At 51.4% G+C, this 57,671-nt stretch carries 43 protein-coding genes (2 of these 43 only partly in view); 27 read left to right on the top strand and 16 right to left on the bottom strand.

Features of this window, described 5'->3' with window-relative positions; genetic code table 11:
* From LX87_RS12830 to LX87_RS12860, 7 genes are all read right to left on the bottom strand, one after another.
* Positions 1-545: the 5' portion of a hypothetical protein gene (locus tag LX87_RS12830; protein ID WP_146624481.1), read on the bottom strand. 415 nt of this gene lie to the left of the window's left edge; the window shows 545 of its 960 coding nt (coding positions 1-545); its start codon is at positions 543-545; its stop codon lies beyond the left edge, outside the window.
* A gap of 191 nt (positions 546-736) precedes the next feature.
* A complete protein-coding gene (locus tag LX87_RS12835; protein ID WP_111628641.1) occupies positions 737-2,185 on the bottom strand; it encodes a DUF1501 domain-containing protein in 1,449 nt (482 codons plus the stop codon).
* Positions 2,186-2,195: 10 nt separating this feature from the next.
* Complete coding sequence (locus LX87_RS12840; RefSeq protein WP_111628642.1) at positions 2,196-5,381, bottom strand: DUF1553 domain-containing protein; 3,186 nt, start codon at positions 5,379-5,381, stop codon at positions 2,196-2,198.
* A 174-nt stretch (positions 5,382-5,555) separates the two neighbouring features.
* A complete protein-coding gene (locus LX87_RS12845; RefSeq protein ID WP_111628643.1) occupies positions 5,556-7,115 on the bottom strand; it encodes a RagB/SusD family nutrient uptake outer membrane protein in 1,560 nt (519 codons plus the stop codon).
* 30 nt (positions 7,116-7,145) lie between these two features.
* Positions 7,146-10,265, bottom strand: a complete 3,120-nt coding sequence (locus LX87_RS12850) for a SusC/RagA family TonB-linked outer membrane protein (RefSeq protein ID WP_229310684.1) — start codon at positions 10,263-10,265, stop codon at positions 7,146-7,148.
* 432 nt (positions 10,266-10,697) lie between these two features.
* Positions 10,698-11,705, bottom strand: a complete 1,008-nt coding sequence (locus LX87_RS12855; RefSeq protein ID WP_111628644.1) for a FecR family protein — start codon at positions 11,703-11,705, stop codon at positions 10,698-10,700.
* Positions 11,706-11,760: 55 nt separating this feature from the next.
* Complete coding sequence (locus tag LX87_RS12860) at positions 11,761-12,432, bottom strand: sigma-70 family RNA polymerase sigma factor (protein ID WP_111628645.1); 672 nt, start codon at positions 12,430-12,432, stop codon at positions 11,761-11,763.
* 156 nt (positions 12,433-12,588) lie between these two features.
* Here LX87_RS12860 and LX87_RS12865 point away from each other — a divergent pair, with 156 nt between their 5' ends.
* The 8 genes from LX87_RS12865 to LX87_RS12900 all read left to right on the top strand — a co-directional run bounded on the left by LX87_RS12865 (position 12,589) and on the right by LX87_RS12900 (position 23,263).
* Positions 12,589-12,981, top strand: a complete 393-nt coding sequence (locus LX87_RS12865) for a contact-dependent growth inhibition system immunity protein (protein WP_111628646.1) — start codon at positions 12,589-12,591, stop codon at positions 12,979-12,981.
* Between the two features lie 75 nt (positions 12,982-13,056).
* Positions 13,057-14,124 (top strand): NHL repeat-containing protein, encoded by a 1,068-nt coding sequence (locus LX87_RS12870; protein WP_111628647.1) that lies wholly within the window; start codon positions 13,057-13,059, stop codon positions 14,122-14,124.
* A 177-nt stretch (positions 14,125-14,301) separates the two neighbouring features.
* Positions 14,302-15,825 (top strand): c-type cytochrome domain-containing protein, encoded by a 1,524-nt coding sequence (locus LX87_RS12875; protein ID WP_111628648.1) that lies wholly within the window; start codon positions 14,302-14,304, stop codon positions 15,823-15,825.
* Between the two features lie 114 nt (positions 15,826-15,939).
* Positions 15,940-19,404, top strand: a complete 3,465-nt coding sequence (locus LX87_RS12880) for a DUF1553 domain-containing protein (protein ID WP_111628649.1) — start codon at positions 15,940-15,942, stop codon at positions 19,402-19,404.
* A 91-nt stretch (positions 19,405-19,495) separates the two neighbouring features.
* A complete protein-coding gene (locus tag LX87_RS12885) occupies positions 19,496-20,944 on the top strand; it encodes a DUF1501 domain-containing protein (RefSeq protein WP_111628650.1) in 1,449 nt (482 codons plus the stop codon).
* 107 nt (positions 20,945-21,051) lie between these two features.
* Positions 21,052-21,453, top strand: coding sequence for a ketosteroid isomerase-related protein (locus LX87_RS12890; RefSeq protein WP_111628651.1), 402 nt, complete (start codon positions 21,052-21,054; stop codon positions 21,451-21,453).
* A 12-nt stretch (positions 21,454-21,465) separates the two neighbouring features.
* Positions 21,466-22,059 (top strand): GNAT family N-acetyltransferase, encoded by a 594-nt coding sequence (locus tag LX87_RS12895; RefSeq protein ID WP_111628652.1) that lies wholly within the window; start codon positions 21,466-21,468, stop codon positions 22,057-22,059.
* A 94-nt stretch (positions 22,060-22,153) separates the two neighbouring features.
* Complete coding sequence (locus LX87_RS12900; RefSeq protein ID WP_111628653.1) at positions 22,154-23,263, top strand: mechanosensitive ion channel family protein; 1,110 nt, start codon at positions 22,154-22,156, stop codon at positions 23,261-23,263.
* A 10-nt stretch (positions 23,264-23,273) separates the two neighbouring features.
* Here LX87_RS12900 and LX87_RS12905 read toward each other — a convergent pair whose 3' ends face one another.
* Positions 23,274-24,347 carry a helix-turn-helix domain-containing protein gene (locus LX87_RS12905; RefSeq protein ID WP_111628654.1) on the bottom strand — a complete coding sequence of 358 codons (1,074 nt, stop codon included), beginning with the start codon at positions 24,345-24,347 and terminating at the stop codon, positions 23,274-23,276.
* A gap of 101 nt (positions 24,348-24,448) precedes the next feature.
* Between LX87_RS12905 and LX87_RS12910 the strand changes: the two genes are divergently transcribed.
* Complete coding sequence (locus tag LX87_RS12910; protein WP_111628655.1) at positions 24,449-27,493, top strand: SusC/RagA family TonB-linked outer membrane protein; 3,045 nt, start codon at positions 24,449-24,451, stop codon at positions 27,491-27,493.
* An 8-nt stretch (positions 27,494-27,501) separates the two neighbouring features.
* Entirely contained in the window at positions 27,502-29,013 is a 1,512-nt protein-coding gene (locus LX87_RS12915; RefSeq protein WP_111628656.1) for a SusD/RagB family nutrient-binding outer membrane lipoprotein, read from the top strand.
* An 80-nt stretch (positions 29,014-29,093) separates the two neighbouring features.
* Here the strand turns inward: LX87_RS12915 and LX87_RS12920 are convergent, their stop codons facing one another.
* A complete protein-coding gene (locus tag LX87_RS12920; RefSeq protein ID WP_111628657.1) occupies positions 29,094-30,419 on the bottom strand; it encodes a Gfo/Idh/MocA family protein in 1,326 nt (441 codons plus the stop codon).
* A 32-nt stretch (positions 30,420-30,451) separates the two neighbouring features.
* Positions 30,452-31,447: a formylglycine-generating enzyme family protein gene (locus tag LX87_RS12925; RefSeq protein WP_111628658.1), complete on the bottom strand. Its 996-nt coding sequence runs from the start codon at positions 31,445-31,447 to the stop codon at positions 30,452-30,454.
* Positions 31,448-31,629: 182 nt separating this feature from the next.
* Between LX87_RS12925 and LX87_RS12930 the strand changes: the two genes are divergently transcribed.
* Both LX87_RS12930 and LX87_RS12935 read left to right on the top strand, forming a co-directional pair.
* Positions 31,630-33,501, top strand: coding sequence for an ABC-F family ATP-binding cassette domain-containing protein (locus LX87_RS12930; protein WP_111628659.1), 1,872 nt, complete (start codon positions 31,630-31,632; stop codon positions 33,499-33,501).
* A 77-nt stretch (positions 33,502-33,578) separates the two neighbouring features.
* On the top strand, positions 33,579-34,247 hold the full coding sequence (locus LX87_RS12935) for a DedA family protein (protein WP_111628660.1): 669 nt from the start codon (positions 33,579-33,581) through the stop codon (positions 34,245-34,247).
* A gap of 1 nt (position 34,248) precedes the next feature.
* Here the strand turns inward: LX87_RS12935 and LX87_RS12940 are convergent, their stop codons facing one another.
* A complete protein-coding gene (locus LX87_RS12940) occupies positions 34,249-34,761 on the bottom strand; it encodes a Fur family transcriptional regulator (protein ID WP_111628661.1) in 513 nt (170 codons plus the stop codon).
* Between the two features lie 235 nt (positions 34,762-34,996).
* Entirely contained in the window at positions 34,997-35,509 is a 513-nt protein-coding gene (locus LX87_RS12945) for a gamma carbonic anhydrase family protein (RefSeq protein ID WP_111628662.1), read from the bottom strand.
* Between the two features lie 155 nt (positions 35,510-35,664).
* On the opposite strand from LX87_RS12945, the gene LX87_RS12950 reads away from it, so the two are divergent.
* The 15 genes from LX87_RS12950 to LX87_RS13020 all read left to right on the top strand — a co-directional run bounded on the left by LX87_RS12950 (position 35,665) and on the right by LX87_RS13020 (position 54,375).
* A complete protein-coding gene (locus LX87_RS12950; RefSeq protein WP_111628663.1) occupies positions 35,665-38,085 on the top strand; it encodes an SLBB domain-containing protein in 2,421 nt (806 codons plus the stop codon).
* Between the two features lie 38 nt (positions 38,086-38,123).
* A complete protein-coding gene (locus LX87_RS12955; protein WP_229310647.1) occupies positions 38,124-39,236 on the top strand; it encodes a GNVR domain-containing protein in 1,113 nt (370 codons plus the stop codon).
* Positions 39,237-39,242: 6 nt separating this feature from the next.
* Positions 39,243-40,220: a GDP-mannose 4,6-dehydratase gene (locus LX87_RS12960; protein ID WP_111628665.1), complete on the top strand. Its 978-nt coding sequence runs from the start codon at positions 39,243-39,245 to the stop codon at positions 40,218-40,220.
* Positions 40,221-40,230: 10 nt separating this feature from the next.
* Positions 40,231-41,574, top strand: coding sequence for a flippase (locus tag LX87_RS12965; protein WP_170139361.1), 1,344 nt, complete (start codon positions 40,231-40,233; stop codon positions 41,572-41,574).
* Positions 41,575-41,713: 139 nt separating this feature from the next.
* On the top strand, positions 41,714-42,400 hold the full coding sequence (locus tag LX87_RS12970; RefSeq protein WP_111628667.1) for an O-methyltransferase: 687 nt from the start codon (positions 41,714-41,716) through the stop codon (positions 42,398-42,400).
* 243 nt (positions 42,401-42,643) lie between these two features.
* Complete coding sequence (locus LX87_RS12975) at positions 42,644-43,561, top strand: glycosyltransferase family protein (protein WP_111628668.1); 918 nt, start codon at positions 42,644-42,646, stop codon at positions 43,559-43,561.
* 186 nt (positions 43,562-43,747) lie between these two features.
* Positions 43,748-44,734: a glycosyltransferase family 2 protein gene (locus tag LX87_RS12980; RefSeq protein WP_111628669.1), complete on the top strand. Its 987-nt coding sequence runs from the start codon at positions 43,748-43,750 to the stop codon at positions 44,732-44,734.
* A 12-nt stretch (positions 44,735-44,746) separates the two neighbouring features.
* The gene (locus LX87_RS12985) at positions 44,747-45,850 is read left to right on the top strand and encodes a glycosyltransferase family 4 protein (RefSeq protein ID WP_111628670.1); all 1,104 of its coding nucleotides are present in this window, start codon (positions 44,747-44,749) and stop codon (positions 45,848-45,850) included.
* Positions 45,851-45,977: 127 nt separating this feature from the next.
* Complete coding sequence (locus LX87_RS12990; protein ID WP_111628671.1) at positions 45,978-46,877, top strand: hypothetical protein; 900 nt, start codon at positions 45,978-45,980, stop codon at positions 46,875-46,877.
* Positions 46,878-46,926: 49 nt separating this feature from the next.
* Positions 46,927-47,664 carry a glycosyltransferase family 2 protein gene (locus tag LX87_RS12995; RefSeq protein WP_111628672.1) on the top strand — a complete coding sequence of 246 codons (738 nt, stop codon included), beginning with the start codon at positions 46,927-46,929 and terminating at the stop codon, positions 47,662-47,664.
* Between the two features lie 389 nt (positions 47,665-48,053).
* Positions 48,054-48,947 (top strand): O-antigen ligase family protein, encoded by an 894-nt coding sequence (locus LX87_RS13000; RefSeq protein WP_170139362.1) that lies wholly within the window; start codon positions 48,054-48,056, stop codon positions 48,945-48,947.
* 16 nt (positions 48,948-48,963) lie between these two features.
* On the top strand, positions 48,964-50,031 hold the full coding sequence (locus LX87_RS13005) for a glycosyltransferase family 4 protein (RefSeq protein WP_111628674.1): 1,068 nt from the start codon (positions 48,964-48,966) through the stop codon (positions 50,029-50,031).
* Positions 50,032-50,092: 61 nt separating this feature from the next.
* Positions 50,093-51,220 (top strand): glycosyltransferase family 4 protein, encoded by a 1,128-nt coding sequence (locus LX87_RS13010; protein WP_111628675.1) that lies wholly within the window; start codon positions 50,093-50,095, stop codon positions 51,218-51,220.
* A gap of 309 nt (positions 51,221-51,529) precedes the next feature.
* Positions 51,530-52,867, top strand: coding sequence for an exopolysaccharide biosynthesis polyprenyl glycosylphosphotransferase (locus tag LX87_RS13015; RefSeq protein WP_229310648.1), 1,338 nt, complete (start codon positions 51,530-51,532; stop codon positions 52,865-52,867).
* A 20-nt stretch (positions 52,868-52,887) separates the two neighbouring features.
* On the top strand, positions 52,888-54,375 hold the full coding sequence (locus LX87_RS13020) for a capsule assembly Wzi family protein (protein WP_111628677.1): 1,488 nt from the start codon (positions 52,888-52,890) through the stop codon (positions 54,373-54,375).
* A 73-nt stretch (positions 54,376-54,448) separates the two neighbouring features.
* Here the strand turns inward: LX87_RS13020 and LX87_RS13025 are convergent, their stop codons facing one another.
* The 4 genes from LX87_RS13025 to LX87_RS13040 all read right to left on the bottom strand — a co-directional run.
* Complete coding sequence (locus LX87_RS13025; protein WP_111628678.1) at positions 54,449-54,967, bottom strand: NADH-quinone oxidoreductase subunit J family protein; 519 nt, start codon at positions 54,965-54,967, stop codon at positions 54,449-54,451.
* Between the two features lie 66 nt (positions 54,968-55,033).
* Positions 55,034-55,597 (bottom strand): NuoI/complex I 23 kDa subunit family protein, encoded by a 564-nt coding sequence (locus LX87_RS13030; protein ID WP_111628679.1) that lies wholly within the window; start codon positions 55,595-55,597, stop codon positions 55,034-55,036.
* 20 nt (positions 55,598-55,617) lie between these two features.
* Positions 55,618-56,769: an NADH-quinone oxidoreductase subunit NuoH gene (nuoH, locus tag LX87_RS13035; RefSeq protein ID WP_111628680.1), complete on the bottom strand. Its 1,152-nt coding sequence runs from the start codon at positions 56,767-56,769 to the stop codon at positions 55,618-55,620.
* 94 nt (positions 56,770-56,863) lie between these two features.
* On the bottom strand, positions 56,864-57,671 hold the 3' portion of the coding sequence (locus LX87_RS13040) for an NADH-quinone oxidoreductase subunit G (RefSeq protein ID WP_111628681.1). The gene runs 278 nt beyond the window's last position; only the last 808 of its 1,086 coding nucleotides appear in the window; its start codon lies off the right edge, out of view; its stop codon occupies positions 56,864-56,866.

Consider the following 57,671-nt stretch of genomic DNA (forward strand, 5'->3'; position numbering starts at 1 on the left):
CGTTTTTTATCGTCACGGTCCCAGTGGCTGATATCGGCTACTTGTGAAGAGTCATGGTTTATGGATAAATAACTGCTTTCCTGTTTTTCTACGATTGTATCCCCAGTAGCCGAATAAGCCAGATAGCGTTTACTAAACCCTTCCCCTTTAGGCTCACCAAACCGGGAAAGCGAGGCCTGAATGTGCGACTCCAGTATTAATCGGCCCTTAGAATCGAACCCCCGACGTAAAGTATCAATCGTAATATATCCAGCTTCAGAGCTATCACTGTGGTAGAAGTAAATGGATGTAACAGGCGTATCTCCTTCATAGATGTTCAACCATTTTGAGTTGGTAAGGCCAAAGTTATATACTTCCAAAATTCGATTTTGATGGTCGTAGAAAACCGTTTCAATGTGCTGGCCATTCTTCCATTTTGTACGCAAATAGGCAATCTGATCAAGTGGGGTCTGTAGGCGGGGAATTGATGAATCAAGGTTTCTGTCCACTGAGCAACTTAAAAGCACCGCCATGAAGCTTAAAAGCAAAATTGGTCGAAAAATCATTGGTCCAAAGGATTACGATTAGCCTGGTTATAGCGTATTATTTACCTTGTTTTTGGTCTAGTACTAAATTTCAACAAAAAGTACTTTTCATTACAAAGTTAATAATCCAGACGACATCTCCAATCACGTTCGTGGTTATCTGCCGCACTATATTCTTCGAATAAAGAGTGATCGGGTAAAACCGAATGAGATCACGCCAGAATTCCTTTCACCAGCTTGCCTTCCACATCCGTCAGCCGAAACCGGCGGCCCTGAAATTCGTAGGTTAGTTTTTCGTGATCGATGCCCAGCAAGTGCAGCAGCGTGGCCTGAAAATCGTGGACGTGTACGGGGTTTCGGGCAATGTTGTAGCCAAACTCATCGGTTTCGCCGTAGGTGATTCCGGGCTTGACGCCCCCGCCCGCCATCCACATTGTGAAGCAGCGCGGGTGGTGATCGCGGCCGTAATTATCTTTGGTCAGCTTGCCCTGTGAGTAGTTTGTGCGGCCAAACTCACCGCCCCAAACCACCAGCGTATCATCAAGCAAACCGCGCTGTTTGAGGTCCTGCACCAGAGCCGCCGACGCCTGATCGGTGGCTTTACACTGTTTAGACAACGCTTTGGGCAAATTACCGTGCTGGTCCCAACCCTGGTGATACAACTGCACAAACTTCACATCGCGTTCCAGCAACCGGCGGGCCATCAGGCAGTTAGCAGCATACGTTCCCGGATTGCGGGCTTCTTCGCCGTAGAGATCAAATACCCAGTCTGGTTCGTCAGACAGGTCGTTTACATCCGGAACGGAGGTCTGCATCCGGAACGCCATTTCGTACTGTGCAATGTGATTGGAAACTTCCGGATCGCCGTACAGTTCTTCCTGCACCTGATTTAAGTCCTTCAGCGCATCGAGCATGGAACGCCGGTCCGCCGAACTGTAGCCATTGGGATTGCTCAGGTACAAAACCGGATCGCTGCCGGAGCGGAACTGTACGCCCTGGTGTTTGGACGGCAGAAAACCGTTGCCCCACAAGCGGGCGTACAGCGGCTGGTCCTGCGGGGCATCTTTCGATACCATGACGATAAACGCGGGCAGATTCTCGTTGGCCGAACCCAAGCCGTAACTCACCCACGAGCCAATGCTGGGCCGCCCGGCCAATTGATTGCCAGTCTGAAAAAACGTCAGCGCCGGGTCGTGGTTGATCTGCTCCGTGTACATCGACTTGATAAAACACAAATCGTCGGTTACTTTGGCCGTATACGGCATCAATTCACTCACCCACGCGCCACTTTTGCCGTGCTGCCGGAATTCATACGGCGAACTCACCAGCGGCAGGGCCGACTGCTGGGCGCTCATGCTCGTCAGTCGCTGTCCTTTCCGGACGGATTCGGGTAAATCCTGACCGTGCATTTTTGCCAGATACGGCTTGTAGTCAAACATTTCCAGTTGCGACGGTCCTCCGCTCTGAAACAGGTAAACGACCCGCTTGGCCTTCGGAGCGCGGTGCGGCACGGTTTCAATCCGTTCAGCCGGATTCGAGAAAAGTCCGGAGGTAGGCAGCAGCGAACCCAGCGCCAGCGTGCCCAGGCCCCACGATGCCTTGTTCAGAAAAGACCGCCGGTTAAAGGTATCGGCCAGACTTTGCGCCAGTTTCTCTTTCATCGGTTCTGGGTTAATGTTTCGTAATAAAGGCTTCGGAATTCATCACCGTGCTGGCAACAACCGCCCCGGCGGCCAGCGCGGGCTTTTCATCGACGTTCGGCAGTTGGTATTCACCCGCCTGAAGCCACCCTTGCATTTTGGCGGGATGTTGCCGGAACTTGCGGTATTCCTGTTCGTACAGTTTCCTCAGAATCGCCAGTTCCTTCTCCACCGGTTTTCGACCGGTCAGCAACCGGAATAGCTGCGTCAACCGCTCCGGCAACTCTTTCGATTGCTCAAACGACCGGGCGGCCACCACCTTCGCGGCTTCGACAAACTGCGGATCATTAAGCAGCACCAGCGCCTGCAACGGTGTACTGGTTTTCTGCCGCTGCACCACGCAGTAACTCCGCGAAGGCGCGTCAAAGGTGTTCATCGACGGGGGCGGGTTGGTCCGGCGCCAGAAGGTGTACAAACTTCGGCGGTACAGCTTTTCGCCTTTGTCCTGCTCATACGTCGTGTTGTTGACGGCCCACAACCCTTCCGGCTGGTACGGTTTTACGCTTTCACCCCCCAAACGACCCGACAGCAGGCCACTGGATGCCAGCGCGTTGTCCCGAATCATTTCCGCCGTCAGCCGGAACAACGGTCCCCGCGCCAGCCAGGTATTTTCAGGATCTTTTTTGAGCAAATCCGGCCTTCCGCGCGACGATTGCCGGTACGTCGCCGACATGACGATTAGCTTCTGCATGGCTTTCACGTTCCAGCCACTTTCTCTAAACTGCACTGCCAGCCAGTCAAGCAGTTCCGGATGCGTCGGCAGGTTGCCCTGATTCCCGAAGTTGTTGGCCGATTTGACCAGCCCCGTTCCAAAGTACGTTTGCCAATACCGGTTTACGACCACCCGGGCCGTCAGTGGATTATCCGGGTGCAGCAACCATTTGGCGAGGCCCAACCGGTTTTTGGGGTACTCCTTCGGGAACGGCAGAATGCTGGCCGGAACGTCGGGCTGTACACGCTCACCGGGGGCGTCGTAAACACCGCGTTTGAGCAGGTACGTAGGCCGGGGCGTTTTCATATCCTCCATCACCATGATTTCCGGAATTTCCTCCATGATCCGGTTTTGTTCCGCCCGGAGTTTCTGCAATTCGGCACGCTGCTGCTGGTAGGCCGTCGAAACCGTGTTGAGATAATAGTTTTTGTCGGGGGTTAACTGCGGATCGGCGTTGGCCAGCGCCCGGACTTCCGGCGGGGTCAGTTCCCGGTTATAAACCACCAGTTCATCGAATGACCCTTTTTTGAAACCCGTTCCGCGCATATCGGCCCCCACCATCAACCCGGTTTGGGAGCCTTTGAACAGAATGTCTTTGTACAGATTATCTTTTTCGGTCACCAAAGCCGCTTCCTTGCCATCGACATATAACCGCAATCCGCGGGCCTTGCTCGAACCGTCGTAGGTCATGGTCAGGTGAATCCATTTTTCTTTGGGCAGTACCTCCTTGCCAATCCGGACAATGTTGTTGTACGGCCAGGTGTGGGCCATCAGCAGTTCGGCTTTCCCGTCGCGCAGATTTAGAAAATAACCCCGGAAATTGTACAGAATATCGCCGTTACCCTTGTGCACCAACGCAGCTTTATTCACATCTTTCGGAATATTGATCCACACGCCGATGGTGAACGGCTGCGACCGGTTGAAAATACCGACCTCGCCCAGTTTCAGAATATCGTCGCCGTTGGACTGAAACGCCTGGCCATGTTTGCCCGGTACCAGCACCGGATCAAGCACTTTGCCGGTGTCCTTCTTGCTGACGGCATTCAGAAACGTGCCGTTGACCAGCTTGTCAAACGTAAAATGAGCCTGTAAGCCTTTCCGGAAGTCAAACGGTACGGCCTGACCCGTTTTCGTCTGCCACTGCGCAAAAGCCGTTTGTTCCTGCTGAACGGTCTGGTTCAGCGCCGTTTCGGCGGTTTTGATTTTGGTATCCAAAAACCCCAGCAGACTATCGTGTTTCGATTCCGTCAGCAGCATGGTCGGTACCGGCATGGCGTCGTCCCAGGAGATTTGCCCGGCTTCGTCCACGTTGTTGAAAAAGGCAAACAAGGAGTAATAATCTTTCTGGCTGATGGGATCGAATTTGTGGTCGTGGCAGCGGGCGCATTCGACGGTCATCCCCATCAGGGCCGTGCCGATGGTATTAGCGCGGTCGGCCACGTATTCCACCCGAAATTCTTCGTTGATAATCCCGCCCTCCATGTTTTGCGAATGGTTGCGGTTGAAGGCCGTCGCCAGCCGCTGTTCACGCGTTGCATTCGGCAGCAGGTCACCCGCCAGTTGCCAGGTAATGAACTGATCGAACCGCTGATTCCGGTTAAACGACTGGATCACCCAATCGCGCCAGGGCCACATGGGGCGGTAGCGATCCACGGTATAGCCGTGCGTGTCGGCGTAGCGCGAAACATCCAGCCAATCGACGGCCATTTTCTCCCCATAATGCGGTGATTTCAGCAGCCGATCGACCACCTTCTCGTAGGCGTTGGGCGCGCGGTCGGCCAGAAAAGCGTCAACCTCTTCGACCGTCGGCGGCAACCCCGTCAGATCGAGCGTTACCCGGCGGAGCAGGTTCTCCCGGTCGGCTTCGGGCGAGGGCGTCAGTCCCTGCGCTTCCATCTTGTTCAGAACAAAATAGTCGATTGGATTTTTGGACCACGACGTGTTTTTAACGGTTGGTAACGCCGGTTTTTCCGGTTTGATCAGCGCCCAGTGCGGTTTGTATTCCGCGCCCTGCTCAATCCATTTCAGGAGCACGGCTTTTTCGTAGTTGGTCAGCACCCGGTTCGACGATTTGGGGGGCATCATCTGGTCTTCGTCCGTCGTTACCAGCCGGTAATACACCTCGCTTTCGGCCAGATCGCCCGGCACGATGGCGTGCTTCTTGTTTTTCGCTTTTTTCAGAGCCGCCATCGCCCCTTCGCGGGTTGCCAGTTCCAGCCCGCCTTTCTGACTGGCTTTGTCGGGACCGTGGCAGAAAAAGCATTTATCCGACAGAATCGGTCTGACATGCAGGTTATAGTCCACCTGATCGGGAAGCTGATCGGCCAGTTGTTCGATTTCGGCCGGTTTTTCCACCCCGCCACACCCCTGAACCAACAGGCACACCATGAACCAGACCGACCCCAGTAGCAATCCGCCAAACCAACGTATTTTGATGCGCTTCATTATCACTGGTAACATTGAACGAAAAACTGAATCAAATTCCACCAGAAAACCTTCTATTAATAAACCGTTGCCCCAGCCGCTTCTACTGTAAAATCGTTGTGAAAGCGTAATAATCCGTGGCCTTTCCTTAAAAGCACTTTCTGGTAAACCTCTAATTTACAATAATTTATTTAATTAGTTGGCATATCCCGGGTTCTGGGGCGTAAGATTGGGATTGTTCAGCATCTCCTGTCTACCCAGCGGCAGCAACAGGTGTTTCTCCTGCAAGGGTTGATTTGAACTCAGGTTGATGTGTCCCACAAAGTTGTCAAAACCGTTGGTCCTTTCGTTATAGACCTTCCGCAAACGAACCATATCGAACCACGTTACTTGCTCGTAGCACAGCTCGTGCCAGCGCTCCCGCCAGACCGCTTCCCGGAACGTCGCCTGGGTGTAGGTTCCCAGCGCGGGCGTCGTCAGTTTAGCCCGGTCGCGAATCCGCTTCAAGGCGTCATAAGCCACCTGCGTTGGACCGCCCACCTCGTTCTGCGCTTCGGCGTACAGCAGCAACGTCTCGGCATACCGGATTTGTGGAACGTTCAGATTATTCTGCCGCGTACCGGCCGTTCCCTGCGTGCCGTTGGCCGTCCGATTGAAATGCTTGAACACGTACGCTCCTCCCAACTCAAAGCGGGGGCCATTGCCGTTGGTGAAATACGTTGTATAGAAATACCCCTCCTGATCCTTGGCCCGCAAATCGCCTTTTTCGTAGGAAGCATAAAACGCAGCCGTTGGCACCGAGCTACCCGTTCCCGAGGGGCCATTATACGTTACGGGTTTGAAGTTTGGATAGAAGTTATCCATTGGATTACCGGCCACTACGGTATTATACTGCAACATGAACAGATGCTCCAGCCGGTTTTTGGTGTTTTCCCGGTGGATATCCTCGTAACTCGTAAAAAGATTAATCTCCGTGGGGTTGGCATTGGCGTAGGTAATCACCTCCAGGGCTTTGTCGGCCGCCAGCTTGTAGTGGGAAGCCCCCTTGTTCAGCGGAAAACCGGCCATCGTCAGGTAGACTTTTGCCAGCTGCGTCTTGACGGCGGCCCGGTTCACCCGACCGCTCACGTCCATCCAGGGCAGACCGGCTCCCTCAGCCGCCATCAGATCATCGATAATCAGCTTATATACTTCTTCCTGCGCGGTCCGCGACGGCTGAAAATCCGGTGAAGTCGTGGTCTGCGGCTGGGTAATGAGCGGAATATCGCCCCACAACCGTACGGCTGTGAAATACGCCGAAGCCCGCAGAAACCGGGCTTCGCCCAGAATCCGGTTTTTCTGTGCTTCCGGCATGGGAGTAATTGCGGGTACTTTCTCAAGCACCTGATTCGCGTTGGCTATGACTTTGTAAAGACCGTTCCAGTAATTGACGACGTGGGCCGTGTTGCCGTCGTGCACCAGTCCGTATAGGTTGTTCAGGTCTGAATTCTGCGCTGTCTCGGTCGTGGAAGTTCCAGTTAGTGCTTCCAGCAGTTGCCAGTTGGAAGAAAAGATTCCAGCCGCATCCCCGACAAACCGCAGATCGGCATAAACCGCAGCCAGGGCGGCTTCGGCATGATCCGGAATGGTATAAAAATTATCGGGCGTCAGGTTGGATGGGGCCTGCTCGGTGAGAAAGTCCGAGCATCCCGCGGGTCCCAGCAAGGCGGTTGCCAACAACGCCACGGTACTCATTTTACGATATATAGGGTTCATAGTGAAAATCCTTGGTTAGTGGTTAAGGGCTTACAAACCGATTTGCAGACCGAACAGGTAGGTCGTTGGTTTGGGGTAGTTATGCCAGATCATCCCCTGCGAAAAGGCACTGTTGCTCTCGCCCTGGTTGGTCGGCGTCACTTCAGGATCACCGATGATGGGATCTTTTACCAGCAAAAAGAAATTCTGCACGGTGGCGTAGGCCCGCAGCCGATTGAGTTTCAGCTTACTGGTCAGGCTGCCGGGAAAGGTATAACCCAACAGCAGGTTGCGGCCCCGCAAGAACGAACCGTCTTTGATCCAGTAACTATCCACATTCAGGACATAGCCCGCCCGGGTTTCCCGGATTTCGGCAATCTTCGAGTTCTGATTCTGGGGGGTCCAGGCATTGAGCACCGAGGTGTAGCTGTTGGCGATCGCCTGACGGTCTTCGCTGGTCGAAATATTCAAATCCATCACATCGTTGCCAAACATAAACTGCGTCTCAAAAGTCAGATCAAAATTTTTGTAACGGAACGTATTCGTAAACGCTCCCCAGCCTTTGGGACTCCCGTTGCCAATGATGCTCCGGTCGGCGTCGGTAATGGCCTTGTCGCCATTCACATCCAGGTACTTTATGTCGCCCGGCAGAATCGTCAATCCATTCCGGTAGCTGACAAACTTCGCGGCTTCCTCCCGTTCGGCTTCGCTCCAGACGCCCAGCCGGGTCAGGCCCCAGAAGGAACCAACCGGCTCCCCGACGCGAATGACGTTTGTTGGGTTAGTGAAATTGGGACCGCCCACGTTGAAAATATCCGAGGGCGTTGCCAGCGACAACACCTTGTTGCGGTTGAACGAAATGTTAAATGTTGAGTTCCACTGAAAACCGCCCCTATCAATGTTGACCGAGTTCAGCCCCAGTTCAAATCCTTTGTTCTCCATCGAGCCTACGTTCCGCCGGATCAGGGCGTACCCGCTCGTGCGCGCTACCGGCGCATCCAGCAGCATATCCGTCGTTTTGCGGTAGTAATAATCAGCCTCCAGGTTGAGCCGCCCCTTCAGCAAGCCAATTTCCAGCCCTACGTCCGCCTGAGCGGTTTTTTCCCACCGCAAATCTGCGTTTGACAACCGGCTGATCCCGGTGCCGGCGGTCCGGCTTTCGCCGATAACCGTAGCGTAGTTCGAACTCAGCAACGCCAGTGACGTATAGGGTGGAATCTCCGAGTTTCCAGTCAACCCGTAGCTGGTCCGGAATTTCAGGTTCGAGATCACGGGGTTGTTCTTCAGGAAATCCTCTTCGGAAACCCGCCAGGCCAAAGCCGCCGAGGGAAAGAAGGCAAACTTGTGGTTTTCCCCGAACTTCGACGACCCATCAGCCCGGCCCGTTACCGTCAGCAGGTATTTTTCCATCAGGTTGTAGTTGAGCCGCCCGAAGTAAGAATTGAACGAAAACCGCGAAGCCCCCGATGCTACCTGCGGGTTGGTAGCGCCCGCTCCCAGGTTGTTAAAGCCGAAATAGTCGGTGGCAAAGTTGCTCACACTAGCATTGACCGTGAAGATGTTGGTTTCCTGCCAGGAAACGCCTAACAGAGCGTTGAGAGCGTGTTTCTCGTTGATCGTTTTGTTGTACGTCAGGTAGTTCTCCAGCGACCAGAACGTTTCTTTCCGATTGCTCGACGACGCATTGCCGTTCCCCCCGATGTTCAGCGTCCGGGTTACCGAATAATTATTTTCCTGGGTCTGAACGTTGGTTCCCAGCACGGTGCGCATCTCAAGTCCTTTCGCGAGGGAGATGGTTGAGTAGAGGCTGCCGAGGGTCGTTTGCGTGTTCAGAATGTATTTGGTGCCCATCAGGCGGTGGTATGAACTCATCGTTCCTTCGGCATAAGGATAATCGCGGTTGTTGGCGTAGGTGCCGTCTTCGTACTGCACCGGCAAAAACGGAAAGTCCTCCACAATCTGACGCGCTACGGCATCGTTGATGTCCACCAGGTTTTCCGACTGGTTGTTGTAGCTGAGCGTTCCGCCCACTTTCAGCCAGGGTTTCACCTGATCGTCGATGGTAAACCGCCCCGAATACCGTTTCATATAGGAGGTTTTGATCAACCCCTGATCATCACGATAACCAAGCGAAATGGAATACTGGGTGCGGTCGTTGCCCCCGCTGAAGCCCAGCTGATGGTTCTGCGAGAGCTTGTTCTGGGTCGTTTCTTTCATCCAGTTTGTATCGTATTGGGGGCTGCCGTCCGGATTCCAGACCCGCGGATCGGTCCGGCGGAGTTTGGGATTCAGATACGCCCATTTGCCTGCGGCCCAGCCATCCGGATCGTATTTGGCCATGTTGGCCCAGGCCAGGTCTTCAACGGCCATGTATTCCCGGGCGTTCAGAACTTTGGGAGGGTTCGGGCCAATGGTGTTCACACTGAAATCCACATTGTAGCTGATCTGCCCTTCACCAGACCGGCCTTTTTTGGTGGTCACCAGAATAACCCCGTTGGCTCCCCGAGCACCATAAATAGCCGTCGAGGAAGCATCTTTCAGGACCTCCACGGAAACAATGTCGTTGGGATTGATGTAGTCGATCGCCGACGAAAACTGGTTTTGGGTGCCCTGGGGCAGCATCACCCCGTCAACGACGTAGAGGGGATTATTCGAGGAGTTGATGGAGCTAAACCCCCGCACGCGAATGGTGCTCCGTCCACCGGGTCGGCCCGAATTGGTGTTGACCTGAACACCGGGCATCCGTCCGGACAGCGCCTGTTGTAACGATGCCGTTGGGCGCTCCTTCAATTCGGCTTCCCGTACGGTACCAACCGCCCCGGTTAAGTCGCTTTTCTTCGCCGTTCCATACCCAATGACCACAATCTCTTCCAGAACTTTATCGTCGGGCTGTAGCATGACATTGACGGTTGCCGATGACCGAACGGTTTTTTCCTGCGATACATACCCGACAAAACTAAAGACAAGCACCGCGCCGGCCGAACCTTCCGGCACCGAAAGCGTATAATTCCCGTCGGCATTGGTTACCGTCCCCCGTTGGGTTCCTTTCATGACCACGCTCACGCCCGGAAGTCCTTCCCCGTTTTCGCCGGTTACTTTTCCAGTTACGGTAAAATCGGCGATCGTCACTGCCGGAATGTTCGGGAGCACGCTCAGCGCACGGTCGGCCATCAGTTCTTTCGACGAAATCGGCCCATTGAACGTCGATGGGTTCGATCTCGGCGGTTCATTTTTTTTATCCGGACTTTTAATGATGTAATACGCCTGATTGCCAATTTTCCGGAACACCAGCCCATACGGTTTTAGCAATTTTTCCAGCTGTTTTTCCAGCTTTCCGGAACGAAGCTGCCAGTTTGCCGGAACCGTCACCCCGCCCACGGTCGTCTCTTCAAACAGGATACTGACCTGATGCTGCCGGCTGAGTTCCGTTAATACTTCTTTCATTCGATGCCCCGCCGTTGGAGTAGCCTGGGCGCGTTCTACCGACCGATCATGCTGCCGGGCCAAAGCGATGGATTGCGCCCGGGTTAGCTGGTGACTCAGCATAACCAGCATAATCAGGGTCGTTTTCTGTAAACATGAAATACACATTTTCTAGGTTAATTAAGGGTTTAGGTATTTAGAAGGCTGCAATTCAATGTACTGATCTCGTTTAACCACATTCAGGTTAAGTAGCTCGGATAGAATCAGCAGAAGATCGTCGGCACGCTTTGCCTTATAGTTGCCAGCAATCCGCCGTTGCGCCAGTCGGGTATCCGGAACCGTTACCTTGATGCCAAACCGTTCGTGAATCTGCTCGGCGATTTCGGCTACCGAGGTGTTATCAAAATAAAACCAGTGATCTTTCCAGGCGACATACGGGCGTGCGGTGGCCGTTCGGCTCAATTGGTATTTACCCGAATTGGCAATGGTCACCACATTACCGGGGCGCATGTAAAGCTGCTGACCCTGCGGCAGATCGAGCTTCACTTTCCCTTTGCTGAGAAACACCCGTTTGCCCTTTTTCCGGGAATACACCACAAACTCCGTCCCGAGGACTTCGACCTGTACCCGGTCGGCCGTCTGCACAATAAATCGCTGGTTGGTTACCGTATGCGTTACCTTAAACTCTCCTTCGCCTTCCAGATAAACCTTCCGCGTATCGCGACCAAAGCCAAAGCGCGGAACACGCAAAACGGAATTGGCATTGAGGGTCACTTCCGTACCATCCTCCAGCCGGTATTCGCGGGTTTCCCCAAAAGCCGTCTGGTGCGTTTCGTACAGGAGTTGCGCCCGAAACAGGTAAGCACCAGCCAGACCGACCAGGACAACTGAAGCGGCAATGCCCCAGCGGGCCCATTTTCTAAAGAAGCCAGCCGATAAATCCGGCTGCATTTTCGCTGGCCCAACGGATGTTTTTTGATTGTTCAGAATCAGTTGATACCGGGTTAGGGCGGTTTCGGTATCCACCGCTACCTGCGGACGCCGGTTTTCCCATTCATCCAGATACTGGTAATACTGCTCCCGGCTGGCATCATCGGACAGCCAATCCGCCAGGAGTTTGCGCTGGAAAGCGGTCGCTTTTCCGTCAAAAAAATCGAACACTATTCTCTTTATCTGTTCGGATTCCATACCATATTCGAATTACGCCCGATTCGTCACGGGAAAAACTTGTTTGTGCTATACCTCAGAATGGGCAGATAATTATTCCCACAAGCAGACTAAGAAGCCGGTGCCGTTTCAATTCCTGCCGCAGGTGGCTGAGGGCCCTGATCATCAGTTTTTCGACGGCACTCCCGCTGATCTGCATTTCCTGAGCGATTTCCGGATACTTTTTACCGTCAACCCGACTCAGCAGAAAAGCCCGTTTGCACTGGGGTGACAACCCCTGAATGGCATCTTCAATTTTCTGGTGGAGTTCGCTGAAATGCAGAATTTCGTCGGGTTGCTGCGCGGCCGATGCGCCCTGCGTAGTGAGGGTCTCCAGCGGATCGGCGGGGTGAAGTTCCCAGCGGAGGTAGTTGTAAGCCCGGTTCCGAACCGTTTGGTAGAGGTAGGCCCGATACGAGGTGGTAATCCGTTCAAAAATCCGATCCTGCCAGAAAACCGTATAGACTTCGGCCACCAGGTCTTCGGCAACGTCTTTGGAATACACGAATCGCACGGCGTGGTTTACCAGATTGGCATAATACCGCCGAAACAGCAGCTCACACCCGCGTTTTGGATCCTGCGCAAAAAGCTCCCGGAAAATCAATTCGTCATCCGTCACTTTTCCCTGAGGGGTAGCAAAACGGTTTACCGCAGAACGCAGCAAATCATCTTCCTTACTTTCGCTATTACTGAGGGGTACCTGTTGCATGCAAAACGACGGCCTGACTGGTGGTATTTAACACAGACAAGTTTGTACTTTATCACCTCACATCAGTAAAAAAATATTTTTTCACCGCAACAGGTCCGCGGAAGGGCTTGTATATTCGTTTCTGAAAGCATAAAAAGGCCTTTCGCTGGATAACCTATGGAGAGAAACTGGCAGGAGCAAACGCTTGAAATACTGGAAGATCAATATTGGGAAGAACCCCTGCTGGCCGACAGCCGACACCAGAAAATTCATGCCCTCCGGCAGACACCCCTGAATCAGTTCAGTACGGAAGACATCCGGATGATGATTGGCCACGGTATGTCGCTGCCCCACCTGATTCCGCTGGCCATCGAACGGCTAAATAAAAACCTGTTTGCCGAAGGAGATTACTACCCCGGCGACCTTTTACAGAGTGTGCTGAACGTTGATCTAAGTTTTTGGTTGACAAATCGATCACTTTGGCAGTATATTCACCAACTTATTATAAAGAATTCGTTTGAACTGGAAGACCGGGGTATCAATCCCGAACGATTTCTCGAATTGTCATGACTACTATATCTACGGATTTCGGCCTGTAGATACGATACTGTAAACCACTATTCCAAAACCTTTGTAATTAACCTTATGGCTTCTCAATCTGTAAACCGACGTACCTTCCTCAACCAGGCCGCAGCCGCAACCGCCGTCGGATTGACCATTCCAAATATTAACTTCGGAGCACTACCCAAAGCCGATGAGGTGGTAATTGGGCACGGTTCGCACCGTTACCGCGTGGTGCCCAACTGGGGGGTGCTGGATGCGGGTAAAAACCCCGTCAACGATTGCCACGAAATGGTGGAAGACGCCAAAGGACGACTGATTCTGCTGACCAACGAGACCAAAAACAACATTATTATTTACGATAAATCGGGTAAACTGGTCGAAACCTGGGGCAACAGTTATCCGGGCGGCCACGGTTTGACGTTGTCCAATGAAGGCGGGGAGCAATTTCTTTTTATCTGCGATAACAACCGGCATCAGGTCATCAAAACCGACCTGAAAGGCAAAGAATTGCTGAAAATCGACTATCCCAAAGAAACCGGCAAATACGCTTACCCCACGCAGTTCATCCCGACCGAAACCGCCATCAACCCCGCAAACGGGGATATTTACGTGGCCGATGGGTACGGTTTAAACTACATCATACAGTACGACAGCAAAGGGAAATACATCCGGCACTGGGGCGGTAAAGGCGCTGAAAACGGCCAGTTCGACTGCTGCCACGGTATTCTGGTCGATACCCGCAACAAAACCAACCCAACGTTGCTCATTACCGACCGGCGGCACAACTGCCTGAAACGGTTTACGCTCGACGGTAAGTACATGTCTACCATCGCCTTACCTGGCTCCTACATCTGCCGCCCGGTGCTGCACGGTGACATGATTTACGGCGCGGTGTTCCGCAGCACGTCCGACTCCTATCCGAATTCGGGTTACATCCAGATTCTGGACAAAAACGACAAAGTGGTTTCGACGCCAGGCGGCACGGCTCCGGTTTACAAAGACGGCAAACTCGAAGAGCAACGGAAAGACATGACCAGCACGGCTTTCATGCACCCGCACGATGTGCTGGTCGATGGCGACGAGAACGTTTATGTGCCGCAGTGGGCCTCTCAGAAAACCTACCCGGTTAAATTACAACGCGTTAGTTAATAAAACTGGCAGGTTACTTACTGCTTTTTAGCTTAACTGGCTTCGTCTTTCGCCATAAAACCGTCAGGCCGGACCGATAGTGAATCGGGTCCGGCCTACTGCGGTATGTGCAGAAAGTTGGGCGCAACAGACGGCCCAGAATTTGAAATTGATCCTACTCCCGACCCCATCGATTCAATGCTTAGTTTCATTCTCCTGCAGGCTACCTCTCCCCAACCTTCCGAATGGGCACTGTTTCTCGGACGGTTTCACCCGCTGATCGTCCACCTGCCCATCGGTTTTCTGCTGATTGCCGGTTTGCTGGAACTGGACCGGGTGACACGTCGGCAACGTGTTAGCTCTCATACTATTACACTTATTTTGTTCTGGTCGGCAGTCAGCGCGACGATGGCGTGTATTTTCGGTTACCTGCTTTCGCTGGGTGGTGGCTATGACGAACAAACGCTCAACTACCATATGTGGGAAGGCATCGGCGTGGCGGTTTTCGCCTGGATTGCCTGGGCGGTCAAACACGAACGCATTGGCCCCCGGATCCGGCTGGGTCAGTTGCTTTATTTCCCGGCTTTAGGATTAGGCATCTTGCTGCTGCTGGCGGCCGGTCACGAAGGCGGTTCACTCACCCACGGCTCTGATTTTCTGACCCAATACACCCCCGAACCGTTGCGCTCGCTGGCCGGTATTCCGCCCCGGGAGCAAACCGTTGAAGACATTCCGGCCATCACCGACGTCAATCAGGCGATGGTATACCAGCAAATTGTCCATCCGATTCTGAAAACCCGTTGCGTACAATGCCATAATCCCGAAAAATCGAAGGCCGATCTGCGGCTGGATAACCCCGAAATGATTAAAAAGGGCAGCGAAGATGGCCCTGTTGTGGTGGCCGGAAAGGCCGACCAAAGCCGTCTGATGAAGGTCTGCCTGCTGCCGGAAGAAGACGATGATCACATGCCGCCCAAAGGCAAACCGCAATTAACCGAAAATCAGATTATGCTGCTGACGTGGTGGATCAATCAGGGGGCTCCGTTCGACAAGAGGGTAGCCGAACTCAAGGTGACGGATGATGTAAAACCGGCTCTGGCGTCGCTGGGATCGGGTGCGGCAACCGGCAGCCAGCAGGTAGCCAGCGGTCCGGCCCCCGAATCGCCGGTTCTGACTATGAAGCTTCCGGCGGCTGATCCGAAAGCCGTTGAGGAGCTGCGAAAAACCGGTTTGCTGATCCTACCGCTGTCGAAAGAACAGAACCAACTGGAAGTCAGCGCCGTCAACGCCCGCACGTTCAGCGACGCCCAGGCTGCGGCTTTACCGAAATTAAGCCAGCAGATTGTTTGGCTCAAACTGGGCGACACCGAGGTTTCCGACGCCACGCTGGCGCAGGTAGCCCAGCTAAAAAACCTGCAAAAGCTGCATCTGGAGCAAACCAAGGTAACCGACGCGGGCCTGAAAAACCTCAAAAATCTGCCGTATCTGGAATACCTGAATCTCTATGGCACGGCGGTAACCGACGCGGGTTTAAAGGAACTGGCTGGAATAAAAAACTTAAAGACCGTTTACCTCTGGCAAACGAAGGTAACCGACGCTGGCGTGGCTGAACTGAAGAAAGCAATGCCGAATCTGGAAATCAACATGGGGTTGGGCGAAAGCTCAATTGCCCAGTTTATGAAAGCCGATTCGTCGGCCCCTGAACCCGATAAAGCCAAATAATTGACCGGCAGGTCAAGAAACTATACTTTTTGGCAAGCAAACTGGTTTATTTCGGAAATATTTTATATAATTTTGTAGATTCTTTGGATTTTTCTTTCAAACAACCTCGCTCGTATGTGTCATTTTACCGACATACGATTTCACTCTCTGCTTTTAAGCGCGGCAATCGGACTGTTTTCGGTGGCCGTCTGGAGTTCATGCGGTACTAGCGTCGAAAAACCGGCGGAACTGGTGGCACTGGAAAGCCGATTGCCCGAAAAAGTAGACTACAACCTGCACATCAAACCCATTCTGTCCGACCGTTGCTTTGCCTGCCACGGTCCCGACAAGGCCAAACAACAGGCTGGTTTGCGGCTCGACACACCCGAGGGAGCCTATGAGGCATTGGCGGAAAGTGGCAAAACCGCCATTGTACCCGGTAATCTGGCCAAAAGCGAAGCGTACCACCGCATTGTGTCCAACGACCCGGAATACCGGATGCCGACGCCCGAATCGAACCTGGTGCTGACCAACGAGGAGAAAGCCCTGCTGGTACGCTGGATTGAGCAGGGGGCCGAATACAAACCGCACTGGTCGCTGATTGCGCCCCAGATGGCGGACATTCCAACGGTTAAAAATACGGGCTGGCCTAAAAACGAGATTGACCATTTCGTCCTGAAAAAGCTCGAAGAAAAAGGACTGACGCCCAACCCCGAAGCCGACAAAGCGACTCTGCTACGCCGGGTTTCGCTGGATTTAACGGGTTTGCCGCCCACGGTAGCCGAAGTGGACGCTTTTCTGGCCGACAATTCGCCCAACGCCTACTCCAACGTAGTCAACCGGCTGCTCAGTAGCCCGCATTATGGCGAACGACAGGCCGTCGAGTGGCTGGATGCGGCCCGATATGCCGACACGCACGGGTATCAGGACGACGGTTTGCGAACCATGTGGCCCTACCGCAACTGGGTGATTACGGCTTACAACAAAAACCTGCGGTTCGACAAGTTTATTACCTGGCAACTGGCGGGCGATATGCTGCCCAACCCGACACAAAACATGCTGCTGGCAACGGCCTTCAACCGCAACCACCAGCAAAGCCAGGAAGGCGGTATTGTGGACGAAGAATACCGGGTGGAATACGTCGCCGACCGGGTGAATACGTTCGGGAAAGCGATGTTGGGCATGACCGTTGAGTGCGCCCGCTGCCACGACCACAAATACGACCCCATTAGCCAGAAAGATTATTACTCGTTATACGCCTTTTTCAATAACAACAACGAGCGCGGCCAGATACCGTACAACGGCGAACCTGCCCCGACCCTCACGCTCACCTCGACCCAAACGGAGGCTCAGTTGAAATTTATTCGGGACCAGCTAAAACCGTTACAGCAGCGCCTGAATATCAACCGTCCGGAATATCAGCACGGTTTTGGACGGTGGCTAACCCAGGCTGAACGCAGTCCCAAATCGTCGATTAAAGAGGGTCTGGTGGCGCACTATACCTTCGACGAAGCCGACCGGCTGGATTTTAAAGCCTACGAACATTCGGAGGAAAAGAAAATCAAAGACGCCGAACGGAAGAAAGAGAACGATTTAAAGAAAAAGGAAGAAGAGCGCCGGAAAAAACTGGGCCTACCGGAAGTAAAGAAACCGCCCGTACCGAAAACCCGCGAAGAACTCGAAAAAGACCCCCGCAACGCGTTCTGGAATCAGGTGAACGACACGCTTCCGGCCCGGCTGGCGGGCGATCCCGAAAGTATGCCGTACCAGATTAAAGGCCGGGTTGGCATGGCGCGGTATCTGAAAGGCGACAGCAATATCGAATTGCCCCGGCCAGTCGGCTATTTTGAGCAGAATCAGCCCTTTACCGTTAGTGCCTGGTTCAATGTGGCCAAACCGGGCGTGGAAGGGATGCTGATGGGCAAATCAAACGGACCCTTTGACGGCAATCGGGGTTACGAAATTGAACTGCTAAAGGATGGCCGGTTTAAAGTGACAGTCAACCACGTCTGGCCCGACAACAGTCTGGATGTAGAAACCGTCGGAAAAATCCGCTACAAACACTGGTTCCATCTGGCCATGACCTACGACGGTTCGGGCCGGTCCGCCGGTATTAAGCTGTATCTGGATGGAAAACCGGCTCCGCTTCAAGTCGTTACCGACAACCTGCGGCACAGCATCGACCACGGTCAGAATGGTAAAAACTGGACGGGTTCACCCTTCCTGATCGGCCGTGTTCACGATCACTACATTAAGGATTACGCCATTGACGAGCTACGGATTTACAACCGCAGCCTGACTCCGCTGGAAATCCCGGCGCTGGCGGGTCAGCCGGACGCCTTAACGACGGCTTTGTATACACCAGCCGCCAAACGCACGGCCACCCAGCGGGCCGGTTTATACACGTATTACGTCACCAACCATGATTCGACGTACCGGAACGCCTTTGAAGAAGCGCAGGCGCTACGGGCTAAGGAACTGGGGCTTTACAACAATTCGAATCAGGTGATGGTGATGAAGGAGCGGAAATATCCGCGAAAAACCTTCCTGCTGAAACGGGGCGCCTACGATGCGCCGGGCGAAGAGGTGAAACCCGAAACGCCCGCCCAACTAATGCCCTTCCCGGCGGAGTATCCGAAAAACCGGCTGGGGCTGGCCCAATGGCTGCTGCATCCGGACAATTCGCTGTTCAGCCGGGTGATGGTCAACCGGTTCTGGCAGCAGTATTTCGGCGAGGGGCTTGTGAAAAGCAGCGACGATTTTGGCAACCAGGGCAACCTGCCCTCCCACCCCGAACTGCTGGATTACCTGGCCGTCCGGTTCCGGGATGGTGCGGGCGCGTCGGGCGTCTGGAACGCTAAAGCCCTGCACAAACTGATCGTTATGTCGGCAACCTACCGGCAGTCGTCGCGGTCCGCCGATGCGAAAAAGCTGGACGCCGATCCAGACAATTCGCTGCTTTCGCGGGGACCGAGTTACCGGATGTCGGCCGAGCAGGTCCGCGATATTGCCCTGGCCGCCAGCGGGTTGTTAACCGATAAAATTGGCGGCCCTAGTGTCCACCCGTACCAGCCCGCCGGTATCTGGGAAGCCCTGGCCACCCGAAACGCCATCAATTACGTGCAGAACCACGGCGATAGCCTGTACCGCCGGAGCTTGTATACGGTCTGGAAACGGTCTTCGCCCCCGCCGATGATGCTCAACTTTGATGCGTCGGAACGGCATACCTGCATCGTCAAACGGCAGAAAACCAGTACGCCCCTGCAAGCCCTGGTGACGCTCAACGACCCCCAGTTTGTCGAAGCCGCCCGGGTATTGGGGCAGAAGGCTTGCAGCATGGGGCTTAACAATGAGCAGTTGATTGACTACGTGTTTAAAGCCGTAACCAGTCGCCCGGCCCGCCCGGCAGAAACGGTTTTGATGAAGCAACTGTACGCCGAAGAACTGGCCGACTTTAAGAAGAGTCCCAAACGAGCCGCCGAACTGTTGAGCGTTGGTGAATACCCAATTGACCCCAAAATTCCGAAACCGGAACTGGCGGCTTGGACAGTGGTCACCAGCACCATCCTAAACGTTGACGAAGCGATTATCAAACGATAACCCTCTGATTTCCTCTGATCAACTCTGTGTAATAGCCTTTTAGTTACACAGGGTTGATCAGAGGAAATCAGAGTTAAGCTGAGAAAAGGCTATGAACAACCTGGAAGACGAAATACACGATCAGTTGAGCCGCCGGAATTTTCTGGGCCGGTCCAGTGCCGGGTTGGGTGCGATGGCGCTCGCGTCGCTGCTTAACCCCGCAAAAGCATTGGCCAGTAGCGAGGAAAACCGTGCGCCGGGCAAACCCCATTTCTCGCCCAAGGTGAAACGGGTCATTTACCTGTTCCAGAGCGGTGCGCCCTCGCAGCTGGATTTGTTTGATTACAAGCCCAAACTCGAAACGATGTGGGGCCAGGATTTGCCCGAATCGGTCCGGAAAGGACAACGACTGACGGGCATGACCGCCGGGCAGAGCCGGTTTCCGCTGGCGGCTTCCAAATTCCGGTTTGCCAAACACGGCCAGAGCCAGATGTGGATCAGCGAACTGTTGCCGTACACCTCCCGCATCACGGACGATCTGTGTTTTATCCGGTCGATGCATACCGAAGCCATCAACCACGACCCGGCGGTGACGTTCTTCCAGACGGGTTCGCAACAGGCCGGACGGCCTTCGTTCGGGTCCTGGGCCAGCTACGGTTTAGGCTCCGACAACCAGAATTTACCGGCGTTTGTGGTGCTGCTCTCGAAAGGCCGCGATGGCGACCAGCCGCTGTACGCCAAGCTATGGAGCAATGGTTTTCTGCCGTCGGTGCACCAGGGCGTCGTGTTCCGGTCCGGCCCCGATCCGGTTTATTACCTCAACAACCCACCGGGCATCGACAAAACCAGCCGTCGGCGGATGCTCGATTACCTCGGCAAACTGCATCAGGAACAATTCAAACAAGTGCTCGATCCGGAAATCAACAACCGGATGGCGCAGTACGAAATGGCGTACCGGATGCAGACATCGGTGCCCGAAACGCTCGACATTTCGAAAGAACCGGATTATATTTTTGATCTCTACGGCCCCGATTCGCGCAAACCGGGCACGTTTGCCGCCAACTGTATTCTGGCCCGGAAGCTCATCGAGAAAGACGTCAAGTTTGTGCAGTTGTACCACCAGGGTTGGGACCAGCACGGTAATCTGCCCAACGACATCAAGATTCAAACCAAGAGCGTCGATCAGGCGTCGGCGGCTCTGATTATGGATTTGAAACAGCGCGGACTGCTCGACGATACGCTGGTGATCTGGGGCGGGGAGTTTGGCCGGACCAATTATTCGCAGGGTAAACTGTCGAAGGAAAACTACGGTCGTGACCACCACCCGCGTTGCTTTACGGTCTGGATGGCGGGCGCGGGCGTCCGGAAAGGCATGGTTTACGGCGAAACCGACGAGTTTGGCTACAACGTTGTCAAAGATCCGGTCCACGTGCATGACTTTCAGGCCACGATTCTGCACCTGATGGGCATCGATCACGAAAAGCTGGTTTTCAAACACCAGGGCCGTCGCTACCGGCTGACGGATGTACACGGAAAAGTGGTAAAGCCGCTGCTGGCATAAACTCCTTTTAGAAACTCCTGGATTGATCAGCCCACGACTAACACCGTGGGCTTTTATTTTTCCTGGTTGTCCTTCCTATATTTGCGTCAAACTAACCTCACGAATCAATGGCTGCTCTAGACGTTGTGAAAAATTATTACGAGTGCTTCAACCAGAAAGACTGGAACGGAATGCTGGCACTGGTGTCGCCCGACATCCGGCACGAACCGAATCAGGGCGAAGCGCGCATTGGGATTGAAAAATTCACGGCTTTTGTCCACCACATGGATGAATCGTACGACGAAAAACTGACGGAGATGGTTTTCTTTTCGGAACCGTCGGGCCAGCGCGTGGCCGTTGAGTTCGTTGTCAACGGTATTTACAAAAAAGCGGAAGAAGGCTTACCAGCGGCTACTCATCAAACGTACGTGGTTCCGGCTGCGGCTTTTCTGGAAGTGACCGATGGCAAAATCAGCCGGGTGACAACGTACTACAACCTGCCGCTCTGGATTAAAGCCGTTTCGGAATAAAAACCCCAGCCGATGCAGTCACTTTCTTTCCAGACCAAAAGAGGACGGGAGATCGAATCGGTTTTCGACGGGCTGGCGGCTCTGCGGATTGCGGTTTTTCGCGACTTTCCGTATCTCTACGAAGGCACGATTGAGTACGAAAAAACGTATCTGGAAACCTATGCGCGGTCGGATCGTTCGTTTCTGTTTGCCGTTTATGACGGCCCGAAAATGGTGGGCGCTACGACCTGCATCCCGTTACAGGACGAAACCGCCGAGGTCCGGAAACCGTTCGAAACGTCAGACTTTGACCTTACTACCCTCTTTTATTTTGGTGAGAGCATTCTGCTTCCGGAGTACCGGGGTCTGGGTTTAGGGCACCGCTTTTTCGATGAGCGGGAAGCCCACGCCCGGAGTTTTGGCACGTTCAAAACCGCCTGCTTCTGTGCCGTTGAACGACCTGAAGACCACCCAGCCAAACCGGCAGATTACCGCCCCAACGACGCGTTCTGGCTTAAACGGGGGTATACCAAACTACCGTCTTTACGAAGCTATATGGCGTGGCCGGACCGGGGCGAAGAAGTTTCGACTCCCAAACCAATGGTCTACTGGATGCGCGAATTGTAACTGACGAGGGCTGTTTTCGTCTAAAATCTTTGCCATTGTCAGGCAACAATTTCCGATTTCTGCGGCTTTTATAGAAAACCACCTCTTATAAACCATGAACTGGACGGACTTCTGGGATACTATAGGCCAATTTGGCACTGAAATCGACCGATGGCTGCGGCATAACCGTAAGATTTCGGGTTGGCTCATGCTGGTGGTCTCTATCGGTGCCGGGCTTTTGGTCAATCTGATTACAACGCAGGTAGTACGGCTTATTCTGCGCCGACGCTATAGTGAAGTACTGGGTTTACTGCGCCAGTATATCCGAAACGCCTTTTATCTGTTTGTGCCGTCCCTGTTCTTTCTGATCATCACGAATGTACAGGAACGGGCTTTTCAGCGCTTTCCCATTGCCTTAAAAGCCGCTGAAATCATCTTTGTGGCCTCTACTACCTGGCTGGTGGTCCAGTTGCTGAAGGTGGGCGAACGGCTGATCGTCCGGCAGTACGATACGGCCAGCGACGTAAATCTGCACTTGCGGAAATTTGTTACCCAAATCCGGTTTGTGCGCCAGTTTTTCACCATTATCGTTATGGTGATCGGTTTTTCGGTTCTGCTGCTGTCCTTCAACGGCGGGCGAAAAATTGGTCTGAGCTTCCTGACCTCGGCGGGGATTGCCTCGGTGGTGATTGGTTTTGCGGCCCAGCGCACCATTGCTAACCTGCTGGCCGGTATTCAGATTGCCTTTACGCAGCAGATTCGGGTGGATGATGCCGTTGTGGTAGAAAACGAATGGGGCCGGATTGAGGAAATTAACCTGACCAACGTGGTGGTGCGGGTCTGGGACCGTCGGCGGCTGATTCTGCCCATTACGTATTTCATCGAAAAACCGTTTCAGAACTGGACCCGCTCGCAGGCTTCGGTATTGGGCACGGTTCTGCTCTATCTGGATTATACCGTACCCGTTGAACGAATTCGGGAGAAAGCGAATCAACTGGTAGAAAACAACCCTTTGTGGGATAGGGAAGTGTGCGCCGTGCAGGTAACGGACATTCAGCCTACCTGCGTGGTGGTCAGAATTCTTACCTCCGCCCGCAATTCCGGTGAAAGCTTTGATCTTCGGTGTTTCATCCGGGAGAATATTCTGGCCTTTCTGCGCGATGAATATCCGGAAAGTCTGCCCAAAACCCGGTTCCAGTTGAGCGAAACCAACCAGCCGGTTTAAGGCCACTTATTCAGATAACTTCAAGGAATACAGTCAGGTCAATTTCCAATAAATCGACCAGTAAAATTCCTTTTATCTTGTTGGGTAAAAAGCCAAAATGCTTTTTAAAAGCGGCTGTAAAATGGGTTGCGTGTTTGTAGCCCAATAACCGGCTAACTTCTGCAACTTTCACCTTGCCATCGGACAGCATCTCTTTGGCTTTTTCCATCCGGAACGTTTGGAGGTAGCCAAACACCGTGTTGCCGAATACCTGCTTAAAATGCTTTTTAAGATTATATTCATTCGTACCAACTTCTCTGGACAGCTCTTTTAACGAAAACGTTTTTTCCGGATTTTCGAGCATAAGTTGCTGTACCTGATGCATTTTCTCTACCTCTTCTTTCTTGATTCGCGGATAAACCGGTTCGGTACGGCATTGGTCATACTGATCAAGCTGGACCGCTAATAGCTCCATAACTTTGGCCTGGAGAAACAGCCGCTTGCTGTCTCCACACAGTGAACAATACAGGATATCATTCAATAAAACGCTAATTCTTGGGGTGATGGGCAGGTTCTGGCGGCTAAACCGAGTTGGGATTTTCAAGCCAATGTTTTTCCGAAACCCGGCAAATAAAACGGTATTAGCGGCAAAATAACTAAAGAATAAATCGGGGGTTAAAGTGATAAGTAGTGTTTCAACACACGCTTCCGGATGTACCTCAACCGAAACGACATGGTTGGTTACCAGCAGGATGTTATGCTCGTGGCTGGAGAAGTTATAAACGGGCCGACGGTCTGAATCGAAACCATATAAGGTAGACTGAATCGAAAAAACCATTTGAATACACGGACCCGAAACCTCAAAATGGATTTCTGTTTTCTTCCTCGCCTGTATAGTGCCGTACCAAATATGAACGCCCGGTGAGCTATATTCGTAGCTGCAGGCATCTGCATCTTCTTTCTGATGGCAGTCGCGTTTTTCTATAACCTCATCCGTTCCAAAGCAATTCAGCGTATAATTGATAGCTGTAGCATCCTGCCTTCCTATACAGGCAATGTTTTTGATTTCTCCCTTTTGCGTTATAGTTTCTCCCTTTCCCGTCATTTCGCTTTTTAACCATTCTATACCTTTGCAGCCGTAAAATTAATTAGATTATGTCTAAATAAAATTAGGGAGATCTAATTTGAGATTAAAATTACGGTCACATGACAAAATTACTATCCACTATCTTCCTCCTTACCTTTCTGACAGTAAGCGCCTACTCACAGCAACCGGGCGATGCAGGCCGTCCGATCCGGGGTAAGGTGATTGAGCAGACAACGGGTGCTCCCCTGCCAGGTACCAACATCACCATCAAGGGAACGTCGCAGGGAACTACCTCCGATCAGAAAGGCGAGTTTTCGATTCGGGCTAATCCGGGGCAGGTTCTGGTGTTTTCATTTATCAGCTACGAAGCGCAGGAAGTAACCGTAACAGCGAACACCCGGACGCTCGACATTGCGCTGAAAGAAGATCAGAAACAGTTGTCGGAAGTGGTGGTTACCGGCGCACTCGGCATCAAGCGGGCCGCCCGCGAATTTGGCGGTGGGGCGCAGGTGGTTAGCAACGAAAGTCTGAACCAGGGCAAAACCGTTAATCCGCTGGTTGGCCTGACGAGCAAGGTCGCCGGTTTGCGGATCAACATGTACGACAGCAAGGTTGACCCGCAGATCCAGATTACCATGCGCGGCAGCCGCTCGCTTAACCGGGCCAAAAACGCCCCGATTTACGTGGTAGACGGTATTCCGGTTCCGGAGATTACCCGCCTGAATCCTAACGATATTGAAAGTATTACGGTTTTGAAGGGTGCCAACGCTGCGGCTCTGTACGGTTCAGAAGGAGTTAACGGTGCGCTGATGATCACGACCAAAAGCGGAAGCCGGGGACGCGGTACCGTAAAGTTCAGCAACACGACGACGTTTTCACGGGTTTTCCTACTGCCACCGGCCCAGACGAAATTTGGTCAGGGCGTTAACGGGGTTTATGACCCCACACAGGCCGAATCCTGGGGCCCCGCATTCGACGGAACCATGAAGGATTTTGGTCCAGTTTTGCCCAGCGGATCGCGGCATCAGATTTTATATGCGGCTCCTTCGCGCGACAACCGGCTGGATTTGTTCCAAACCGGTGTCAACCTCCAGAACGACGTTTCGTTTTCGGGCGGTGACGAGAAAAACACGTATTTCTTCTCGGTGCAGGACGTAGCCATCAAAGGCATCATTCCAGAAGACCAGAGCCACCGGACCGGCGCACGCTTTAACGGAACCCGGAAATTTGGCAAACTCAATACGTCGTACAACGTCAATTATGTTTATTTCAAGAAAAACACGACGCCCGACGGCCCCTGGATTACAGCCTATTCCTTGCCCGCCAACTTCGATTTCAACTCGATGAAAGACTGGCAAAACCCGGCTTCGTATGCCAACCCCAACTACTTTTTCACGGATTTACAGAAAAATCCGTACCACCAGATCGACAATACCCGCGACGTGAGCGAACAGCAAACCATCAACGGGAAAGTTGAACTCGATTATCAGGTAACGCCCTGGTTTAACGCCATGTACCGGATCGGGATGTTCAGCACCTCCACGCAGACCCGCAGCACCACGGGCAAGTTCGAAGCGGCCGGTCGCCGGAATGTCAACGGGAGCGTCAGCGACGGAAGCAACAACTTTCAGCGGCTCAACGGCGACTTGATCCTCAACTTCAACAAGCAGTTTGGCAAGTTCAGCACCCGCCTGATTCTGGGGCAGAATTTCCGTTCGGATTACACCAAAACCGCCACCGTTTCGGCCAGCAATTTGCTGCTCCCCGACCTGTTCAACCCCGGCACCCGGATTGGCGAGTTAACGGGAAGTTCCAGCATTACGCAATACCGTTCCCTGGCGGGTTATGGCGAGTTTACCGGGGGCTACAACAATTACCTGTTTCTGACGCTGACCGGCCGTAACGAGTGGGTTTCGGTATTGAGCAAAGAAAACCGTTCGTATTTCTACCCCGGCGTCAGTGCTTCTTTTGTGTTTAACGAAGCCATCGACGCGCTGAAAAACAGCCGTTTCCTCTCATTCGGAAAGGTGTTTGCTTCCTGGAACAAAACCGGTAACGTCACGCTGGAACCGTATTCGCTCAACAATCCGTATAGCCAGATCAACGGTTTTCCGTTTGGCAATCTGGTGGGCTTTACCCCCGGTACGAAGTATCCCAACCCGAACATTCAGCCGGAATTTGTTACCTCCTACGAAGCGGGCGTTCAGCTGGGTCTCCTGAACAACCGGCTGAATGTTGAAGGAAGTTACGTCTTCTCGGATTCCAAAGGTCAGATTTTCAACGCGACTACCTCCCGGGCAACGGGTTACAGCAGTGCCGTTGTGAACGCCGGTCGGTTGACCAACAATATTGTTGAATTGAGCGTCAATGGCGATGTCATACGCAACAGCGCACTGAAATGGAACGTTGGGTTCAATTTTACGCACATCAACAACGAGGTGAAGGAATTGTACGAAGGATTGCAGTCGTTCAATATTTTCCGTCAGTCGTATGCCAACCTCGGCCAGCAATATCCGAGCTTGCAGGTGAGCGATTACCGGCGCGACCCGCAAGGCCGGGTAATTATCAACCCCACAACCGGCGAACCCCTGATAGCCGCTGACCCCGTTCACCTTGGCACGATGGTCCCCCCTTATCAGATGGGCGTCAGTACGGCTTTGCAGTTCAAGGGATTCAGCGTGGGTGCCCAGTTTGACTGGCGGATGGGTGGCTGGCTGTATTCCGAAATCGTGCCCCGGATGTATACCGCCGGAACCGACCCGCGCACCGCCGAGTTTGACCGTCAGCCGTTTATTTTCCCGAACTCCGTCATTCAGAACGCCGACGGCAGCTTTACACCGAACACGACGGTCCTGTCGAAAGGAGACAAAGCGTTCTGGACCAAACAGGGCGAAGTACAGATTAATACGGCGGCCAAATCTGATTATTTCAAACTGCGGGAATTGAGCATTTCCTATTCGCTGCCAGCCACGCTGCTCAGCAAGCAGAAAGTCGTTCGGGAAGCCAGCCTTGGTTTCGTCGGCACCAACCTGTTTATTATCCGTCACAAAGACAACCAATACGGCGATCCGGAGTACCTCTACAATAGCACGGACGGCTACCTGAGCTTCCGGCAGGTTCCGCCTTATCGCACGTACGGTTTCAATGTGAATTTAACATTTTGAGTATAGACATGAATAAGATTCTTAAAATAGCGATTGTGGCCACGCTGACGGTGTCGTTTAGTTCGTGCAGCGAATTTCTGGAAGTTAACAATAACCCAAATGCACCGGTCAACGAAAACCTGTCGCTGAGCGCCAAACTTCCGGCGGCTTTGGTCAGTACGGTTAATCAGGAAACCGGGCAACTTAACCAGATCGGTGCCTTCTGGGCCGGTTACTGGGGCACCACCAGCGAGGGCGTGAACCTGTTCGTTGATCTGAAGTCGTACAACGGCCCCGCTATCCGCCACCAGCGCGACGGGATTCCGGTTTGGGAAAACGGCTACACGACACTCCTGTACTATCAGTTGATCCGAGAACAGGCGCAAACCGAGGGAGCGTTATTTTACGCCGGAATTGCCAAAATTATGCAGGGCTGGCACTTTATGCGGCTGGTTGACATCTACAACAACCTGCCCTTCGACGATGCCCTGCAAGGCACCCGGCACCCTACCCCGCGCTACGAAAACGGAAAAACCGTCTATGAAAAATCGATTAATCTGATCAGCGAGGGTATTAACGATCTTAAAAATGCGCCCGCTGGCGTTGGTCCCGGAGCCGACGACGTTTTGTTCAAAGGCAACAAGGGCTTGTGGATTAAATTTGCCAATACCCTCAAATTACGCGCTCTAATTCACCAGAGCGAAGCAGACAACCAGGCTTATATCACGGCTGAAATCCAGAAAATTCAGGCGGAAGGCAGCGGCTTTCTGGGCGTGGGCGAGAATGCCTTTGTACAACCGGGTTACCTGAACACCGCCACCAAACTAAATCCGTTCTGGGAAAGCAACTACCGGACGGTTCAGGGGGCCAGCACCGGCAACCATCAGGATTTGCGACCGACGGTTTTCCTGCTGGAACAATACAAACTCCGCAACGATCCACGTCTGGCTACGTTGTACACCACCGTCGGCACCGATTATAAAGGTGTACTTTTCGGAAACCCCAACGCCGAAGCGCAGTATAACCGGGCCAACACATCGGTTTTCAAAGGTCCGCAGGAAAACAACGATAAACCGGGTGCGCTGTTTAAATCCGCCACCCAGCCTTCCGTACTGATGGGGTCGTTTGAAAGTCTGTTCCTACAGGCCGAAGCCGCTCAACGGGGCTGGATTACGGGTTCGGCAAAAATGTTTTACGAGCAGGGCATTCAGGAGTCGTTCAAATACATGGAGGTTGCGGCCACTGCCTTTGCGGCTTACAACGCGCAGCCAACCGTCAATCTGGACCAGGTTCCGGATAAAATGGCAGCCATCATCACGCAGAAGTGGCTGGCCCTGAACAGCATCAGCAGCATCGAAGCCTGGACGGATTACCGTCGGCTGGGCCTCCCCGCCATTCCGAACTCGCTGGATGCGCCAGCGCCCACGGCCCGTCCCCTGCGGCTGATGTATCCGGAATCAGAACGGCAAACCAACAACAACGAAACCTCCAAGCAGGGTAGCGACGACATCATCAAGGATAAGGTGTGGTGGAATCAATAATGCCTAACCAGGTTTATTTTATCGCTACCAAAACAAAAGGGCGCCGTTGGCGCCCTTTTCCATTTCAAAACCGTATGCGATTAAACCGCAGTGGTTTTACCCGGTATGGCAACGGGATAGAAACCGTCGGCATTGGGCAGAATTTTCGGTTTGGCATCCCAGGCCAGTTTTTCAGGGAACAGGTCGATGTTGGAGTTCAGTGCTTCGTCCCACTTCACCATTTTGCCCGAATAGGTTGCCATCCGGCCCATAATGGCTGTCAGCGTGCTTTTCGCGCCGTTTTCAGCATCCTGGAATTTATAGTCGCCCTTGGCAATGGCCGCAAACAGCTCATCATGCTCGATTTGATACGGGTTACCGTCGCCTTTGCCGTTGTGCGTGTAGATGGCGTTGCCTTTGTAATCTTTCAGCACGCTTTTCTGACCGAATGAGTCTACCCGGCCTTTCGTACCAACGAACTGCTCGTCCACTTTGCTGTAGGTTCCTTCGTAGTGGCGGCACTGGCTGTTAATCAGCGTACCGTCTTCGTAAACGAAATCAACCATGTGGTGGTCGAAAATTTCGCCGTACTCTTTGCCCGTGCGAACCTGACGACCGCCCGTACCCTGCGCCGAAACCGGATAACCGCGTTTCACCCAGTTGGCTACGTCGATGTTGTGGATGTGTTGCTCGTTGATGTGGTCACCGCAGAGCCAGTTGAAATAATACCAGTTGCGCATCTGGTATTCCATTTCGGTCTGGCTGGCCTGACGTGGTTTTACCCAAACGCCACCGCTCACCCAGTAAACCGAACCACCTACAATGTCGCCCAGCGCACCGTCGTGGATGCGCTTGATCATCTCGCGGTAGTTAGGCTGATAATGCCGCTGTAATCCAACAACTACGTTCAGTTTCTTCTTCTTGGCTTCTTCGGCAGCCGCCAGCACCCGCCGAACGCCCGGCGCGTCGGTAGCTACGGGTTTTTCCATGAAGACGTGCTTGCCCTGCTTCACGGCTTCCTCAAACATCATTGGCCGGAAGCCGGGAGGAGTGGCCAGAATCACAACATCAGCCAGCGGAATGGCTTTCTGGTACGCATCGAAACCAACAAACTTGCGTTCTTCCGGCACGTCAACGCGCTTGGCGATATCGGGCTTCTGATTCAGGTTCTTGTACGAATCGTCCAGGCGGTCGCGGAACGCATCGGCCATCGCCACGATTTTAACATTCTGCTTCGTGCTGAGTGCCTGCATAGCCGCTCCCGTACCCCGACCTCCGCAACCGATCAAAGCAATTTTGATGGTATCGTCGGCGGAGTTATGAAAACCGTATGAGCCCGCAAAAGAAGGCAGCGAAGTCAACAGGACACCGCCTGTCAAGAGGCCGGACTGTTTCAGAAAGTCCCGGCGGTTGGATTCGTTTGACATAAGGAAAAAGGTTTAAAAACGTAACGGGATTATCAATAATCTTCGATCAACGGCGGGTTGTAATAAGCCTTAATTTCTTCTTCTGACGGTTTTTTGGCGGGCCGGACCACCCGGAAGCCAACAAACGACGCACTCGTCAGCCACCACTCACTTTTGGGCGTCTGGGGGTCGAGCACTTTCCAGGAAGCATCTGAAGCCGTCCGGGCAGCCGAGCGCAACACTTCCGGTGCATCATCCCACGAGCCTCCCCGAACGGCGTTCGGATACAACTGCGTTACCTTGGCAAACGGTTCTTTTACCTCACCTTTGGCCTTTTTGGCGTAATAATCGGGGTAATACTGATCAAGCGTCCATTCCATCACGTTGCCGTGCATATCGTGCAGCCCCCACGGATTCGGCTTCTTTTTGCCCACCTGTTTGTAGGAACCATCGCTATTACCGTTGTACCATGCATATTCTCCCAATTTCTTTGCGTCGGCTCCAAAGGAATACGGGGTAGTAGTTCCGGCGCGGCAGGCATACTCCCATTCAGCTTCGGTCGGCAAACGGTAAAAAATGCCGGTTTTGGCGTACAGCCACGCGCAGAAGTGAATGGCCGAATATTGCGTCATGTTAATGGCCGGATAACCCGACCGGCCCATACCGAACGACATATCCACGTAAGGCGGGCTGGGTCGCGTGGCGGCATCAGTTTTTGACAGATCAAAACCGGGGTGCTTGGCGGCCATTTCCTTTTCCATGTTGTGGAACGAAAACAGATCAAACAAATCCCAGGTTACTTCCATTTTCCCCATCCAGAACGGTTCAATGGTCACTTTGTGCTGCGGTCCTTCGTCGGGTTTGCGGCCTTTTTCGTTGGCCGGGCTGCCCATCGTGAACGTTCCGCCCGGCACGGCCACCATATCATACACGAGGGTACTACCGGGAATAGGTTGGGTATACGGTTTTGTTACATCGTCGGTCACCTGCGCCCGACTACTTACTGAAAGTAAACACGCTATGCCAAGCAGAGCAATAGATTTTCGCATGAATTAGGGAAATAAATTAAGCGACTAATTTAGTTAAAGGAAAACGACCCCGAAATTTACCACTTTTCATTTGAAAATTCTAAGCTGCTGCGGCTGAAACCGAGCGTAGCCAAACGTTTTAATCCGTAACTCGTCCCGATGGCCTCTGCGATCCCGTTCGGGTTGTGTATCTTTGCTGTACAATGAATTATTTATCCGCAGAAAATCTATCCAAATCCTTCGGCGACAAATGGTTGTTTCGAAACGTAACGTTCGGAATGAGCCGGGGGGATAAAGTCGCCATCGTTGGGGCGAACGGTACCGGCAAATCGACTCTGTTATCGATTTTATCCGGACAAATGCCGCCCGACGAGGGGCTGGTCAGCCTCCGAAAAGATATTTCCGTCGGTTTTCTGGACCAGCAACCGCAGTTAGACAACACCCTGACGGTGATTGAAGTGGTGCTGACGGGCGACAATCCAGCCCTGACCGCCATCCGGCAATACGAAAAAGCCCTGGCTTCCGATAACCCGGACGCACTCGACCGGGCCATGCACCAGATGGACACGCTGCAAGCCTGGGATTACGAAACCCAGATGAAGCAGATTCTGGGGCAGTTGGGCATTCATGACGTTTCACAGCCGGTTTCGACGCTCTCGGGCGGGCAACGCAAACGGGTGGCAATGGCGCAGGCGCTGATCGAAAATCCGGATTTGCTGATCATGGATGAACCGACCAACCACCTCGATCTGGAAACCATCGAGTGGCTGGAAAACTACCTGTCTACCAATAACTCCACGCTCCTGCTCGTCTCGCACGACCGGTATTTTCTGGACCGCGTCTGCAACCAGATTATTGAACTCGACCAGCAAACGCTTTTCAGTTACAAAGGCAACTACGCTTATTTTCTGGAAAAGAAAGCCGAGCGTCAGGCCGTTTTTGCCGCTGAAGTGGACAAGGCCAAGAACCTCTTCCGGCGCGAACTGGACTGGATGCGCCGGCAACCCAAAGCGCGCGGCACTAAGGCCCAATACCGGGTTGATGCGTTCGATGATGTCAAGGAGAAAGCGCATCAGCGGGTGGGCAACGACCAACTGGAGCTAAACATCCGGACGCAGCGGCTCGGAAGCAAAATCATCGAACTCGAAAACGTCAGCAAACAGTTTAACGACAACGTGTTGCTCGACCATTTTACGTATACTTTCCGGCGCAACGACCGCATCGGTATCATCGGGAAGAACGGGATGGGCAAAACCACCCTGCTGAACATGATTACCGGCGAACTGCGGCCCGATTCCGGCAAAATTGTGACGGGCGGAACCGTCAAAATCGGGTATTATACCCAGTCGGATCTGGTCATTCCGGAAAACCAGCGGGTGATCGATGTCGTGCAGGAAGTGGCGGAAGTGATGAAACTCGGCACGGGCGAAACCGTAACGGCTTCGCAGTTTTTGCAGCATTTTCTGTTCGACCGCGCCAAGCAGTACGATTACGTGCATAAATTGTCGGGGGGCGAAAAACGGCGGCTGCAACTTCTGCTGGTGCTGGTACAGAACCCGAACTTCCTGATTCTGGATGAACCCACGAACGATCTGGACATCACGACGCTCAACGTACTCGAAGAATTTTTACTGAATTTTCCGGGTTGTATACTGCTTGTCTCGCACGACCGTTATTTCATGGACCGGCTGGTCGAACACACGTTTGTTTTCGAGGGCAACGGCAAAGTCCGCGACTTCCCGGGCAACTATACCGATTACCGGGAGCGCAAAGCCAGCGAACCCTCCGAACGGAAACCAAGCGAGAAACCCAGGGCCGTATCAGCCCCGGAAACAAAACCCGTTCCCTCCACCGAAGGCAAACGAAAGCTTTCCTTTAAAGAACAGCGGGAATATGAGTCGTTAGAAAAAGAAATTGAGGAACTTGAACAACGGAAAAGCAGTTTATTGGATCAGTTGAACAGTGGAACCGGTAGCCACGAAGAACTGACGGCGTGGGCCCGGGAGATTGAACAACTTGATCAGCAAATTTCCGAAAAATCCGACCGCTGGCTTGAGCTGGCAGAATATATCTAATCTTGAATGACTGAATGATAGAATGACCGGGCCGCCGGTGCGGTCATTCTATCATTCACTTATTCACTCATTAAACTATGGACCAAATCGTCGACTTCTTCAAATACCTGCTCGACTCGAAAGAGATTATTCAGACGGGCGGTTTGGTGCTGATTACGTTGATTATTTTTATTGAAAACGGCATTTTCTTCGGCTTTTTCCTGCCGGGCGATTACCTGCTTTTTCTGTCGGGGGTTTTTGCCGGAACGGGCGTACTTCCGGTGTCGCTGCTGGTGTTGTTGAGCTGTATTTTCGGGGCTGCCGTTACGGGTTCATTAACGGGCTATCTGACGGGGCGGTATTTTGGTGACCGGTTGCAAAACCGCCCGGATTCGCTGTTTTTCAAGCAAAAATACATCGAGACAACCCGTGAATATTTTTTGAAGTATGGTAGCCGGACCCTGATTGTCGCCCGGTTTCTGCCGGTTGTCCGCACATTCGCCCCTATTCTGTCCGGCCTGATTCGAATGAATTTCCGGTATTTTATGCTCTACAACGTGCTTGGCGGGGCCATTTGGGTGGTGTCGCTGGTCGGGGGCGGTTTCTACTTTGGCGAGAAGTTTCCGTGGATCGTTGATTACGTCCACTACATCATCATTTTCTTTCTGGCTGTTACCACGTTTACGGTAATCCGGGGCTACATCAACGCCCGCCAGGACATGAAGCAGCCCAAAGACAAAGAACCCAAGGAAAAGGTCAACGAGTAAGTCAGGCCATTGAATTGCTGCTGGCACTGGCCGTAGCGGCTTTTGTCCGGGCCACGCATTCTTCATCCGCACACTCGCCGTAGAAAACCAGTGAATGCGACTCCACCTGAAACTGCATGGTATCACCAACGGTTGTTTTAATCAGTTGTAACCGCGGATCGCAGAATTCGATCACCCGGTGACAATTGACACAAATCAAGTGCGCATGCTGCTGCCGACCTAGCCCTTTTTCAAAACGGCTTTTCGTATTATCCTCGTCACCAAACTGGTTTTTCCGGACCAGACCACAATCGACCAGCACGTCGAGGGTGTTGTAAACCGTGGCCCGGCTGACGGCAAACGAACGCTGGTGCATCGCCTGATACAAATCTTCCGCATCAAAATGATCGTCGCGGGAATATACCTCCTCAAGAATGGCAAACCGCTCCAGCGACCGGCGCAGTCCTTTTTTTAGCAGATATTCTTCCAGTTTGGTTCGGGCTGTTGTAAGTAATGAGGTTGTTGAGTTTACCATAGCAGTGGTGACATGATGACTTCAAAAGAATTCATGCATGTCTATAAACCGTTGCTAATCAATGCAGTATTAACTAGCAACTATTTAGACTAATTTCAAACAAAAATACAAGGAAAAGCGATCTCATGCAACTGATTTTATCCGTACTTCTAATTAATTCCATCCATTGACTAGTAGACAATAAAACCTTTGCAGTCAAACCGTTACAATCGAACCAAAAGTGATTTATTGAAAATCATTCCTGATACCAGCTGGCATACATCACGTAATTATTGGCTGTTCGCATAAAGACCTCTCCCAGCTCAGGGGTTACATTTTTCAGAAAACGGGCGGGGTTTCCGGCATAAATTGTACCCGGCGGCACAACGGTATTCTGCGTCACAATGGCCCCGGCGGCAACGATTGAACCGGTTCCGATAACCGCGCCATCCATCACAATCGCCCCCATACCAATCAGCACTTTGTCTTCAATGGTACAACCGTGTACAATGGCGTTGTGGGCAATAGAAACGTAATTACCGATGGTGGTTTTAAACTTCTGGTAGGTGCAGTGAATAACGGCCCCGTCCTGAACGTTGCAATAATCCCCCATCGTAATGGAGTTAACATCACCCCGTACCACGGCGTTGAACCAAACCGTACAATTCCTTCCCATAACGACTTCACCAACAATAGTGGCGTTATCGGCAAACCAACATTCCTCACCGGTTTTCGGATGAATACCACGTACAGACTTTATCAGGGCCATCTTAATTAAGTTCTATTTTATCAGGTAATTATAAGGGAGCTTCGGGGCGAAATAGCGTTTTTTTTGAATAAAAAGCCACTTTAGAACCGTTGACTATAAAAAGCGGTAGAAAATCAATCAATTCGTACCTTTGTGCGCCAGATTATTTTTACTGCATGAACCGTAGCAGAACACCATCTTATCCTTCAACGCGTCGTACTCCTTCGTTTTTGCTGTTTCAGCAACTTCCTGTGCTGTTTTTCTTTTTCCTGCTAACAGCTACCGCCAGTTTTGCCCAGCAGCCGTCGCGGGCCGATCAGTTGAACGATGAACAGATTATTCAATTCTACCAGCGGGCCCAATCCAGCGGATTGACTGAAATGCAGATTGAGCAAGCGGCCATGTCACAAGGCTATACCGTGAGCGATATCGCTAAAATGCGTCAACGGATGGCTAAAATCAGGCAGCAATCCAACCGGCCGGGTCAGATGTCCACCGATACGCTCCTCAACCGGGCGCAGCAGGGCAACCTTTCCCAACGGCCTTATACGCTGGGTGATAGCTTAAGCATGCTGCGACGCGATACCACCCGACGGCCTTACATTTTCGGGGCTGCGCTGTTTAAGGGCACTACCCTGACGTTCGAACCCGACCTGCGGATTGCGACCCCCCGTAATTACGTTGTCGGCCCCGACGACGAACTGGCGGTCGAAATTTATGGCAACTCATCTGAAAGTTTCCGGCTGCGTGTGAGTCCTGAAGGATCGGTTCGGGTGCTTAACCTGGCCCCTATTTTCGTAAGCGGCCTTACCATTGAACAGGCCGAACAACGGATTGTCGGGCGGCTTCGTCTAGCCTATCAGGGGCTAAACCGGCCCGGTAGCGGCACCTATGCGTCCGTAACCCTGGGCAGTATCCGCAGCATTCGGGTAACGCTGGTTGGGGAGGTCATGATGCCGGGAACCTACACGATTTCGTCGCTGGCGACGGCTTTCAACGCCCTGTATCTGGCGGGCGGACCCAATCCCGAAACAGGGTCTTTCCGCGATATTCAGGTGATTCGCAACAACCGCGTTATTCGAACGATTGACCTTTACGATTACCTGCTTCGGGCCGATAAAAAAGATGATATCCGGCTGCTGGATCAGGATGTGATCCGGGTGAACGACTACGGGGTTCGGGTTGAGGTGCTCGGACAGGTCAAACGGCCCGCTATTTATGAAGTAAAAACGGGCGAAACGCTCAAAAACGTACTCAGTTTTGCGGGTGGTTTCACCGACCGTGCCTATACCTTTTCGCTAACCCTGCGCCGAAATACCCCGCGCGAATTACGCATCTCCACCATTACCCAGGAGCAGATTGCGACGTTTGTTCCTCAGGCGGGCGACCGCTATACAGTGGGTGAAATTCTGGGCCGCTACGAAAACCGGGTTCAGGTGACGGGCGCGGTTATGCGTCCGGGCGATTACGCTCTGGGGGACGGTATCACGTCGGTCCGTTCGCTTATTAGCCGGGCCGAGGGCCTGCGCAAAGACGCTTTTCTAAACCGGGCGGTACTGTACCGGGAACGGGAAAATACGGACCTGGAGGCAATCCCGTTCGATGTGGGGCGGCTGATGCGGAACGAAACGGACGACATTCCACTGGAACGCCAGGATAGCCTGCATATTTACTCCGTCCGCGATCTGCGGGAGCCGTATTTCATCAGCATTGAGGGCGCCGTCAACCGGCCGGATACCCTGCCCTTTATTTCGAACCTGACTGTAACGGATCTGATTGCGCTGGCGGGCGGTTTTCAGGAGGGAGCCACCCCCACCCGCATTGAAGTGGCCCGGCGGATTCGGGAGGATACCACAAAAATGACGGGCCGCGAAACCGTTCAGATTTATCAGTTTGCCATTGACCGTAACTTACAGCTTCAACCGGCGGAAGCCCGTTTTGTGCTCAAGCCGTTTGATGTGGTTTACGTCCGGACTTCGCCCCGCTACGAACTTCAGCAGAATGTTGCCGTGTTTGGGGAGGTGCAACATCCGGGTAACTACGCGATTGAGTCCCGGTCCGAACGAATTTCGGATATGCTCCGGCGTGTGGGTGGTCTGAAGCCCGAAGCGTTTCTGCCCGGAGCGCGGTTTTCCCGGCGCGGAATCGTCATTGCAACCGACCTGGGAGCTATTCTGGAAAATCCTGGTGTACCGGGAAATTTGCTGCTGGAAGTTGGCGATTCGCTGATTATTCCCAAACGGCCCGAAGTGGTTACCATTGAAGGAGCCGTCCTCAATCCGTCGACCGTCGGGTTTGCCGAAGGATTCAATTTTAAGGATTACGTGACGCAGGCCGGTGGTTATACCGATAATGCCCGGCATAAAAAGTCGTATGTGGTGTATGCCAACGGCCTGAAAGACCGGACCAAACGGTTTCTATTTTTTAGAAAGTACCCAAAAGTTGAACCCGGCTCGCGGGTGATTGTTCCATTTGGACCATTAACCGAAGACCGGCGTTTAACACCCGGTGAGCGCGTTAGTTTAATTACGGTGATTGGTACGATGACCGTTACGCTGGCCACCGCCGTTTTAAATTTAGCCCGATTGTTTAATTAAATTAATAGTCTGTCAGCGCAACGTTTATTACGTGCTCCATGTCAGTAACAACGCAGAAACCAGCCGCAGGCTCCGAAATGGACGATGATCTGATTCAGATCCGGCCGGGCGATATTGGAAAGTTTTTACGGCGTAGCCGCAAGATAGTGCTGGTGTTTGCCGCATTGGGCGCTGTGGTGGGACTTTATTATGCCTTTTCCAAACCGGATGATTATAAATCGCAAGTCATTGTCATGCCGGAAGTAGCGACGGTAACGCCGGGCGGAGCGGGTGGTCTTGGCTCATTGGCGGGGTTAGCCGGAATCAACCTGGATAATGCAGCCGGGGACGTTATTCGGCCCGATTTGTACCCGAATGTACTGCAAAGCCTGCCGTTTGCCCTACAGGTGCTGAAACAGCCGGTTTATTCCAAAAATTACGGAGCAACCATGCCGCTGCAAACCTACCTGAAACGGCAGGGACAGCAAACGGCTTTTCAGCGGCTGGTGGGCAGCGCCGGTGATGCACCGTCCAATTCAAAACCGGCCTCAGCGCCTTTGCCTGACCCTAAAAATTACAGCAAAGCGTTGCAGATTACCCCCGAACAGGAAGGATTGGCAGCGGCCCTGATTAACCGAATTACGACGACCTACGAACGCCGAACCGGGATGGTAACCATCGAAGTGATCATGCCCGACCCTGTGGTGGCAGCTACAGTCGCTCGCCTGTCGCTCGAATACCTGACGAATTACATCACCAGCTACCGGACGCAGAAAGTCCGGAATCAGGAACGGTTTCTGGTCCAGCAGGTTGAACAGGCCCGGCGCCGGTATCAGGCCGCCGAATACGAACTGGAAAGCTACCGCGACCGCAACCGGAGTTTGTACAGCGGCCTGGCCCGCATTTCGGAACAACGGTTACAGGCGGATTATATGCTGGCCCAGAACGTTTATAACGATTTATCCCGGCAGTTGGAGCAAACCAAAATCAGGGTACAGGAGGAGACGCCGGTCTTCAAGATGCTGGAACCGCCCCGAATTCCGCTGCGGCCCAATGGCCCGAAGCGGATGTTGATTATTGTGGCTGCCATAGCCGCTGGTGTCTTTGCGGGCCTGGGGTGGACGTTAGCAAAAACCGTTTTAGAACGAGCCACCGTGCCGAATAAAGAATAGCGCATTATGAAAAAAGCATTGATTTGTGGTGTCTCAGGACAAGATGGTGCGTATCTGGCGCATTTACTGTTGCAGAAAGGCTATGAGGTATACGGCGGTTCGCGCGATGCGCAGATGTCGTCGTTCAGTAATCTGAACCGGCTGGATATCCGGTCGCAGGTAAAGCTGGTATCGGTCAATATCAACGACTTCCGCAGTGTGTTGCAGACCCTGTTGAAGATACGGCCCGACGAAGTGTATAACCTGGCGGGCCAGAGTTCGGTGGGGCTGTCGTTTGAGCAACCCGTCGAAACCCTGGAAAGCATCAGCATAGGCACCCTGAATCTGCTGGAAGCCATTCGATTCAGCGAATTACCGATTCGGTTGTATAATGCCGGTTCGAGTGAGTCGTTCGGCGATACGGGTCGGTTGGCCGCCAGTGAAGAGACGCCGTTCCGCCCCCGCAGTCCGTACGGGGTGGCCAAGGCTGCGGCTTTCTGGCAGGTTGCCAATTACCGGGAAGCCTACCAGCTTTTTGCCAGCACCGGGATTTTGTTCAACCACGAATCGCCCCTGCGCCCCGAACGGTTTGTTACGCAGAAAATTGTGGCAACCGCCTGCCGGATTGCCAAAGGCAGCAACGAAAAACTGACGCTCGGTAACATCGACATTGCCCGCGACTGGGGCTGGGCACCCGATTACGTGGAAGCCATGTGGCTGATGCTCCAGCAGGAGAAGCCCGACGACTACGTGATTGCCACCGGTCATACCCGCAAACTCAAGGATTTTATCCGCATCGTATTTGAACAACTCAATCTGGACTGGGAAGAGTATGTCGAAATTGATCCTTCCTTTTTCCGCCCCACGGATCTGGCCGAAGGAAACGCAAATCCGGCCAAAGCCCTCTGGCACTTCGGCTGGGTTGCCAAGCACAAGATGGAAGACGTAGCCCGGCTGATGGTCGACGCCAAACTTAATGGCGTGGCTCTGCCGACCGTTTCCTGATAATCAACCTATGATAAGCACACCCACCAAAAAGCTGAGTTCAACAGCGCGGAAAGCCTTTGCCAATGCCGGCTGGGTTTTCTTCGACCGTATTTTTCGCATGGCGACGGCGTTGCTGGTTGGTGTCTGGTCGGCGCGGTATCTGGGACCGTCCCAGTTTGGTTTACTCAACTTCGCGAGTGTTTTTCCAACCGTGCTTACCTCGCTGGCCGGTCTGGGTCTTGCCAATGTGCTGATCACGGAAATTGTACGCAATAAGGACTATTCGGAAAACCAGCTCCTGGGTACGGCTTTCGTTCTCAGGCTCATAGCCGGTACGGTTTCGCTGATCGCCATCCTGATTACCATTCAGTTCCTGTACAGCGATCAGCCGGTTTTGCAGGGAATGATTCTCTTTACCAGTTCCGTGCTGGTTTGTCAGAGCGTCGATGTGATCGATCTGCATTTTCAGTCACGCATCAAGTCGAAGCTTTCCGTCGTCGCTAAATCCATTGCGTTTGCCTTCTCAACGGCTTTACGGATTTATTTGCTGGTCAACCAGTTTAGCCTGCTGGCTTTCTCTTCCGTTGTCTTTGTCGAAGTTAGTTTAGCGGCCCTCATTCTGGTTTTAATTTATAACCGGCAGGAAGGACAGCACATGCTGAAATGGCGTTTCAATCGCCAACTGGCGACACATCTGCTGCATTTATCCTGGCCGCTGATGGTTTCAGAGTTTTTTATCTTTATCTATATGCGGTGCGATCAGTTTATGCTGAAAGAACTGGCCACTGATATGGAACTCGGCAAATTCAGTGCGGCTTTGCGGCTTTCGGAAGTGTGGTATTTTATTGCTACGGCTATTACATCCTCTTTTTATCCAACAATTGTCAGTTTAAAAACCCAGAATGAAGAAGCTTTTCAGCGGGCGTTTCGTAAGCTATTGAGCCTGTTAATATCCATCAGCCTTCTGATTGCGGTATTCATTACCTTTTCAGCTTCGCACCTTATTGATTTACTCTATGGTCAGCAGTATACCGGTGCTGATGACATCCTGATAATTCATATCTGGTCGGCGGTTTTTGTTTTTATGGGCGTTGGGAGTAGTTACTGGTTTATTCTTCACAATGAACAGCGGCTGCTGCTGATTAAAACCATCACGGGTGCTCTCATCAACATTGTGCTAAACTTTGTCTTGATTCCCCGCTATGGCGCTATCGGAACCTCTTTTGCCACCTTGGCAGCTCAAATGATGACGGCTTTTTTCATGAATTACCTCATTCGTCAGGCCCGCCCGATTTTCTTTGCGCAAACAGGTGCCATCGTTGATATGCTGAAACTTACGGTTTTACGGGAATGGCTAAAGCGGACGGCCTGATTAGCCCGGTATCGACCGGCAGAAGCCATAGCCAGTCGCAAAAAACTTCCAGGAGGATAAATTTATCTTTCTATTTTTAGAAATAAAGTGTTCTTTTGCCAGATATTAAAAGGTTCTTCTCTGCCAAATAGCAGCTCTTATGATTAAATTTATCATTGGTAAGATTCTAAAAATTCTGCCGTACGAATACACTGTTACTCTTCATAACTATAAGAATTTAAGCCGCGAATTTGGCCACTTCAAAAGCGCCAAAAAGTGGCAGGCTATTGATAAGGATGATAACCCGATTCCCTGGTATACGTATCCGTCTATTGAGTTCATCAAACAACTGGACTTATCCGATAAAACCGTTTTTGAGTACGGCTCCGGTAACTCAACCCTGTTCTGGGCCAGCCGCTGCCGAAAAGTAGTAGCGATCGAAGACAATAAAGAGTGGTACAACACGATTAAATCCCGTTTGCCGCAGAATGTTGAATACCTTTTGATTGAAGATAAGGAAGAATATATCAAGGCGATTCACCAATACGCTGACCTTTTTGATATTATTATTGTTGACGGTAATTATCGCTACGACTGTACGGCCAGTTCCCTCGACCGGCTTTCTCCAACCGGTTTCTTCATTCTCGATAACGCCGACTGGCACCCTAAATCGTCCAAACTGCTCCGGGAATCCGGACTTATTGAGATCGACATGGCCGGTTTTAATCCCATCAACGGATATACAACTACAACTTCGTTTTATTTGTCGCGGCAGGTAGCCTTCAAGCCCGCTCACGACCGCCAGCCGGTTCACGGAATTGGTAGTATGCCCAACTCCGCTGAATAAGTCGTTTTAGGGAACGAACAGGAAATTAATGGAGTGATATAAGTTTTTTTACGGGTAAGGCTGACAACTTTTTATAAGCTAGTACTGTCATAAAAGGTAGGTAGCTATTGCATTTCTATTCCGAATCCGGCTTGCTAAAAATGCCCAAAGAGCATACGGCTTCGGTTGAAATGGGCGTTACCTTTATAGTAGGATCAAGCGAAGAGGCTTTTTCTTCATCCATTAACTAACCTCAACGTACTGATGCAGTTTGACGTCCCTATCCTGTTTCTTTTATTTAATCGCCCTAATCTCGCCCGCAAAGTACTTGACCGTATTCGTGAAGTCAGGCCCCGGGAATTGTTTGTATCCATCGACGGTCCCCGGCCTAATCACCCTACCGATGCCGAAAATGTCGCCCAGTGTCTGGCTTTGCTGGACGAAATCGACTGGCCCTGTTCAGTCCACCGGTTAGTTCAAAATCAGAACTTAGGCTGCCGACGGGCCGTCAGCACGGCCATCACCTGGTTTTTTCAGCAGGTCGAAATGGGAATTATTCTGGAAGATGACTGTCTGCCTGACCCCAGCTTTTTCACCTTCTGCCGGGAAAACCTGCATCATCACCGCGATAATGCCACCGTTTTACACATTGGTGGTACGAACCTTCAGAACGGGCAGTGGCACGGCGATGGCTCTTACTTTTATTCTAAGATTTGCCACGTCTGGGGTTGGGCCACCTGGCGACGGGCCTGGGAGAAATATGATGGTGCGATGGCTACCTATCCGGCCTTCCGGAAACAGAACCGCATAGCTGATCTTTTCCCCGATCGGCAGGTGCAGGAATACTGGACGGATGCGTTCGATGGTGTTCATTCCGGACAGATCAGCAGTTGGGCATACCCCTGGTGTTATACGATCTGGATTAACAGTGGCCTCTGCATTTCGCCCAACCGGAACCTGGTATCCAATATCGGATTTGGCGATGGTGCCACGCATACCCTGGACACCGACGGTTCGCTTTCCAATGTGCCCCTCGCCCCCTTGAACGAGATCCGGCACCCCAGTTTCTTAATCGAACACATGGCCGCAACGGAATACTCCACCCATCATTATTTCAAAAAGCCAACCTGGGTAACCATTAAAGCGGAAGGGCTGAAAAGGAGGCTGGGGCTGAAAACCTAGTAGAGCCAGACGGCCAGCGACGGGAGTTCGCTTCCAAAAAATAAAGGAATTGTATCGCTTTATTAGCTCAGCTGGGTGATTATCGAATGAGGACTGATAAGTTTTGAGAAATAGCCAATTAAAAGTATTTTTTGCTAACTTTTTCGTTTATTTTGTAGCTACCATCGCTCAAATTAATAAGATAAAGTGACACCGCTTCAGGCTCCTCAGTTCGATGTGCCCTCACAATTCGACGTTCCAATCCTTTTTATTTTATTTAATCGTCCTTACCACGCCCGCCGGGTTTTTGAGCGCATTCGCCAGGTTCAGCCCCGCGAACTGTTTGTGGCAATCGATGGTCCTCGCGCCAACCACCCCACCGACGCCGAACGGGTGGCCCAATGCCTGGCCTTACTGAGCGAAATTGACTGGCCCTGCCAAATTCAGGTGTTGACGCAGGAGCAGAATCTGGGCTGCCGACGGGCCGTTAGTACAGCCATTACCTGGTTTTTCCGGCAAGTGGAAATGGGAATTATTCTGGAAGATGACTGTCTGCCCGACCCTACCTTTTTTACGTTCTGTCGTGAAAACCTCTGGCATCACCTCAACAACACGACGATTATGCACATTGGCGGGATTAATTTGCAGAATGGTCGGCGATACGGCAAGGGGTCGTATTTTTACACCAAGATTTGCCATGTCTGGGGTTGGGCCACCTGGCGACGGGCCTGGGAGAAATATGATGTGGATATGACAACCTATCCGGAGTTTAAAAGCCAGAAATTAATCACGGATATCTTTACCGATCCGCAGGTGCAGCAGTTCTGGATTGACTCCTTCGATGGAACATTCAACGGACTGATTGATACCTGGGATTTTCAGTGGTGTTATACCATCTGGACACATAACGGTCTTTGCATCAGCCCAAATCAGAATCTGATTTCCAATATCGGATTTGGGGCAGAGGCAACGCATACCAAAGAAAACAACGAGATTTTTGCCAACAGACCCGTACAGGCCCTGACCGAAGTTGTTCATCCGCAATTTATGATTGAAAATCGGCAGGCAACCGATTATTCCCTGCATAATTATTTCCGAAAACTGACCCGCATTAAGCAACGCGTGGAAGCCATTAAGAAAAAAACCGGTCTGGTAAACATGAAAACCACTTTCAAGAAGCACCTGCTTCCCTGAAAGATCCCGTGCATGAAGATATTCTTTGATCATCAAACATTTTCCCAACAAAATTACGGCGGTATTTCCCGGTATTTCTGCGAATTGATTGCCGGTATTAACCAGCAACCCAGTCACCACCAGGCTCATTTATCGCTGCTATTTTCCAATAATGCGCATTTGAAGGAAAAGGGCCTCCGGGCTTTGCCTTTCTTTCCTGATCAACCCTTCTCGAGAACACAACCGTATCTGTATCGGCTCAACAAAGCATTCAACTGGCTGGAGATGCGGACCCAATCGTACGACGTTTTCCACGCTACGTATTACGAACCGTATTTCCTCGACCACATCCGGAAACGGCCCGTAGTGGTTACTTTTCTGGACATGATTCACGAGAAATACCACAACGTGTTTCCAGAACTAGCCGCCGACCGTCTGGTTATGGACTGGAAAAAGAAGGTTGTAAACCGTGCCACCGCCATAATTGCCATTTCGGAAAACACCAAACGTGATTTGGTCGAGTACTACAACATTCCACCCGAGCGGGTTCGGGTCATTTACCTGGGCTCGTCGGTATCGGTTGAACAAAATCGTTATAAACCGTTGGATAAAGCTCCCTACCTCCTGTTTGTGGGCAATCGCGGAATGTACAAAAACTTCCTGCCTTTTATTCAGGCGGTCGCTCCGTTGTTGCGTACCCATCAGGTGCGGCTAATTTGTGCGGGCGGGGGTGCCTTCTCTCCGCAGGAAAGGGCCATCCTTCAGCAACTGGAGCTAACGCAGCTCGTCGAACAGCAACCGATTACGGATGCGACCCTACCAGCGTTGTACGGCCAGGCACTGGCGTTTGCTTTTCCATCGCTCTACGAAGGTTTCGGCATTCCGGTTCTGGAAGCCTTTGCCTGCAACTGCCCGTGTTTGCTTAGCAATCGGAGTTCGCTGCCGGAAGTGGCCGGATCGGCGGCCCTTTATTTTGACCCGGACAACGCAGATTCGATCTATAATGCCGTGGAACGCATCCTGACCAACCCGGCCCTGCGGCAGCAGCTTGCCCAGCAGGGTAGAGAGCAGTTGGCCCACTTCTCCTGGGAGAAAACCGTTCGGGAGACGCTTGACCTTTACCAGAGCCTACAGTAATTTTTCCCGTATACGAAGACTGCTGCCGAATTGGTCAATTGCCGAAGCGCAATTTCCTATCTTTGCAACTTTATTTAACGTGAAGAAACAAATCGTTTTCTATCCGTAACTAGTCCAGGTCTTCCGTATGATTGGAAAAATTCTTAAGAAGATTCAGTTTTTTTCGACTTTATTGCGGCAAACGCGGCAGGAAGTCTACGATAATCGCGTATTGCTGGGCAAACTGCTTTCCCTGCAACAACAGGAAGTTCATTCTCTACAGGATGCTGAATACAAAGTGTTTTCCCAATATGGCGATGATGGTATTATTCAATATCTGATCAAGAAGGCGGTTATCCGTTCCCAGAGTTTTGTCGAGTTCGGTGTTGAAACCTACGTAGAGGCCAACACGCGTTTTCTGCTGATTAATAATAACTGGAAAGGACTGGTCATGGACGGCAGTCAGCAGAACATCGACTATATTCAATCCGACCCCTTTTTCTGGCAATACCATCTGATTGCCAAACAGACCTTCATTACCGCCGAAAATATTAATTCACTGCTGACCGAAAGTGGATTCAGTGGTCCTTTGGGGCTGCTGAGTATTGACATTGACGGCAACGATTACTGGGTCTGGAAAGCCATCCAGGCGGCTGATCCGGATATTGTAGTCGCAGAATACAACAGCCTTTTCGGAGCCGAACGAGCCATTACGGTGCCGTATAAACCGGATTTTGTGCGGAGCAAAGCCCATTACAGCCATCTTTATTTCGGAACGTCCCTGGTGGCACTCTGCGATCTGGCAACCGAAAAAGGGTATTCGTTTGTGGGCTGTAACAGCACCGGCCTGAATGCCTACTTCGTAAAAACCAGTCAATTAGGAACGTTAAAACCGTTGACGGCTGCCGAAGGGTATGTGTATTCAAAATTTCGGGAAGCCCGCGACCCGAACGGGAATCTTACGTACGCGACTGGCAACGACCGTGTGGAAGTGATTCGCGGCCTTCCTGTCTTTAACACCCGAACGCAGGGTATAGAACCGTTCTAAATCGACCGTTGCCGTTTTCTCTACTTGATGCCATTTTTTGACTTTACTTATGTCCCCACTGGTTTCCATCATTACTGTCTGCTACAACAGCCAGAAACACATTGAACAAACCATTCAATCGGTGGTAAACCAGACCTACGCGCCCATCGAATATATCCTGGTGGACGGTAAATCGACTGATCAGACCGTTCCGATTATTGAACGGTATGCGCGGCAGTTTCCGGATCGTATCCGGTACATCTCCGAGCCTGACAGCGGTATTTACAACGCCATGAACAAGGGCGTCCGGCTGGCTACCGGCGAGCTGATCGGTATTATCAATAGCGACGACTGGTACGAACCCAAAGCCGTTGAACGGGTTGTGACCGCTTACCGGCAATTCGGCCCGGCGGTTTACCACGGTATTCAACGAACATGGCTGGATGAGCAGGAAGCTTTCCTGATTCAGACGCACGCCAGCCAGCTCCCGAAAGGCAATATCGAACACCCGACCTGTTTCGTTCCAGCTTCATTCTACCAGACGTATGGATTATTTACAGAACAATACCGGTATGTAAGCGATTATGAATTGATGTTACGTTTGACGAAAAATCAGGTTCCTTTCATTTCCCTGGATGCTATTCTTAGTAATTTTAGAATGGGCGGTGCATCCCACAAAGCCGAAGCCGTCTGGGAAAATCTGCACCTCTGGTATGATAAAGGAATGCTGACCAAATCGCAATATCAGACATGGCTCCTTGCAAATAAGCTTAAAATTTACGCTAAACGACTTTTGGGAATCAGGTAATGAATATAAGGAGCTTACTTTATATCGCATTATTGATTGGTTTATTCGGTACGGTCACTAATTTAATTTTTGTTAGCCCATTACCGTCTATTCTAGCGTTAGCTATTTTGCCTTATATATGGATTAGACACTCCGTTTTCGTCATTCCAAGATTCACGTTTTATCTTTATATTTATTTCCTTTATTCGTTAATTGGTATACTAATTTACTTTCCACCATCCTTATTAAATTTTAGTTTCTATCGTTACGACGGCAATTTTATTATATCCTATCTCCCCTTATTACTAATCCCGTTCTTCTCCTATAATATTGCGGTTGATCGTATTTTCAAGAGGTTTTTAATTTTTGCAACTATTGTCAATAGTATTGCCTTCGGTTTAAATCTGGTCTTGACCAACTTTGCGGCCATTGTTGACTGGAGCAACCCAGAAACTTACTTTCACGGTTTTTTTAAAAGTACAAATGGTGCAGGCGGCTTTATCAGCATTGTTCTATCTCTGAACATCATCTGTTACCTAAAGGAACGCAAACGCCTTTGGTTGTATCTGATCGTAATTAACCTTGTCTTTCTTGTTTCTACCACCTCGAGGGGCTCTATACTAGGGTTAATAGCAGGATTTGCGTTTTTTTATTTTGACCGATTTAATAAAACATACCTCATTAAGATATCCTTGTTTGCCATGGTCATGGTTCAGGGAACGATCCTCTATTTTACTTATCCAATTTATCAAACGTACGTTCGGGATGCAGATCCTAGTCAAGGGGGCGCTAATACCTATATTTCACCACTGTACGGAGAAGTAAATACAAAGTCCGCCAATTTACTGATCCGAGTTATGGAAACATGGCCAAGGGCCGTTGATAATTTTATTCATTCTCCCCTGTTGGGAGCGGGCTTTGGTGGAGTCAATGATATTCCGTTTCGTTATGCCGGTATTCCTCACCTTTTTAGTATTAATACACAGCCTAATAAAGTTTTTAATGATGCTCACGCCCATCATTCCTATCTCCATATTTTAGGTGAACAGGGTCTGGTTGGTCTAGGTATTTTTTTATTGTTCTGGTATGCAGTTTATAATTATTTACGTAAAGGTACCGACGACATCGTTCAGAACTTTTTGTTAGTATCTTTTTTCAATCTCTCGATTATGAGCTTTACGGAGCATAGAATAACTTCACCTTCCAATGCCTTACCTTTTGTGATAGCTTTGTGTCTGTATGTTCTGAAAAGAAATTACAACAAAAAATATAAACAGACTAAAACAGCTGTTTTAACCCCATAAATCACCTCATATTTGCATGAGCAATCCTGTTGTTATTAACGCCCGATTTCTGACCCAGCATATTACGGGGACACAGCGGGTCGGTATCGAATTAAGTACACGACTTAAAAAAATACTTCCTAATATTTCATTTATTACGCCTTCTGATATTCAGCATCAGGATATTGCAGAGGAGTTAGGCGCAACGGTTTATGGCCGTACCAGGGGCTATATCTGGGAACAGATTGAGATGCCTCTGCATCTGCAAAGCCAGAATAGTCCGCTCCTGGTCAATCTGTGCAATACCGCCCCGGTTGTTTACGACAATAAAATTGTTACGGTGCTGGACTTATCGTTCCACCGGCACCCGGAGTGGTTTTCAAAGGCATTTTCGCTGCTTTACAACTTTACGGTGCCGCGCGTTGTTCGGTCGGCCCATAAAGTACTGACGATCAGCGAATACTCCCTGAACGACCTGCACCGGTTTTACGACGTTCCCCGGTCGTCGCTGGACATCATTTACCCCAGCATTTCGGATATTTTCCTGTATCCGCCCACGACCAAAGGCGAAAACCCGTACGGCAAGTACATTCTGGCCGTCTCCTCACTCGACCCGCGCAAAAACTTTAAAGGGCTGATTCAGGCGTTTCAGCAGGCTAAGTTTCCCGATACCAAGCTGGTCATCGTGGGTGCGGCCCACAAAGTCTTTGCCGATTCGGGATTGAAAGAACTGATCGAGAACGACCCATCCATCATTTTTACCGGCTACCTCAGCGACGAACAACTGGTTAATCTGTACCAGCACGCCCTGTTTTTCGCCTATCCGTCCTTTTTTGAAGGCTTCGGCATCCCGCCACTCGAAGCCATGTCGTGCGGCTGTCCCACGCTGGTATCCGACACCACGAGTCTGCCCGAAGTCTGCGGGGACGCTAGCGTCTACGTCGATCCGTATAACATTGGCAGCATCCGCGACGGATTGGTGAAGCTCTACAGCGACGAAGCCCTCCGCAAAACACTGGTGGAAAAAGGACGCAGCCGGGTCGAACGGTTTAGCTGGCAGCAGTCAGCCGAAAAGCTTGCCGGTATTATTACACAGTTAATTTAAGCACAGCAAGTGAGATTTTTCCTGCGTCTCACGTACCGTGTCACCCTTCTCTAGTCTAAACATGCTTGACAAAAAGATCGCCCTGATTCACGAATGGCTGGTGACCTATGCCGGTTCGGAAAGTGTGGTCGAACAGATTCTGGCGCTGTATCCGCAAAGTGATCTTTTCACATTGGTTGATTTTTTGCCCGACTCCCAGCGGCCGCTTATTCAAAACAAAACGGCGACGACGAGTTTCATTCAGAAATTACCGTGGGCTAAAAAAAAATACCGTTCCTACCTCCCGCTGATGCCGCTGGCCGTCGAGCAGTTTGACGTCAGTGCCTATGATGTGGTCATATCCAGCAGCCATGCGGTAGCCAAAGGCGTGCTGACCGGCCCCAACCAGCTCCATATCTGCTATTGTCATTCGCCCATGCGCTACGCCTGGGATCTGTATCACCAGTATCTAAACGAGAGCGGACTCAAAACCGGCTTTGGCGGAGCCATCGCAAAACTGATTCTGCATTATATCCGGCTCTGGGACTATCAATCGGCACAACGGGTGGATCATTTTGTGGCCAATTCCCGCTACATTGCCCGGCGCATCAAGAAAGTCTACGGTCGAGAAGCGCACGTTATTCACCCACCCGTCAACACTCAGCAGTTTGCCTTGTGTCAGCAAAAGGATAATTATTATCTGACAGCTTCGCGGATGGTACCCTACAAGAAAATTAACCTGATTGTCGAAGCCTTTGCCACCATGCCCGACAAACGGCTGGTGGTAGCGGGCGACGGTCCGGACTTCGAGAAGATCAAACGGCTGGCGACCCCGAATATTGAACTGGTTGGCTACCAATCCAATGACGCGCTGGTTGCGTATATGCAGAAAGCAAAAGCGTTTATTTTTGCGGCTGAGGAAGACTTCGGGATCATGCCCGTTGAAGCGCAGGCCTGCGGAACGCCGGTGCTGGCGTACGGCAAAGGCGGAGTGCTGGATTCGGTAATCGATCAGAAAACCGGACTGTTTTTCGACCGGCAGGATGTAACTTCACTCACCGAATGCGTCCAGCGATTTGAGCGAACCGCCGACCAGTTTGACCCTTTTATCATTCATCAACACGCTCAGACGTTTAGCAACGAAAACTTCCGTTTGGCTTTTGAACACTATGTCGCTGATAAAATAAGAGAAGGTTTTTCAAGAACGTAATACCTTTTAACTATCTGATTATTAAATAGAACTATCGCAAGATTTTTCAGGATTGTTTTCCCTTAGGATAAAAATTGACCTAATTTCTAATAATTTTTTAAGGAAAATCGTACAAATAGGGTGAACTTAGAGTTAATGGACCGGGTTTGCCCGAACTAGTGGTCTCTTTATAATAAGTGTCTTTCATTTGTTACAGAATCCAGGGGAGCGGTTTAGCAGGCTGACGAGTCTGTTTGTGGATAAGCCGTTTCAAACGAATTACTTATGAAACACCGATTTTCTTTTTTACTGCGACCATTTAGCGCAACAATGGATATTATTTTCCTTGATATCTGTTTTGCGCTGGCTTACCGGCTGAAATTTGGTACAACGGAATCTTTGTTTGACGTGCCGTATGTGACCCTATTCTGGTTTATTAACGCAGCATGGTTGCTGATTTTACTACTCAACAAGCCCTATAACTTTTCCCGTCTGACGTTTACGATCCAGAATCTGCTGGTGGATCTGGCCAAACTGATCGGTCTTCATATTGCGCTGGTTTCGGTTTTCTGGGTGTTTACGAAAGGTGGTTACTCCTATTCCCGTGAGCAGCTTTTACTGACTTACGTTCTGTTTCTGTGTGCGGGTTCGCTCTGGCGTTCGGTTGTTCTGATTCTGCTAAAGGTCTATCGGGCAATGGGTTACAATACCCGGCGCTTTGTTGTGGTGGGCTACGGGCCGCTTTCCCGGAGTATTCAGACATTTTACCAGATGTATCCGGAAATCGGTTTCAAATTTTACGGTTATTTTGATAAAATGACCGCCGATAATGCTTCGGCACTGCGGGGCGATTATAGTTACCTGAAAGATTATATCGTTCGCAACGAAATCGACTGCGTGTACTGTTGTTTGCCGTATATAGATACCGAGCAACTGCGTGACATTATGAATTTCTCGGAGGAAGCGAAGTATCAGGTCAAATTGATCGTCGATTTTAAAGGCTTCCTGACCAAAGGCGTTACGGTTGAATACCACGATGTTCAGCCGGTAATCAGCATGTCGACACATTACCTGGACGATTTGCGGGTCAATCTTTTTAAACGTGCGTTTGATCTTGTTTTCTCGGCCAGTGTTCTGTCACTGGGTGCCCCGTTGTTTGTTGTGATTGCTTTGATCACCAAACTGAGTTCGAAAGGACCGGTATTCTATTCCCAGGAGCGAATCGGCAAATGGGGAAAACCGTTCCGTATCTATAAATTCCGTAGTATGTACCCCGACGCCGAACAAGGCGGTCCGGCGCTGTCAGCGGGCGATAAAGATCACCGGATTACCCCGTGGGGGCAATTTATGCGCAAAACCCGGCTGGACGAAATCCCCCAATTCTATAATGTTTTGCGGGGTGATATGTCGGTTGTGGGTCCGCGCCCGGAACGGCAGTATTTTATCAATCAGATTATCGAAAAATCGCCTGAATACAAGTATTTATTAATGGTTAAACCCGGAATTACTTCCATTGGGCAAATCAAATTTGGCTACGCCGAGAACGTGGAGGAGATGGTTCAGCGCCTGTGGTACGACCTTGAATACCTACAGAACGTTTCTTTTTCTACCGACGTCTGGCTTATCTTCCAAACCGTTCGGGTAATGATGCAGGGCCGGGGGAAATAAATTTGTATAAGGCATTGAATATGAATATAAAAGCCGGATTAGCATTTTTTTTATTCTGTTGTTTTAGTAATCCGGTTGTTGCTCAGCGAGCTTACTTTCCCAAGGCAACGCGGTATGATTTGCAGGTAGGAGCCTATCTTTCGTCGGGCGAACGCACTCCTTTTTGGTTAAGAGCCAACCAGTTCGGCATTGTTCCGGCCACTACCCCGGCTGGAACCGTCCGATTGGGAATCTCGTCGGATTATGGTAAACCCGTATTGGATAGTGGTACCATTCGTCAGAAGAAGTTTGACTGGGGGTACGGTGTCGAAGTCGTTGGTAACGCGGCCACAGATTCAAAACTCCTGCTTCCGGAAGCGTATGTAAAAGCCCGCTTTGGACGGATCGAGTTTTACGCCGGTCGTCGCCGGAATGTCTACGGACTGGTCGATACTACGCTGACCTCGGGTTCGTATGCCTGGTCGGGAAATACACTGCCCATTCCCGTGGTCCAGATTGGTACACAGGGCTTTGTTCCGGTTCCTTTGACAAAGGGTTACGTGTCTTTTCTGGCTTTTTATAATCACGGCTGGTTTGGAAACGACCGGCTTGTTACGGGTACCTATTTGCACCAGAAAGCCCTTTATGTCAGGCTGGGCAAACCTACCGCAAAACTCAAGTTATATGCGGGTATGAACCATGAGGTTCAGTGGGCGGGGTATTCGGAACGGCTCGATAACAACATATCCGATGATGGCTATCTGCCTTCAGACCTCCGTAGCTACTGGTATATGATAACTGCCTACCAGGGTGCGACCCGGCTTGATCCAACCTTGTCATCATTTGAAGAAAACCGCATCGGCAATCACCTGGGAACGGTTGATCTAGGTCTGGAACTTGATCTCGGCTCTACCAACCTGCTGCTTTACCGCCAGAATATTTACGATGACGGTTCTCTGTTTTACTTAACCAACATCCGCGACGGCCTGAACGGTATCCGCTTGAAAAACACCCGAACCGAGCGTTCTTTCTTTCGCATCAATGAATTCCTGACGGAGTTTTTATACACCAAAAATCAGGGCGGTCGGGAATTTGTGCTGGCCAATCCATCGAAACGGGGACGTGACAATTACTTCAATCACTCCCAGTACATTGATGGCTGGACGTATAAAACCCGCATTATCGGATCACCGTTTCTGACGCCCGGCATAGAAGTTCGGGCGGGACTTCCCAACGGTCCAATCGCCAACAACCGGGTCAGCGTGCTGCATTTTGGTTTGTCGGGTCAGATCGGCAACGTCGAGTGGATGGGCAAACTGTCGTACAGCGATAATGCGGGTACCTACAATGAGCCGTATTATGATAACCCCAAGCAGTGGTCATCTATGTTCAGCGTGACGGCCCCCGTAACCCTGGGCGCTTTAGGTGACGTCCGGATCAATGCGGTTTTTGCCTCAGATTACGGAAAGCTCCTGTACAACTCAACCGGTGGCTACCTTGGCATTCGGAAGGTCATTACGTCGCGGTAGGGCCGCTAACTGTGTAAATATCAAAAAAGGTCTGCCGCTGGCAGACCTTTTTTGATGAGTAGAAAATCGGAGCTTAATAATGCCGATCGCCGGATTCACGCTTTCCGAGCATGACCGCCCCAACCATCGCCACCAGCAGCAGCACCGATGCCAGTTCAAACGGCAGAAGATAATCTTTGTACAATACCATACCCAGATTCTCCACCAGACCGACTTTCTCACTGTACGTGGCCGGGTTGTAGGTTGCCATCGTAGACACGCGGAATACGGCTACCATCACCACCAGAATTACCCCACCAACGACAACAGCCGCCAGTTTGGTAATCGTTGTTTTTGACTCTTCGTCCTCTTTTTTCAGGTTCAGAAACATGATGACGAACAGGAACAATACCATGATTGCTCCGGCGTATACAATGATGTTAACAGCCGCCAGAAACTGGGCATTTAAGAGGATGTAATGGCCCGACAGGGTAAAGAACGTCAGAATCAGCGCAAGCACGCTGTGAATGGGGTTTCGGGCCGTTACCACAAAGGAGGCACTCAGTAACGTAATGGCCGTTAAAACGTAAAAGAGTATTTCAGTAGGCTTCATTTTTTAAATATCGTTTAAGGTTTGAGGTTTAAGGCTTAGAACAAACCTCAAACCTCAAACGACAATCTACGTGGCTGATCGGGAATACGACGGTTCAGTAGGAGTTGCCTGTACATCCGGATTGGTGCGGATATACCGGTCATCCATTTTTTCGACCAACTGATCTTTACCGTAGATTACCTGATCGCGTTCGGTGAAGATGGGAACCATCCGGTCGTGACGCAGATAAACGGCCTGTTTGGGGCAGGCTTCTTCGCACAAACCACAGAAAATACACCGCAGCATGTTGATTTCGTAAACCGCTGCGTACTTTTCTTCCCGGTACAATCCTTCTTCGCCTTTTTTGCGTTCAGCAGCGACCATCGAAATGGCTTCGGCCGGGCAGGCTAGCGAACAAAGTCCACAGGCTGTACACCGCTCACGGCCTTCTTCGTCACGTTTCAGCACGTGATGGCCCCGAAATACCGGTCCCAGATACCGCTTCACTTCCGGGTAAGCAACCGTCACCTTCTTGCCAAAAAAGTGCTTTATGGTTATGGCCAGCCCTTGAGCAATGGCAGGGAGATACATCTTCTCCGCTAACGTCATTTGCTTATTGCTGACTTGTTTGGATCGATTCGTTAATTGCATAGTGAGTAGGAAACGTTAATCTAGGATCGCTGGGGCTGAACAACTTCTTTAGGAGCGCGCGCCGACGATACCATCGCCAGTACAACCATCACCACCACAATTGCCCAACTAGCGTATTTAATATCAAACAACAACCCAAAACCCGTTACAACCACGTTCAGGACGGAAAGCGGAATAAAGCTTTTCCAGCCCAGGTTCATCAGTTGGTCGTACCGGAAACGCGGCAGCGTCCAGCGGACCCACATGAAGAAGAAAATAAAGAAGAAGATTTTGCCAAACAGCACGATCGTCCCCACCAGGGTAGCTAGGTTATGGCCCGTTGCAGCTCCCAGTGAACCGGTCAGGGTTTCACGCACCCAGTCCATACCGGGGTAGTTATAGCCACCGAAGTAGAGGGTTGCAATGACCGCCGACGAAACAAACATGTTGATATACTCCGCAAACAGGTAAAAGCCGAGTTTCATCGAGCTGTATTCGGTATGATACCCACCAACGAGTTCCGTTTCGCACTCCGGCAGATCGAACGGCGTCCGGTTACATTCGGCAAACGCACAGGTCAAAAAGATAATGAAACCCAGCGGCTGATTGAATACGTTCCAGGCTATACCGTGCTGCGCTTCCACCATAGCCCGAAGTGACAGGGAACCCGTCATCATCAGAATGGCAATGATGGACAAACCGAAGGCAATCTCGTAACTGATGTTTTGCGAAGCCGCCCGAATAGCGCCCAGCAGCGAAAACTTATTGTTTGATGCCCAGCCACCCACCATCAGACCGTATACCCCCAGAGAAACGACCCCAAAGATGTACAGAATACCGATGTTGATTTCGATGCCCTGTACCGGCACCAGCAGGTCTTCATAGCGGATGCTTTCACCAAACGGAATCACGGCGCTCGACATCAAAGCCGTCAGAATGGCCAGACACGGACCCAGGATAAACAGCCATTTATTCGCCTGTGAGGGAATAAAGTCTTCCTTGAAAAACATTTTACCAGCATCGGCCAGCGGTTGGAATATACCGCCCGGCCCCGCCCGGTTGGGACCGAAACGATCCTGAATAAAACCAGCCACTTTCCGCTCCGCCCAGGTTGAATACATAGCAATCAACAAGGTTACGCCAAAGACGACGAGGATCAGGATGGCCTTTATGATGAGTTCTGTTAGGTTCATGATGTTGAGATATTAGAAGTGAGACAAAAGCCAGAGACCTTTTTACTCTACTATCTTTCGTCTATTCTCTCTTGTCTATTCTCTTTTGTCTATTTCAGGGTTCTGGATCATTGGCGTGCGGTAATACCGGCGCAAACCGTTCCGGCGGCAATTGCTGAATACCCAGTTGCGACGTATCGCGTTCCTCATGAACGTCTGTGTAGGTGGCGGCTGCCAGCTTTTTCTGAAAATCCGGTATTATCGCATCACGACGGGCTTTGTTCACTGAAATAACCGAGCTACGTGAAACTTTCGTAGGTCCTTCGATCACCCAGTCGCTGGTACTCTTTTTATCAAACCGGCAGGTGTTGCAGATAAACTCAGTAACCTCATTCCACTCATTTTTCCGTGCCGTCACCCGGATGACGTCCTCGCCCCGGTACCAGAGCGTCACGTTTCCGGAACAGGTTGGGCAATCGCGGTGGGCATCGACCGGCTTGGTAAACCAGACACGGTTTTTGAACCGGAACGTTTTATCGGTCAGGGCGCCCACGGGGCACACATCGATTACGTTGCCGGAGAAATCGTTATCAATGGCTTTTTCAATATACGTTCCGATTTCGGCGGCATCACCCCGGCCCAATACGCCGTGAACGCGTTTCTGCGTAATCTGGTCGGCGGTAAACACACAGCGGTAGCACAAAATGCAGCGCGTCATGTGCAACTGGATATACGGGCCAATGTCCTGTTTATCAAACGTCCGGCGCTTTTCCTCGTACCGGGTGGTAGCCATCCCGTGGTTGAAAGCAAAATTCTGGAGGTCGCACTCACCGGCCTGATCGCACACCGGGCAATCGAGCGGGTGGTTGATCAGCAGAAACTCAACAATGGCTTTGCGGGTCGAAAGAACCTGTTCGTTGGTT

This window comes from Larkinella arboricola, assembly GCF_003259745.1.
GTDB lineage: Bacteria > Bacteroidota > Bacteroidia > Cytophagales > Spirosomataceae > Larkinella > Larkinella arboricola.

Excerpts from the sequence above, each read along its gene's own strand:
- LX87_RS12835 (WP_111628641.1), bottom strand. The coding sequence starts at position 2,185 with ATGAAAGAGAAACTGGCGCAAAGTCTGGCCGATACCTTTAACCGGCGG.
- LX87_RS12840 (WP_111628642.1), bottom strand. The coding sequence starts at position 5,381 with ATGAAGCGCATCAAAATACGTTGGTTTGGCGGATTGCTACTGGGGTCG.
- LX87_RS12845 (WP_111628643.1), bottom strand. The coding sequence starts at position 7,115 with ATGAACCCTATATATCGTAAAATGAGTACCGTGGCGTTGTTGGCAACC.
- LX87_RS12850 (WP_229310684.1), bottom strand. The coding sequence starts at position 10,265 with ATGGCCGACCGTGCGCTGAGCGTGCTCCCGAACATTCCGGCAGTGACG.
- LX87_RS12855 (WP_111628644.1), bottom strand. The coding sequence starts at position 11,705 with ATGGAATCCGAACAGATAAAGAGAATAGTGTTCGATTTTTTTGACGGA.
- LX87_RS12860 (WP_111628645.1), bottom strand. The coding sequence starts at position 12,432 with ATGCAACAGGTACCCCTCAGTAATAGCGAAAGTAAGGAAGATGATTTG.
- LX87_RS12865 (WP_111628646.1), top strand. The coding sequence starts at position 12,589 with ATGGAGAGAAACTGGCAGGAGCAAACGCTTGAAATACTGGAAGATCAA.
- LX87_RS12870 (WP_111628647.1), top strand. The coding sequence starts at position 13,057 with ATGGCTTCTCAATCTGTAAACCGACGTACCTTCCTCAACCAGGCCGCA.
- LX87_RS12875 (WP_111628648.1), top strand. The coding sequence starts at position 14,302 with ATGCTTAGTTTCATTCTCCTGCAGGCTACCTCTCCCCAACCTTCCGAA.
- LX87_RS12880 (WP_111628649.1), top strand. The coding sequence starts at position 15,940 with ATGTGTCATTTTACCGACATACGATTTCACTCTCTGCTTTTAAGCGCG.
- LX87_RS12885 (WP_111628650.1), top strand. The coding sequence starts at position 19,496 with ATGAACAACCTGGAAGACGAAATACACGATCAGTTGAGCCGCCGGAAT.
- LX87_RS12890 (WP_111628651.1), top strand. The coding sequence starts at position 21,052 with ATGGCTGCTCTAGACGTTGTGAAAAATTATTACGAGTGCTTCAACCAG.
- LX87_RS12895 (WP_111628652.1), top strand. The coding sequence starts at position 21,466 with ATGCAGTCACTTTCTTTCCAGACCAAAAGAGGACGGGAGATCGAATCG.
- LX87_RS12900 (WP_111628653.1), top strand. The coding sequence starts at position 22,154 with ATGAACTGGACGGACTTCTGGGATACTATAGGCCAATTTGGCACTGAA.
- LX87_RS12905 (WP_111628654.1), bottom strand. The coding sequence starts at position 24,347 with ATGACGGGAAAGGGAGAAACTATAACGCAAAAGGGAGAAATCAAAAAC.
- LX87_RS12910 (WP_111628655.1), top strand. The coding sequence starts at position 24,449 with ATGACAAAATTACTATCCACTATCTTCCTCCTTACCTTTCTGACAGTA.
- LX87_RS12915 (WP_111628656.1), top strand. The coding sequence starts at position 27,502 with ATGAATAAGATTCTTAAAATAGCGATTGTGGCCACGCTGACGGTGTCG.
- LX87_RS12920 (WP_111628657.1), bottom strand. The coding sequence starts at position 30,419 with ATGTCAAACGAATCCAACCGCCGGGACTTTCTGAAACAGTCCGGCCTC.
- LX87_RS12925 (WP_111628658.1), bottom strand. The coding sequence starts at position 31,447 with ATGCGAAAATCTATTGCTCTGCTTGGCATAGCGTGTTTACTTTCAGTA.
- LX87_RS12930 (WP_111628659.1), top strand. The coding sequence starts at position 31,630 with ATGAATTATTTATCCGCAGAAAATCTATCCAAATCCTTCGGCGACAAA.
- LX87_RS12935 (WP_111628660.1), top strand. The coding sequence starts at position 33,579 with ATGGACCAAATCGTCGACTTCTTCAAATACCTGCTCGACTCGAAAGAG.
- LX87_RS12940 (WP_111628661.1), bottom strand. The coding sequence starts at position 34,761 with ATGGTAAACTCAACAACCTCATTACTTACAACAGCCCGAACCAAACTG.
- LX87_RS12945 (WP_111628662.1), bottom strand. The coding sequence starts at position 35,509 with ATGGCCCTGATAAAGTCTGTACGTGGTATTCATCCGAAAACCGGTGAG.
- LX87_RS12950 (WP_111628663.1), top strand. The coding sequence starts at position 35,665 with ATGAACCGTAGCAGAACACCATCTTATCCTTCAACGCGTCGTACTCCT.
- LX87_RS12955 (WP_229310647.1), top strand. The coding sequence starts at position 38,124 with ATGTCAGTAACAACGCAGAAACCAGCCGCAGGCTCCGAAATGGACGAT.
- LX87_RS12960 (WP_111628665.1), top strand. The coding sequence starts at position 39,243 with ATGAAAAAAGCATTGATTTGTGGTGTCTCAGGACAAGATGGTGCGTAT.
- LX87_RS12965 (WP_170139361.1), top strand. The coding sequence starts at position 40,231 with ATGATAAGCACACCCACCAAAAAGCTGAGTTCAACAGCGCGGAAAGCC.
- LX87_RS12970 (WP_111628667.1), top strand. The coding sequence starts at position 41,714 with ATGATTAAATTTATCATTGGTAAGATTCTAAAAATTCTGCCGTACGAA.
- LX87_RS12975 (WP_111628668.1), top strand. The coding sequence starts at position 42,644 with ATGCAGTTTGACGTCCCTATCCTGTTTCTTTTATTTAATCGCCCTAAT.
- LX87_RS12985 (WP_111628670.1), top strand. The coding sequence starts at position 44,747 with ATGAAGATATTCTTTGATCATCAAACATTTTCCCAACAAAATTACGGC.
- LX87_RS12990 (WP_111628671.1), top strand. The coding sequence starts at position 45,978 with ATGATTGGAAAAATTCTTAAGAAGATTCAGTTTTTTTCGACTTTATTG.
- LX87_RS12995 (WP_111628672.1), top strand. The coding sequence starts at position 46,927 with ATGTCCCCACTGGTTTCCATCATTACTGTCTGCTACAACAGCCAGAAA.
- LX87_RS13005 (WP_111628674.1), top strand. The coding sequence starts at position 48,964 with ATGAGCAATCCTGTTGTTATTAACGCCCGATTTCTGACCCAGCATATT.
- LX87_RS13010 (WP_111628675.1), top strand. The coding sequence starts at position 50,093 with ATGCTTGACAAAAAGATCGCCCTGATTCACGAATGGCTGGTGACCTAT.
- LX87_RS13015 (WP_229310648.1), top strand. The coding sequence starts at position 51,530 with ATGGATATTATTTTCCTTGATATCTGTTTTGCGCTGGCTTACCGGCTG.
- LX87_RS13020 (WP_111628677.1), top strand. The coding sequence starts at position 52,888 with ATGAATATAAAAGCCGGATTAGCATTTTTTTTATTCTGTTGTTTTAGT.
- LX87_RS13025 (WP_111628678.1), bottom strand. The coding sequence starts at position 54,967 with ATGAAGCCTACTGAAATACTCTTTTACGTTTTAACGGCCATTACGTTA.
- LX87_RS13030 (WP_111628679.1), bottom strand. The coding sequence starts at position 55,597 with ATGCAATTAACGAATCGATCCAAACAAGTCAGCAATAAGCAAATGACG.
- nuoH (WP_111628680.1), bottom strand. The coding sequence starts at position 56,769 with ATGAACCTAACAGAACTCATCATAAAGGCCATCCTGATCCTCGTCGTC.